Source organism: Sphingomonas sp. SORGH_AS_0789 (genome assembly GCF_031453055.1).
GTDB lineage: Bacteria > Pseudomonadota > Alphaproteobacteria > Sphingomonadales > Sphingomonadaceae > Sphingomonas.
The window spans coordinates 3,163,918-3,219,709 of sequence record NZ_JAVIYV010000001.1 but is presented as its reverse complement, the minus strand read 5'-3'; the positions used below and the strand labels follow the sequence as shown (position 1 = coordinate 3,219,709).

Genomic DNA, 55,792 nt, shown 5'->3' with positions numbered 1-55,792 from the left:
TCCAGCTATCATGCGGGTGACGATTTCGAACGGCTGCGGACCGCGCGCGAGGCGAAGCTGGCCAGCGCCCGGTAATGCCCAAGCATAGCGAAACACGGCATCTGCCCTATACGCCGGAGCAGATGTTCGACCTGGTCGCCGACGTCGCGCGCTATCCGGAATTCCTGCCCTGGGTTTCGGCGATGCGCGTGCGGTCGGACTCGGCCAGCGAGACGGTGGCGGACATGATCGTCGGCTTCAAGGGCCTGCGCGAGACCTTCACCAGCCGCGTCACCAAGGCGCGGCCGGAGGCGATCGATGTCGAGTATCTCGACGGGCCGCTCAAATATCTGCGCAACAACTGGCGCTTCCGGCCCGAGGAGCAGGGTTGCGCGGTCGACTTCACCGTCGACTTCGCCTTCAAGAACCGGGTGTTCGAGATGCTGGCGGGGCAGGTGTTCGGCACCGCGCTCCGCCGCATGATCGGCGCGTTCGAGGACCGCGCCGCCAGACTTTACGGCAACAGCAGCTCCAACGCCAACAGCGCCGCCTGAAGCCGGATCGCGCCGCGGCCGATTTCGCCGAATTCATGCCGCTCGGCCTTGATCTCTTCAGGGTCGCCATCGCGAAGCGCCTGGGCGAAGACGACCGTGCCAACCGGCTTCTTCGCCGTGCCGCCGCCGGGCCCTGCCACGCCGGTGATCGCAACGGCGATATCGGCCTCGCTCGCCGCCAGCGCACCCTGCGCCATCGCCCAGGCGGTGGCGGTCGACACCGCGCCGAACGTGTCGATCATGTCCGGGCTGACGTTCAGCAGCTTGATCTTGGCCTGGTTGGAATAGGTGACGAAACCCGCCTCGACCACGTCGGACGAGCCCGGAATTTCGGTCAGCGCGGCCGATACCAGGCCGCCAGTGCAGCTCTCGGCCAGCGCGACTCGGCGGCCGATCGCCCGGTTGGCGACGACGACACGCTCGGCCAGCGTGACCAGTTCGGGAGGAAGAAGCACGTCCATCAGCGGTTTCCGTTGGGGCAGAGGGGCAGGTCGGGCACGGCAACCTGCCGTCCGCGCGCCTTTTCGCTTTTGAGATATTGCAGCGCGGTGACGATCACCGCCGCCATGTTGCGCGGGGGCAGGGGAGCGAGCTGCGTCACCAGCCGGTCAATCGTCCCGCAATCCTCCAGCCCGATCCGCCCGACGATGAACGGGACGAGCAGGGAGGTCAGAAGCGGCCGGGCATAGTCGGACTGGAGCAGCGTATCCACGGTCGGATCGGACAGCTTGACGATCGCGGCGCGCGCGGTCGGCCATGCCTGATCGGCCGAGGCCTCGTATTTGGAGATGAGGGTGCCGTTGCCGCGGATCAGGCTGTTGGCGGGCAGTCGCGCGCCGCAGACCCGGCCGGTTTCGCGCAAAATATCCGGCATGGCGACCAGGGTCATCGCCTCGGCCTCGGGCGGTGTGATGCAGGCCCGCTGCTGCGCCATCGCCGCCTCCGGGGCGATAAGCGAGGCCAGCGCGGCGATCAGCGCCAGCCGCTTCACGCCGCCGCCCCGCCCGGCAGACGAACGGTCGCCACCGCCTGCGTCGCAATGCCTTCGCCACGTCCGGTAAAGCCCAGCCGCTCGGTGGTCGTGGCCTTCAGGCTGACCCGGTCTTGGTCGATACCGAGCAGTTCGGCGATCCGCGCGACCATTGCGGCGCGATGCGGCCCGATCTTGGGGGCTTCGCAGATGATCGTCAGGTCGACGAAATCGATCCGACCGCCCTTGTCGGCGATCAGCTTGGCGGCATGTTGCAGGAACTGCCCCGACTCGGCGCCCTTCCATTGCGGATCGCTGGGCGGGAAATGCGTGCCGATATCCCCGGCCGCGATCGTCCCGAACAACGCGTCGGTCAGCGCATGAAGCGCGACATCGGCGTCGCTATGTCCCGACAGGCCCTGATGGTGTGGGATCAACACCCCGCCCAGCCACAATTCCTCGCCGTCTTCCAGCCGGTGGACGTCATAGCCCATGGCCGTCCGGGTTTCCCAGGTCAGGCGCATGTCCGCGCCGGTCAGGTCGTCGGGATAGGTGATTTTCTCGAGCATGGCATCGCCCTGCACCAAAGCGACGCGTCCGCCAAGCCGTCGTACCATTTGCGCATCGTCGGTCGCCTCCGCATCGGCCGGCCAGGCGGCATGTGCGGCGACTACCGCCTGCAGGTGGAAGCCCTGCGGCGTCTGCACCCGAACGACGCCGTCACGCGGTACGATCTCCCCCAGCACCGCATCCCTGTCGCGCGCCAGCGTGTCCGCCACCGGCAGGACCGGCATCGCGCCATCGGCCGATGCCATGCCCGCCAGCACCCGGTCGATCACCCCGGCCGAGAGGTAGGGGCGGGCGGCGTCGTGGATCAGCACCTGCTCCACCCCCGCCAGCGCCAGGTGCCGCAAGCCCCGCGCCACCGATTCGCGCCGCGACGCACCGCCCGGCTCCACCCAGCCGCCCGGCAGGATGGCGCGGGCTTGGTCCAGCCGATCCTCCGCCACCACGGTCAGCACCATGTCGATGGCGGGATGCGCAAGAAAGGCGTCATGGCTCCAGCACAGCATCGGCCGCCCGCCGAGATCGCGGAACTGCTTCGGCACGCCGCCGCCCATCCGGCTGCCGCCACCCGCCGCGACGATCAGCGCGGCGATCTTTGCTTTCTGGCTCATGGCGACGTCGCCTAGCGGCTTTTGCATGCCCCCGCCAATCTTGCCTTCCTGACCATCTTGGGATAGGGCGTTGCTTATTTTTCAGGCAGTTTGATGCGTAACCTCGCCCCCATTCAGGTCGGTCCCGTCACGATCGACAGCCCCGTCGTCCTCGCCCCCATGACCGGCGTGACCGATATGCCGTTCCGCACGCTCGTCCGCCGCTACGGCTCGGGGCTGAACGTCACCGAGATGATCGCCAGCCAGGCCGCGATCCGGGAGACGCGTCAGTCGATCCAGAAGGCCGCCTGGCACCCCCTCGAAGAGCCGGTGTCGATGCAGCTGGTCGGCTGCACCCCGCTGGAGATGGGAGAGGCCGCCAAGCTCAATGCCGATCGCGGCGCGGCGATCATCGACATCAATATGGGCTGTCCGGTGCGCAAGGTCGTCAACGGCGATGCGGGCTCGGCGCTGATGCGCGACCTGAAGCTGGCCTCCGCGATCATCGAGGCGACGGTGAAGGCGGTCGACGTGCCCGTCACGCTGAAGATGCGGATGGGCTGGTGCCATGACAGCCTGAATGCGCCCGAACTCGCGCGTATCGCCGAGGATATCGGCGTGAAGATGATCACGGTCCATGGCCGCACCCGCAACCAGATGTACAAGGGCAGCGCCGACTGGGCGTTCATCCGCAACGTCAGGGACGCGGTCGACATCCCGGTGATCGCCAATGGCGACATCTGTTCGATCGACGATGCCGATGCGGCGCTGGACCAGTCGGGTGCGGACGGCATCATGATCGGGCGCGGTGCCTATGGCCGTCCCTGGCTGCTGGGCCAGGTGATGCACTGGTTCGCCACCGGCGAGCGTCGGGCCGATCCGCCGCTAGACGAGCAATATCGTGCGGTTACCGAACATTATGACGCGATGCTCGAGCATTATGGCACCGAGACAGGCGTCAACATGGCCCGCAAGCATATCGGCTGGTACACGCGCGGGCTGCATGGCTCGGCCGATTTCCGCAACAAGGTGAACCAGGAGGCGAGCGCCGACCGGGTCAAGGCGATGCTGTACGACTTCTACATGCCGCAGATCGAGCTTGCCGCCGCTGCCTGAGCCGACCCGCCATGGCCGACCGGGTTTCGCCGCACTGTTCGGGGCGCTGCCCGTGGCCGTGGTGGTGGTCGATCCCGACAATCGCATCGCCCATGCCAATGGCTTGGCCGAGCAGATGCTCAACCTGTCCGAACGGGTGATGGTCGGACAGCCGGTCGAGGCGATCCTGCCCCCGCCGGACGCGCCGCGCAGCCGCGATGGCCATGGCTTTGCCGTGTACGATACCGAGATCGCGATGCCGCGCGGCCCCAAGATCCGGGTCGATTTCGTCGAGGCGCAGATTCCCGACCATCCCGGCTGGCGCGCCATCACGCTGCACAGCGCCGGTCCTTCCCGACGGCTGGGCCATGCGTCGGAGCGCGGCGCGGGTGCGCGTGCGGCGGTCGGGGCGGCGGCGATGCTCGCGCACGAGATCAAGAACCCGCTGTCGGGGATACGCGGCGCCGCGCAGCTGCTGAACGGCGGGGAGTTGACCACCCTGATCACCACCGAGGTCGATCGCATCGCCGCGCTGATCGACCGGATGCAGGATTTCAGCGATACCCGGCCTTTGCCGCTGGTGCCGGAGAATATCTATCCGCTGCTCGCCCATGCACGCAGCGTCGCGCTGGCCGGGTTCGCCAGGGGCATCCAGATCGAGGAACGATTCGATCCCTCGCTACCCCCCGCCCGCATCAACCGAGACGCCCTTCTCCAGATCGTCATCAACCTGCTGAAGAACGCGCGGGAGGCCGTCCGCTCGGTGCGCAACCCGCGGATCATCCTGACCACCGCCTATCGACACGGCATGTCGGTCAGCATTGGCGAGGGGCAATCGCGCCTGCCGCTGCCGATCGAGATCTGCGTGATCGACAATGGTCCCGGTGCCCCGTCCGATATTGCCGACCATCTGTTCGACCCGTTCGTGTCGGGGCGTCGCGAGGGGCAGGGGCTGGGGCTGGCGCTGGTCGACAAGCTGGTCCGCGACATGAGCGGGATCGTCCAATATGCCAGAGAGGGTTCACCGGAAATGACCGTGCTGCGTCTGTTGCTGCCAAGGGCACGGGCATGAGCCATGTCCTGGTCGTCGATGACGACGCCGCGATCCGGACCGTCGTCGGCCAGGCGCTTCGCCGCGCCGGGCATGAAGTGACGGCGGTCGAGACGCTGGCCCGACTCGATCGCGTGCTGACCGGCGGTGCCCCCGACGTGCTGGTGACCGATGTGATCCTGCCCGATGGGGACGGGATCGATCATATCCGCAGCGTCGCGGCACGCTTTCCGGCCCTGCCGATCATCATCCTGTCCGCGCAGAACACCCTGACCACCGCCGTGCGCGCGGCCGAGGTCGGCGCCTATGAATATCTGCCCAAGCCCTTCGATCTCGATGCGCTGACCAATGCGGTGGCGGGCGCGCTGGCGCGCGGCGGCGTGCTGGTCGAGGACGGGCTGGGCGAGGACGACCGCGCGCTGCCGCTGATCGGGCGGTCGCAGGCGATGCAGAGCGTGTATCGGATCATCGCGCGGGTCGTCGCCACCGACCTCACCGTCCTGATCTCCGGCGAGTCGGGCACGGGCAAGGAGCTGGTCGCGCGCGCCATCCATGACCTCGGCCCGCGCCGCCAGGCCCCCTTCGTCGCGATCAACATGGCGGCGATCCCGCGCGAGCTGATCGAGGCGGAGCTGTTCGGCCATGAACGCGGTGCCTTTACCGGCGCGGCACAGCGCAATGCCGGTCGCTTCGAGCAGGCGGCGGGCGGCACGCTGTTCCTGGACGAGATCGGCGACATGCCGATGGAGGCGCAGACCCGGCTGCTCCGCGTGCTGCAATCGGGCGAGTTCACCACGGTCGGCGGTGCACGGACGATCCGCACCGATGTCCGGATCGTGGCCGCCACCAATCGCGATCTCAGCCAGCAGGTGACCTCGGGCCAGTTCCGCGAGGATCTGTTCTACCGGCTCAACGTCGTGCCGATCACCCTGCCGTCCCTGCGGGAGCGGCGACAGGATATTCCCTTGCTCGCCCGGCATTTCCTGGAGAATGCGGCGGCTCAGGGGCTGCCCCGGCGCAAGGTCGATGCCCATGCCCTTGACGTGCTGGTCGCCCATGACTGGCCGGGCAATGTCCGCGAGCTGGAAAATCTGATGCGGCGGCTGGCCGTGCTGGCGCGCGACGAGGTCATCGATGCCGAGGCGGTGCGTGGAATGCTGGGCGAGGCGCCGCCGACCTTGGCCGCTGGCGGCGCGCCGTCGGACGGCGATCTGGCGGCGGCCGTCCGCACCTATCTGGCCCGGCTTGCTTCGGAACGCCCGGCGGCATTGGACGACGGCACGCTTTATGATCGCGTCATCAGCGAGGTCGAGCGCCCGCTGATCGAGGCGATGCTGGCGCGCCATGGCGGCAACCAGCTTCGCACCGCTCGGGCGATGGGGATCAATCGCAATACCTTGCGCAAGCGGCTCGACACCCTTCGAATTGCCGTGGGAAGCGAGGACGAGGGGCTCGACCCGGCCGCGTGATTTTTTGGAATTGTGGCTTGCAGGACACGCTCGACGTTGTACGATTGCAACGATGTTGGCGTTCCTGAAGCCTGCTGGTCCTGCCGAAACGCCGCGATCCCGCTTCGCGGTGACCCCGGCGGTCGAGCTTGCAGTGATCGTCGGCGCAGTTGCGATCGCGATCGGGACCTATTGGTTCATCGCCCGACAGCATGATGCGCAGGGACTGATCGCACCGCCGGTCATTGCGGGCCTGCTCGCGCTTAACCTGGTGCCGGGCATCCTGCTGCTGATGCTGCTCGGGCGACGCGTGGCGATGCGCCGGGCGGCGGAATCGGCCGTTGGCGGGGGCGGGCGGCTGCACGTCCGGCTGGTCGCGATCTTCTCGTTGACCGCCAGCGTTCCGATCCTGCTGACCGTCGTCACCGCGTCGATGATGTTCCAGTCTTCGGCCGAATTCTGGATTTCCGATCGCGCCCGGAAAGCGTTCGGCGACGCGATGGATATCGCGCGCCAGTCGCAGCAGCAGATCATCAACCGCTGGATCCTCGCCGGGCGCGCCATGTCGAAGGATCTGGGGCGCAACTTGCCCTTGCTTCGCGAAAATCCGCGCGATTTCCACAATTACATGGCGCAGCAGACGATCGTGCGCGACCTGGAGGAGGCGGTCCTATTCTCCTATGACCCCAAACAGGGGTTCAAATTCTACGATTTCTTCAACCAGCCCTCAGACGCCAGCTTCCGCAATCTGGTGACGCCCGACGTGATCGGGCAGGCGGGGCGTTCGGACCAGCCGGTCGGCGGTGCCAACGAACAGCGCGTCTGGGTCGTCACGCCCTTGCCCGACAGCGGCAACGTCATGCTCTATGTCGGCACCAGCGTGAACGCGGCCTTTCTCAGTCAGCAGCATTTCGCGGCCGAGGATGTGGTCGATGGCTATCGCGCGCTGCAAGGCCGGGCGCGGTCGTTGCAACTGAAGTTCAACCTGGCGCTGCTCGCCGTCGCATTGCTGATCGTGGGGATCGCGGTGTGGATCGCGCTGGCGGTGGCCGACCGGCTGGTCCGGCCGGTCGGCGAGCTGGTCGATGCCGCACGCCGGATCGCGGGCGGCGACCTGACCGCGCGCGTGCCCGATCCCCGGACCCGTGACGAGGTCGGTACGCTGGCCAATGCCTTCAACCAGATGACCGGCCAGCTCGAGCAGCAGAACACCGAACTGGTGACCGCCAATGCGCAGCTGCACAATCGCCGCGCGTTGATCGAGGCGGTGATGGCGGGCGTGTCGGCAGGCGTCGTCGCGGTCGGGCGCGATCGGCAGGTGCGGATCGCCAACAACTCCGCCGACCTGCTGCTGGGTGCGGACCAGGGCGGCCTGGTGGGGCGCAAGCTCGGCGATGTCGCGCCCGAACTGGACGAGCTGCTCGACCAGGGCCGGCGCGAGGCGACGGTACAGGTGGCCTTGCACGGCGACATGCGGACGCTGGCGGTGCGGATCGCGCAGACCGCGGACGGCCCCATCCTGACCTTCGACGACATCACCCAGCAGCTCCTCGACCAGCGCCGCGCCGCCTGGTCCGACGTCGCGCGCCGGATCGCGCACGAGATCAAGAACCCGCTGACCCCGATCCAGCTCGCCGCCGAGCGGCTCCAGCGCCGCTATGGCAAGGTGATCGATCCGGAGGACCAGACCTTCGGCCGCCTGACCGAGACGATCGTCCGCCAGGTCGGCGACCTGCGCCGCATGGTCGACGAATTCTCGTCCTTCGCGCGAATGCCCAAGCCGGTTTTCCGCGAAGAGGCCATTGCCGACATCTGCGCGCAGGCGATGTTCCTGCACGAAGTGGCGCATCCCGACGTGACGTTCGAGATCGTGCAGGACGATCCCGCCCCGACGCTCGTCTGCGATCGTCGCCAGATGAGTCAGGCGCTGACCAACATCGTCAAGAATGCGGTCGAAGCCATCGAGGGCAGGCCGGAAGGGGCCAAGGGCGGCAAGGTGGTGATGACCGTCGGCCAGCAGGCGAGCATGGTCACGATCACCGTCGCCGATAACGGCGTCGGCCTGCCGCCCGAGCGCGATCGCATCATCGAGCCCTATATGACGACCCGCGCGCGGGGCACCGGCCTCGGCCTGGCGATCGTCAACAAGATCATCGAGGAGCATGCCGGCACGATCGGCTTTTCCGACAATCCGACCGGCGGCACCATCGTTTCGATGATGTTCGACGCCGGAGCCCTCGCCGCACTGGATCAGGGGGGCGCCGAACCCGAACTGGCTGGGGAGGGCCAGCTCACCGCTTTGACTCGTACCCGGACGTAAAGACACCATGGCTTTGGACATTCTCGTCGTCGATGACGAACTTGATATCCGCGAACTGGTCGCGGGCGTGCTGGAGGACGAGGGCTATGACGCCCGCGTCGCCGCCGACAGCGATTCCGCGCTGGAGGCGATGGCGGTGCGGCGGCCTTCGCTGGTCCTGCTCGACGTGTGGCTCCAGGGATCGAAGCTCGACGGGCTGGAGTTGCTCGACGAGATCAAGCGGCGCGATCCGTCGATCCCGGTGCTCGTGATCTCCGGCCACGGCAATCTCGACACCGCCGTCGCCGCGATCCGCAAGGGGGCTGCGGACTTCATCGAAAAGCCGTTCGAGGCCGAACGCCTGCTGCTGATGGTCGGTCGCGCGACCGAGACCGAGCGGCTGCGGCGCGAGAACGCCTCGCTGCGCGCCAGTGTCGGGCGCGAGAACGACCTGACCGGATCGTCCAGCGCGATCAACGGCATCCGCGCCACCCTGAAGCGCGTCGCCGCGACCGGCAGCCGGGTGCTGATCATGGGCGCGGCGGGCGTCGGCAAGGAGGTCGCCGCGCGGCTCCTCCATGGCTGGAGCAACCGCGTCGACGCGCCCTTCGTCGTGGTCAGCGCCGCCCGGATGACGCCCGAGCGGGTCGAGGAGGAGCTGTTCGGGGTGGAGGAGGGGGGTGACCTCGTCCGCACTGGCCTTCTCGAACAGGCGCATGGCGGCACACTGTTTCTCGACGAGATCGCCGACATGCCGATCGCGACCCAGGCGCGCATCCTGCGTGTCCTGACCGATCAGAGCTTCACGCGCGTCGGCGGTACGCGCGTCGTCAAGGTCGATGTCCGCGTCGTATCCGCCACTGCGCGCGATCTGACCCAGGAAATCGCCGAGGGACGTTTTCGCGAAGACCTCTACTACCGTCTCAACGTGGTGCCGGTGACGATCCCCTCGCTGGCGGAGCGGCGTGAGGATATTCCTCCGCTGGTCGAGCATTTCATGGCGCATTACGCGTCCGAGAGGCGCGTACGCACGCCCGAGATCGCACCCGATGCAATGGTCGCCATGCAATCCTATGATTGGCCGGGCAATGTCCGCCAGCTGCGCAACGTCGTCGAACGCACCATCATCCTGGCACCGGGCGATCGGCTTGCTAGGATCGACCTCGACCTGCTGCCCGCCGAAGTGCTGGGCGAGGGGGGCGATATGGGGGGCGGGGGCGCCACCGCCATCATGGGGGCACCGCTCCGCGAGGCGAGGGAAAGCTTCGAGCGCGAATATCTGCGCGTCCAGATCCGGCGCTTCTCGGGCAATATATCGCGCACCGCCAGCTTCATCGGAATGGAGCGCTCGGCGCTTCATCGCAAGCTGAAGCTGCTCGGGATCAGCGAGACGCGCGAGGATTGATCGGTGCCGGGTGTCCGCCCCCTCTGGACGAATGCCCGGCGAGACCATAGATAATCGGGGCGTCCGGCGCACGGGCGCGGTTCCGACGCCGGGAAACGGCGCAATTCGCGGGCACGGACCCGCCAAGAACAAGGGCTTCCCCATGGCCGACAAAGCGGGTTCGCTTCAGGACCTCTTCCTTAATGCACTGCGCCGCTCCAAGGCGCCGGTCACCATGTTCCTCGTCAAGGGCGTCAAGCTGCAGGGCATTGTGACGTGGTTTGACAATTTCTCGGTGCTGCTGCGTCGCGATGGTCAGTCGCAGCTGATCTACAAGCATGCCATCTCCACCATCATGCCCTCGGGCCCGCTGGACGTGGCCGCCATCGTCGACGGCGTGACCGAACAGCAGCGTAAGAACCCGCTTTTGCAGGAGATTTTCCTGAACGCGGTGCGCAAGTCCGAAGACCCCGTCACCATGTTCCTGATCAACGGCGTGATGCTGCAGGGGCAGATCGCGGGCTTCGACCTGTTCTGCATGCTGCTCCAGCGTGAGGGCATGGCGCAGCTCGTCTACAAGCATGCGGTTTCCACCATTCAGCCCGCACGGCCGCTGAACCTGGCGGAAGAGCAGGCGGGATCGGCCGAGGATTGAGCACCGGTTTCGATCGCGATCGCGGCGAATTCGCGCGGGGTGCCCGGACCGTCATCGTCCTGCCCGACCAGGGCGATGCCGCCCGTGACGCCGATGCGCGCCTGGACGAAACCGCCGGGCTCGCCATGGCAATCGGCTTGGACGTGGTCGAACGGATCGCACTGCGCGTCCGGGCACCGAAACCCGCTACCCTGATCGGCAGTGGTCAGGTCGAGCAGGTCGCGCAGCAGGTCCGCATGGAGGACGCGCAGCTTGTCGTGTTCGACGGCGCCCTGACGCCCGTGCAGCAGCGCAACCTCGAAACCGCGCTGGCGGCGAAGGTCATCGACCGCACCGGCCTGATCCTCGAAATCTTCGGGGAACGGGCCGCGACCGCCGAAGGGCGGTTGCAGGTCGAGCTCGCCCATCTGGACTATCAGGCGGGGCGGCTAGTTCGCAGCTGGACCCATTTGGAGCGTCAGCGCGGCGGCTTCGGCTTTCTCGGTGGCCCCGGTGAGACGCAGATCGAAGCCGATCGGCGGATGATCCGTGATCGCATGGCCCGGTTGCGGCGCGAACTCGATCAGGTCAGCCGGACGCGCGGTCTCCACCGCGACCGACGCCAGCGCGCGCCCTGGCCGGTGATCGCGCTGGTCGGGTACACCAATGCCGGGAAATCAACGCTTTTCAATCGACTGACGGGCGCTCATGTCATGGCGAAGGATCTACTCTTCGCCACGCTGGATCCGACCTTGCGCCAGATCCAGCTGCCCGGCATCGACAAGGCGATCCTGTCCGACACGGTGGGTTTCGTGTCCGATCTGCCGACTCAGCTGGTGGCCGCATTCAAGGCGACGCTGGAGGAAGTGGTGTCGGCCGACCTGCTAATCCATGTCCGCGACATCGCGCATCCCGATACCGAAGCGCAGCGCGCCGATGTCGAGGCGGTGCTGACCGAGATCGGCGTCGATCCCGAAACGCCCCGGTTCGAGGCGTGGAACAAGGTCGATCTGGTCGAGGGTGATCTGTGCGAAGACCTGCTGACCGAGGCCGCGCGGCGGCCGAATATCGTCGCCTTGTCGGCGATGACGGGCGAGGGGGTCGATGACCTGATCGAGCAGGTCGCGGCGGCTCTGACCTCCGGCCACCGCCGCTACCGCGTCACGCTGGACGCGGGCGACGGGGCGGGGGCCGCCTGGCTGCACGCGCATGGCGAGGTGCTGGATCAGACGATCGAGGACGACGAAGCCGTGTACGACGTGCGGTTGTCAGAGGCGGATTACGACCGCTTTACCCGCCGCGTTCCTTGACGCTCTGCCACAGGGCTTCCTTGCCTTTGAGGTCGAGTGCAGCGAAATCATCGCCTGCCTCGGCCTCCATGGCACGGAAGCGGCGCTCGAACTTGCGGTTGCCGGCGCGAAGGGCGGCTTCGGGATCGACGCCATGGTGGCGCGCCCAGTTGACGACGGCGAACAACAGGTCGCCAAATTCCTCTTCCAGCGTGTCGGGCGTGGCTTCGGCAATTTCCTGAAGTTCTTCGTCGATCTTGGCGCGCGGACCCTCGGCATCGGGCCAGTCGAAGCCGACCCGCGCCGCACGATTCTGCAATTTCTCGGCGCGCATCAGGGCCGGAAGGCCTAGCGCCACGCCGTCCAGTGTTCCCTCGGCGGCCCTGGAGCGGCGTTCCTCCGCCTTGATCTGCTCCCACAGGTAATGGCCGCCCGAGGCCGCGTCGCCGAAGATATGGGGATGACGCCGCTCCATCTTGTCGCTGATCGCGGCCACGACATCGTCAAAGGTAAAATGCCCCTGATCCTGCGCAATCTGCGCATGAAACACGACTTGGAGCAGTAGGTCGCCCAGTTCGTCCTTGAGCTCGGCCATGTCGCCACGGGCGATCGCATCGGCGACTTCATGCGCTTCCTCGATCGTGTAGGGAGCAATGCTTTCAAAACTCTGCGCCACGTCCCATTCGCAACCGGACTGGGGATCACGCAGGCGTTTCATGATGGTCAGCAGCCGTTCGACAGCCATATATCCTCGCGTATGATAATATGTATTATGTAAAAATTGGTCAGTCTTGCGGGTTGAGTACCAAGGTCCCCCTGTCGACTTTCCACCCCTTCAAGCGCCGCAGGACGTTCATGCCGATCACGTCCTGATCGCCAAAGGCTGGCGAAACGACTGCACCGACATCGTCCAGCGCAATCGCCCCGATCTCCAGCTCCCGGATCGTCGCATGGTCAGCGGTGATCGTGCCATTGGCGGTATCGATCATGCGCGGAAACGGGCTTTCCGCCAGGTCGAGCCCCGCCGCCTTGGCGGTCGCGACCGATAGCGCCGTCGTCGTCGCGCCGCTGTCGACAAGCATGCGGCGCGGAACGCCGTTGATGCGCGCCATGACCCAGAAATGACCATCCTCGGCCACGGCAACATGCGCCGAGCCTTGTGGTGCCGCAGCGCCCGGCCAGAGGGCGGCCAAACGGTCGCGCTGCGCCAAGATCAGAAAGCCTATGCTGAAAATGGCGATCCAGGCCAGAGCCATTTGCAAGGTTCGGCGCAGCGGAATGCGCCGCGCGGCCAAGGCACTGAGCGCGAAAAGCAGGATCAGGCCAAAATAGACGAGGTCCGCGGCCCGATCGGCGGTCACGGGATCAGGTCCATGCCGTCATAGGCGGGCACCACCCCGTCGGGCAGTTCCCGGCGCAAGGTCGCATAGTCCATCGACTGATCCATATGGATCAGCACGCTCTGCCTCGGCCGCAGCATCGCGATCCAGTCCAGTACCGATGGCAGGTCGGCATGGGCGGGATGCGGATGGCGGCGCAGCGCATCGACGATCCAGATATCCAGATCGCGGTAAAGCGCGGCCATCTCCGGCGTCAGTTCATGGAAATCCGTGGCATAGCCGATGCTCTTGCCATCGCATTCGAACCGAAAACCCGCCGAACGGGTCCGCCCGTGCGGCTGATCCACGGTGCGGATATGAATGTCGCCGATCGTTAGGCTGTCGCCCAATTCGGTCATGGTCGCGGTCGGCGGATAGCCGGTCTTGCCGTGAAAGACATAGCCGAAACGGTTTTCGAGCGATGCGGCGGTAGCTGGCCGGGCATAGCCGCTCACCGGCTCGCCCAGGGCATGGAAGATTTGCCGCAGGTCATCGATACCGTGGCAATGATCGGCATGATCGTGGGTCCATAGGACTGCATCGACCGTGGCGACATGCGCGGCCAGCAACTGCTCGCGCATGTCGGGGCCGGTATCGATCAGGATACGGGTATCGCCATGCTCGACCAGCGCGGCCATACGCATCCGCCGGTTGCGCGGCTCGGTCGGATCGCATGCGCCCCAGTCGTTGCCGATCCGGGGCACGCCCGACGATGTACCGCACCCCAGGATGCGTAGCTTCATGCCCGCGTCTTCGAAAACAGACGATGAAAATTCTCGGCGGTGGCGCGGGTCAGATCCTCGAAGGACTCCCCGCGCAGATCGGCCAGGAATTGCGCGGTGTCGGCGACGAAGGACGGCTCCCCCGTCTTGCCCCGATGCGGCACCGGCGCCAGGAAGGGCGCGTCCGTCTCGATCAGCAGACGATCGAGCGGCAACCGCGCGGCTGTCTGTTGCAGATCCTTGGCATTCTTGAAAGTCACGATGCCCGAGATCGAGATATAAAAACCTAATGCCAATGCCTTGTCGGCAAAATCTCCACTCGCCGTGAAGCAGTGGATCACACCGGGATAGGCCCCCTTCCCCATCTCGTCGGCCAGGATTTCGGCGGTGTCGTTCTCCGCTTCGCGAGTATGGACGACGAGCGGCAGGCCGGTTTCGCGACAGGCCGTGATATGCGCGCGAAAGCTCGCCTGCTGCCGGGCGCGGTCGCTATGGTCGTAGAAATAGTCCAGCCCGCTTTCGCCGATGCCGACGACGCGCGGATGCGCCGCCCGCTCGATCAGCTTGGCGGTATCGATATGGGGGTGCGCATCGGCCTCGTGCGGATGGATGCCGACCGTCGCCCAGACGTCGGGCTCGCGCTCGGCAGTGGCGATGACGGCATCCCATTCATTCTCACGCGTGGAGATGTTGAGCATCGCGGTCACGCCGCGATCGCGTGCGCGCGCCAGCACCGCCTGATCCTCCGCCGGCCCCTTATAATTGAGGTGGCAATGGCTGTCGGCAAGCATCAGGCGTCCGCCTCGGCCGGGATTTCCAGTCGTGGAAAGGCCGGGGACGGCGGCGACAGCGGCACGCCATTGGCGGCACGGCGGGCATACCACCCGTCATCATCGATCGCGGCATGATCGCGCTCGTCCGCGCCCAGCGTATCGAGCACCAGCCCCGCCCCGCGCGGCGTGACGGGCAGGATGGCGATCGCCAGCATCCGGATCGCGCGGACCAGCGTGCCCAGCACGGCGTGCATCCGCTCCGGATCGGTCTTGCGCAACGACCAGGGCGCCTGCACGTCGATATACTGGTTGCAGGCATAGACGCCGCGCATCCACGCCTCAATCCCCTGGCTAAGCGCCAGATCATCGAACGCGGTCTTCAGCGCGGCGCAGGCGACGACCACCTCTTCGAGCAAGACGGCATCGGCCGGATCGCTCCGCCCCGCCTCGGGCAAGGCGCCGCCCAAATTCTTGGCGATGAACGACAGGGTGCGTTGCGCCAGATTGCCGAAGCTGTTGGCCAGTTCCGCGTTGACGCGGGTCACAATCGCCTCGGCCGAATAGGAACCGTCCTGCCCGAAGCTGACCTCGCGCAGGAAGAAATACCGCAGCGCGTCGACGCCGAAGGCATCGGCGAGGCCCATCGGATCGACCACATTGCCGACCGACTTCGACATCTTCTCGCCCCGGTGGAGCAGGAAACCATGGCCGAACACCGATTGCGGCAGCGGCAGGTCCGCCGACATCAGGAAGGCGGGCCAATAGACGGTGTGGAACCGCACGATGTCCTTGCCGATCAGGTGCAGATTGGCGGGCCAGAAACGCGCCAGCTCGCTGTCCTTGTCGGGATAGCCGGTGCCAGTCAGGTAATTAGTCAGCGCGTCGACCCAGACATACATGACGTGGCCGGGGCTGTCGGGCACCGGCACCCCCCAGTCGAAGCTGGTGCGCGAAACCGACAGGTCGGAAAGCCCGCCCTCGACGAAGCGCATCACCTCGTTCCGGCGGCTTTCGGGGCGGATGAAATCGGGATTGTCGCGATACAGGTCGAGCAGCGGCTGCTGATATTTGGACAGGCGGAAGAACCAGGTCTCCTCCGCCGTCCATTCGACCGGCGTGCCCTGGGGCGACAGCTTGATGCCGTCGTCGCCGACGGTCAGTTCGCTCTCGTCGTAAAAGGCCTCGTCGCGAACCGAATACCAGCCTTCGTAGCGATCGAGATACAGATCGCCCTTGTCCTGCATCGCCTTCCAGATCGCCTGGCTCGCGGCATAGTGATCGGCGTCGACGGTGCGGATGAACCGGTCATAGGAAATGTCAAGACGATCCGCCATGACATGGAAATGACTGGACATTTCATCGGCGAACTCTCGCGTTGAAATGCCGCGCGCACGCGCCGCCTGTGCCATTTTCAGGCCATGCTCGTCGGTGCCCGTCTGGAACAGCACGTCCCGCCCCGCCTGACGCTGAAAGCGGGCGATGACGTCGGCGGCGACCATCTCATAGGCATGGCCGATATGCGGACGGCCATTGGGATAGTGGATCGCGGTGGTGATATAGAATGGATCGGCCATGGCTGGTCCCTAGAACATCGCCTCGCGCAGGTGAAGCCGCCGCGTTCAGCCGCGCAGGGTCCAGGCGAACCAGAGCCATCCGACGATCAGGACCGTTCCCCCGATCGGCGTGATCGCCCCCAGCCAGCGCGGCGCGCCGAAGGCCATGGCATAAAGCGTACCGGCAAAGATCGCCGCCCCGATCATGAAAGCCCATGCCACCCCGCGCGCCTCGAAGCGCAAGGCGACCAGGGCGGCGACGGCATGGATCAGTTGATATTGGCCGCCGGTGCGCAGCCACTCGACGGCCGCGCCCTCGGCCCGGTGTGCGCCGAAGGCCCCCGCCGCAATCGCGATCGCGCCCGACAACGCCGCCAATATCGCCACCAATCCCATGGTCAGCCCTTCCGTTCGTCCTGCGTGATGATCCGGTCGTTCGCCGCGCGCAGATCGCCCGCCTCGGCCTGAGCGGCGAGCCGTTCCTTGTCGCGCGCGCGGTACATCGCTTCCACCCGTTCGATCTCCGCCTCGCCGACATCGAGACTGCCCAGCGCCAGCCGCGCCATCTTGACCGCCGACTCCAGCACCTCGCGGACCACATAGGCGGCCGGGCCGCCCTTCAGCCGCAGCACCGCCCGCCGATCATAGGCGCGCACGAACAGTGCCGCATTCGGGAAGGCGGCATGGACGCTTTCCAACAGATCGAGCGTGATCTGGTCGTCGTCGAGGCAGAACAGGATCAGTTCGGCCTCTGCCGCGCCCGCCTGGCGCAACAGGTCCAGCCGGGTGCCGTCGCCATAATAGACCTTGGCGCCGAACGAGGCGGCGATGTCGATCATCTCGATATCGCGGTCGATCAGCGTGACGGGAATGTCGCTGGCGATCAGCATCTGCGCGACCGTCTGGCCAAAGCGCCCATAACCGACGATCAGGGCGTTGGCACCGTCGGTCACCGGCCCCTGGCGCTCGCCGCCCCGGGTGATGACCGGTTCCTCGCGAATGCTGCGCGTCGCGCGCATCAGGAACGGCGTGGTCGCCATCGACAGGGTAATGATCGCGCCGAACAGGCTCGCCGCCTCGGGCGCGATCAGATAGCCCTGCTGGGCCTGGGCGAACAGCACGAAGCCGAACTCGCCGCCCTGGCTCATCAGCAGGCCCAGCGCGAGCGCGGAGCGCCAGTTCATCCGGAACGCCAGCCCGATCAGCGCGATGACCCCGGTCTTGGTCGCGATCAGCGCCAGCGCCATCACCGCGACGAACACGGGCCGCTGGGCGATGGCGGGCAGATCGAGCATCATGCCGACCGCCAGAAAGAACAGGCCGAGCAGGATCGAGCGGAAGGGCTCGACATCGGCCTCCAGTTCGTGCCGGTACGGGCTGTCGGCCAGCATCACGCCCGCGATAAAGGCGCCCAGCGCGGTCGACAGGCCCAGTAGTTCCATCACGGCCGCACTGGCGACGACGGTAAAGAGGCCCGCAAAGACGAACATCTCGCGCTCGCCCATATTGCCGATCAGGCGGAAGAGCGGGCGCAGCAGGAAGCGCCCCGCCACGATCAGCCCGATGATCGCGCCGACCGTTTCAAGCGCGAGGATCCAGCCCGGCGGCCCGGCATGATCCGCGGGATTGCGCGACATGGCCGCGACGATGGTGATCAGCGGGACGATCGACAGATCCTGGAACAACAGGATCGAGAAGGCCCGCTCGCCAAAGGGTGTCCGCAACCGCCCCGAGGACTGGAGCATCGGCAGCACCTGCGCGGTCGAGGACAAGGCGAGCGGCAGGCCCAGCGCCAGCGCCGCCTCCAGCGAGAAATGCGCGAGCAGGACGATACCGCTGATCGCCAGGCCGCAGGCGGCGACCTGGAGCAGCCCCAGTCCGAAAATCTCGTGCTTCATCCGCCACAACCGGGCGGGGTTGAGCTCCAGCCCGACGATGAACAGGAGAAGCGTGATGCCGATCTCGGCAATGCCCAGCTTCGACTCGGCGTCGCCGACCAGCCCCAGCACATGCGGTCCGACGACCGCGCCCGCGACCAGATAACCCAGCGTCGCGCCGAGCCCCAGTCGGCGGAAGATCAGAACGAAAGCGAGACCGAAGCCGAACAGGATCGCGCCGTCACGGATCAGCGAGACCTCGCCATGCATCAGCGCCGCGCTCCCGCTTCCTGCGCGGCCTCGGCGGCGGCCTCGAAGGCCAGCCGGATCGAGGGGTGGCGCGCGGTATAGGGCAAGGCCGGGGCAAAGACGTCGAGCCCCGGCCAGTCGGGCGCATCCCCCTGCCCGCTGGCCAGCCAGTCGGTCAGGCGATCGCGGGCGGCCGCCAGTTCGGACGGGGTGCGCCCCACGACATGGCCTGCCAGCAATGCCGAGGATGCCTGACCCAGCGCACAGGCACGGACCAGCATCCCCACCTCGCTCACCCGCCCGTCCTCGTCCAGATTGACGTCGACGGTCACCCGGCTGCCGCAAATGGGCGAGCGGCGCTCGACGCTGGCCATCGGGTCGGCCAGGCGGCGGTCATGCGGGATGGCGGTGGTCAGCCGCAGGATCTCGGCATTGTAGAGGGGGGCGGTCATGACGGCGTCTCGCTGTTTGAGGCGGCGGGCGGGGTGGGCGCGCCGAAGACGGGAAGCCCGCGACGGCGGCGATCGACGAAATCGGCGATCCCGGCGCTGGTGGCGTTGAGTAGCTTGTAGGTCCGGCTCTTGACCATCCAGTCGGGGCGCCGGGCGGGACCGCCGCTGACCGTATCGACCATCAGCGCGACGACCAGGAAGACGAGGCTGGCCAGGATCAGCCCCTTGAGCGCGCCGAAGCCGAAGCCCAGCGCCCGGTCGACCGGCCCCAGCACCGAGGTCCGCGTACGCTGTCCGATCGCCCGTGCGACCAGCCGCCCGCCAAGATAGGTGACGCCGACGATCAGGGCGAAGGCCAGCACGGCCGCGCCCGACACGGTGCCGACCACGCCGGTCAGGGTCTGGGCCAGCGGAATATGGAACAGCTTCAACGCGGCGACCATCGCGACCCAGGCGAACAGCGCCAGCACCTCGGTCACGAAGCCGCGCAGGAAACCCTGGATCGCCGCGCCGAACACCGCGATCAGGACAAGAATATCAAGGGCCGTCAACGCCTGGTGTCCAACTCTTCAACCCATCCGTCATGCGCCCGGCGGGAATGCCTTGTCCGCCCGGCTGGCGGGGACAGGCAGGGCGGCACCTCCCCTCGCTACCCCCGGCCCAGCATATGGTCAACGAACTCGGCCAAGGTTCGAAAGCCGGTCATCGCCAATCCGCCCTCGTCCCCGGCCATCGTACGTGGGAGCATGGCCTTTTCGAAGCCAAGCTTGCCCGCCTCCTTCAACCGCAGCGGGCCGTGCGCGACCGAACGGATTTCGCCCGACAGCGCGATTTCGCCGAACACGATCGCGGTCGAGGGCACCGGCCGTTCCGACAGCGCCGAAATGAGCGCGGCGGCGACCGCCAGGTCGGCGGCGGGGTCCTGCACGCGGTATCCCCCGGCGATGTTGAGATAGACCTCAGCCGAGGAAAAGCTCAGCCCGCACCGCGCCTCCAGCACCGCCAGGATCATCGCCAGCCGCCCGGAGTCCCATCCCACGACCGCCCGGCGCGGCGTCGCGCCCGAGGCCAGGCGGACTGTCAAGGCCTGGATCTCGACCAGCACGGGCCGCGTCCCTTCCAGGGCGGGGAAGACGGTCGCGCCGGTCATCCCCTCCTCGCGGTTGGTCAGGAACAGCGAGGACGGATTGCCGACCTCGGCCAGCCCCTCGGTCTGCATGGAAAAGACGCCGATCTCGTCGGTGCCGCCGAAGCGGTTCTTGATCGCGCGCAGGATGCGATATTGGTGGCTCCGCTCGCCCTCGAAGGCCAGCACGGTGTCGACCATATGTTCGAGCACGCGCGGACCCGCGATCGATCCGTCCTTGGTGACATGCCCGACAAGCACGACGGCGGTGCCGCGCTCCTTGGCGAAGCGGATCAGTTCCTGACCCGAGGCGCGGACCTGGCTGACCGTGCCCGGCGCGCCTTCGATCAGGTCGGAATGCATGGTCTGGATCGAGTCGATGATAAGGAGCGCGGGCGGCGTGCCGATCGACAGGGTGGTCAGGATGTCGCGTACCGAGGTCGCCGCCGCGAGCCGGACGGGCGCCTGCCCCAGCCCCAGCCGCCGCGCCCGCAGCCGGACCTGATCCGCCGCTTCCTCGCCCGAGACATAGGCGACCGGTCGCCCCGCCATCGCCAGCTTCGCCGCCGCCTGAAGCAGCAGCGTCGACTTGCCGATCCCCGGATCGCCGCCGATCAGCGTAGCCGACCCCTCGACGAAGCCGCCGCCGAGCGCCCGGTCGAGTTCGGCGATACCGGTCGCCATCCGGTCGGGCAGCGGAATATCGGCGTCCAGCCCGACGAGCTGGATCGCCCGTCCGCCGCCCTGCAAATTATGCTTGGCGGCAAAGGGGGTCATCTGAACCGGCGCTTCCTCCAGCATGGTGTTCCATTCGGAACAGTCGGGGCATTGCCCCTGCCAGCGGGAAGATACCGATCCGCAGGATTGGCAGACATAACGCTTCTGGATCTTGGCCATGACGCCCATGTAGCGTCGGCGGAACGTAAATGGAACAGAGCGCAGCATGTGCACGGGAGTGGTCATCCGGGCGTCACCCGGCTATGGGCAGGATTCCATGACCCCAGATCAGTTTCGTGTCGCCCTGTTCAGCGGCAACTATAATTACACGCGCGATGGCGCGAACCAGAGCCTGAACCTGCTCGTCGGCCATCTGCTCGCGCGCGGAGTCGCGGTGCGCGTCTATTCGCCGACCTCCTCGACCCCGGCCTTTCCGCCGGTGGGCGATCTGGTCGACGTGCCGTCGATCCCGATGCCGCTGCGTGCCGACTATAAGCTGGCGCGTGGCCTGCCCGCCAGCGTGCGCGCCGATCTGGAGGCGTTCGCGCCCAATATCGTCCATGTCTCCGCCCCCGAATTTCTGGGTCATGCGGCGGTGCGCTGGGCACGGGACAAGGGGGTCGCCTCGCTCGCATCGGTGCACACCCGGTTCGAGACCTATCCGGCCTATTACGGCCTCGGCTTTCTGGAACCGGCAATCATCCGGTTGCTCACCCGCTTCTACAACAAATTCGACCGCATCGTCGCCCCCAGCCCCAGCATGATTGCCCTGCTGCGCGGCTGGGGCGTGACGCCGCCGATGAGCATCTGGTCGCGCGGGATCGATCACGACCGTTTCCGCCCTTCGCGCCGCAGCCTGGAATGGCGGCGTTCGCTAGGTATAAGCGACGACGAGGTGGCGATCGGCTTCCTCGGTCGACTGGTCAAGGAAAAGGGCCTCGACGTCTTTGCCGAGGCGCTTGCCGCGTTGCGCCGCCGGGGCGTGCCGCACAAGGTGCTGGTCGTGGGCAAGGGCCCCGCGCAGGACTGGTTCGCCAAGGCGACGCCCGATGCGATCTTCGCAGGCTATCAGACCGGAGACGATCTGGGCCGGGCCGTCGCGTCGATGGACATCTTCTTCAACCCCAGCGTGACCGAGACCTTCGGCAACGTCACGACCGAGGCGATGGCGGCGGGCGTGCCCGTGGTGGCGGCCAATGCCACCGGGGCGATGGACCTGGTGGTCGAGGGCGAGACCGGCCATCTGGTCGGCGCGCGCGACATCACCGGCTATGCCGACGCGCTGGAGCGGATCGCCACCGATCCCGACCTGCGCCGCCGGTACAGCGAGGCGGGCCAGGCCCGCGTTGCCGATTACCGGTGGGACAAGGTGAACGAGGCGGTGATCGACGCCTATCGCCTGCTTTTCGCCGAGCGGGCCTGACGCTCAGCCGTCGCGCCAGTCGAAGGTCAGCGGCGCCTCGCGAAAGGCGAAACGATCGAGATGGCTCGACACCACCTCGCGCATCCGGGCCGTGTCGCCGTCTTCGGGCACGTGCAGCACGATGTCGAGCGTCTCGCTGGCCGCGCGCATCTCCAGCCGCGAGCCGTTGGGAAAGGTGATGGTGCCCTCTTCCGGGGTGAAGACCACTTCCATCTTGTGGCTCCAATGCTTGGCGAGCTGCTGGAGATAGCGGCTGGCCGACAGGGTCGGTACGCCGGTGACGGAGATGGTCATTTCAGTCGCTCCACTTTCTGGGCCAGTTCGTCGATCATGGCGGTCACTTGGTGCAGCATGTCCTGCGAAACGTCACCGCGCCCGAACCGCTCGCCCAACGCGACGCGCAGATTGCCCATCGCCCGCCGGATCGGTGCCGAATCGACCCGCTCGCGATGTTCGCCGAGCGCGCTCAGTCGGGCGATCAGCGCCTCGACCTGTTCGGCATGTTCGGCAAGATGCGCAAGCCCCGTATCGGTGGCGGCGAAGCGCTTCTTGGCACCCTGGGACTGTTGTTCCTCGATGAAGCCCATTTCGTCGAGCAGCGTGATCGTCGGATAGATGACGCCCGGACTGGGGGCATAGGCGCCGCCGGTCAGCGCCTCGATCGCGCGGATCAGATCATAGCCGTGGCGCGGTTCGTCGGCGATCAGTCGCAGGAGGACCAGGCGGAGTTCGCTGCCGTCAAACATGCGCGGACGACGCCCGCCGCCGGGACGCTCGCCCCCCATGAACCAGTCGCCGCCGCGCGGCCCCCGGAACATGCCTTCCCGATCGGGCGGCCCGAAATGCCATCGGCCGCGCGAGTGGCAATCGCCATGCTCGCCCCTGTGATGATGATGGTGTCGCATAAGTCTTCCTTGTTTCGATAGCATCAAGATATATCTTTCACGAACAGCGTCAAGATGCTCTTCGATATATCTTGGCGGAGAGGTGACGATCGCATTCCCATTTCCTACATGGAGGCATGGCCGATCTGTTCGCGGGCATGGACCCCGCCCCCTCTCCTGCTCCTCCCCCGACGAACGCGCCGCTCGCCGACCGTCTTCGCCCGGAGCGGTTGGAGGATGTCGTGGGGCAGGATCATCTGACCGGACCCGGCGGGGCGATCGGACGGATGGTCGCGGCGGGGCGGTTGTCCTCGATGATCCTCTGGGGACCGCCGGGCACGGGCAAGACGACGATCGCACGTCTGCTCGCCGCCGCGGTGAACCTGCGCTACGCCGCGATCTCGGCGGTGTTTTCCGGCGTGGCCGATCTCAAAAAGGTATTTGCCGAGGCGCGCGAGCATGCCCGGATGGGGCAGCGCACTTTGTTGTTCGTGGACGAGATCCACCGCTTCAACCGCGCGCAGCAGGACGGCTTCCTGCCCTTTGTCGAGGACGGCACGGTCACGCTGGTCGGCGCGACCACCGAGAACCCTTCCTTCGAACTCAACGCCGCGCTGCTCAGCCGGGCACAGGTGCTGATCCTCCACCGGCTGGGACAATCCGCGCTCGAACAATTGCTGGAGCGGGCCGAGGCGGTGATGGAGCGCCCCCTGCCCCTGCTGGACGGCGCGCGCGAGGCGCTGATCGCCAGTGCCGATGGCGATGGCCGCTTCCTGCTCAACCAGGCGGAGACGCTGTTCTCAGTCGACCTCCCCGAACCGCTCGACGCCGCCGGGCTGTCATCCTTTCTCCAGCGCCGCGTGGCCGTCTACGACAAGGATCGCGAGGGGCATTACAACCTGATCTCCGCGCTTCACAAATCGATCCGGGGATCGGACCCGCAGGCGGCGCTCTATTATCTCGCCCGTATGCTGACCGCCGGAGAGGAGCCGCTCTACGTGCTCCGTCGGCTGACCCGTGCCGCGATCGAGGATATCGGCCTGGCCGACCCGCAGGCGCTGACCCAGTGCCTGGCGGCCAAGGATGCCTATGAGTTTCTGGGCTCGCCGGAGGGCGAGCTGGCGATCGTCCAAGCCTGTCTCTATTGCGCGACCGCGCCCAAATCCAATGCGGCCTACAAGGCGCAGAAGCAGGCCTGGCGGACCGCGAAGGAAACGGGATCGCTGATGCCGCCCGCCAATATCCTGAACGCGCCCACCAAGCTGATGAAGCAAATCGGATATGGTGCGGGCTATCAATATGACCATGATGCCGATGGCGGCTTTTCGGGAGCGAATTACTGGCCCGACGAACTGCCGCCCCAGCCCTTCTACGAGCCCTCCGGCCGTGGCCTGGAGAAGCGGATTGCCGAACGCATGGCCTGGTGGGACGAGCGGCGGCGCGCGCTCCAGGGCGGCGGCGATGAAGGCTGATCGATTTGCGGAATTCGTCGCGATCGACTGGTCGGGCGCGCATGGCACGGCGCATCCCGGCATCCGGGTGGCCCGCTGTAGTCGTGGCGACACCACGCCCCGCATCGTCGCGCCGCCGGGAAGGGCCTGGTCGCGGGAGGGCATTGCGGCATGGCTGATCGCACGGCGGCATGAACCGCTGCTGGTCGGCTTCGACTTCAGCTTCTCCGCCCCCTTTGTCGAGCGTGGCGCGCATCTTCCCGGCGATCCCGCCACGCCCGACGCCCGCGCGCTCTGGGCCCATGTCGAGCGGAGCTGCGACGATCCCGATCTGGGCGCGCGCAGCTTTCTCGAGGCGCGGCGGGGGCGGCATTTCTATCTCGGTGCCGCCGATGGGCGAAAGGCGGATTTCCTCCACTGGCGCCGCTGCGAGGTCGCGGTCGACGGCACCCGCAAACCCTCGACCGTCTATGACGCGATCGGCGCGTCGCAGGTCGCCAAGGCCAGCTTTTCGGGCATGCGCCTGCTGCACCGACTGGACGGACGGGTCGCCATCTGGCCGTTCGATCCCGTGCCGCCCACCGGCATGACGGTGGTGGAGATCTATACCACGATCGCCGCGCGCGACGCCGGGCGGCCTCGTGGTCGCAGCAAGATGCGGAGCGCCGAGACATTGGATGCGGCACTCCTGCATCTCGGCAGCCGGGCCCATAGTCCCCTGGCCGTCTATGACGATCACAGCACCGACGCGATCCTGACCGCCGCATGGCTGCGCAAGGTCGCGGCGCGAGCCGACTTGTGGCACCCGGCGGGGCTTACCCCGCAGATCGCGCAAACGGAGGGCTGGACCTTTGGCGTCGCTTGACGCTAGGGGGATCGGCAACGCCGGATTAGCACAGCGGTAGTGCAGCGGTTTTGTAAACCGAAGGTCGGGGGTTCGATCCCCTCATCCGGCACCACATCCCAGACCATGGGTGGCACCAAACGCCCCGCGCGGCGTTTCAGTCGCGAAATGATCAAGGTCGCGAGCTACAATATCCGCAAGGGGATCGGCGCCGACCGCCGCCGCAATCCCGACCGTATCCTCGACGTGTTGCGCGAGGTCGATGCCGACATCATCGCGTTGCAGGAAGCCGATCGCCGCTTCGGCGAGCGCGAGGGCGTGATCCCGCTGCATCTGCTCGACGAGCATAGCGCGTGGAAGCCCATCGTCTATGGCATGAAGGCGCGCTCGCTCGGCTGGCACGGCAATACCATCCTGGTGCGCAAGTCGACCGAGATCCTGGATTTCGAGGCGATCCACCTCCCCTCGCTGGAGCCGCGCGGCGCCGTCATGGCCGATCTGCGCACGACGGCGGGGGTGTTGCGGGTGGTGGGGATGCATCTCGACCTGTCGGGGTTGTGGCGGCGGCGACAGGCGGCGGCCATCATCTCGCATCTGACGAGCTGCATCGATCGCCATCCCACGGTGATGATGGGCGACCTCAACGAGTGGACACGCGCCGCCGGTTGTCTGCGCGACTTCACGCGGGACTTCACCCTGGCCGAGACGGGGCCCAGCTTTCATGCCCGGCGGCCGATCGGGCGGCTGGACCGGATCATGGTATCGCCCGAATTGCGCATCGCCGATTGCGGCGTTCATGCCACGGCCACCTCGCGCAAGGCATCGGATCATCTGCCCATCTGGGCGATGATCGGACGGCATTGATGCGCGAGAAGGAGTTGCGGCTGGCGCTGGTCTGCTATGGCGGGATCAGCCTGGCCGTCTATATGCACGGTATCACCAAGGAAATCTGGCGGGTCGTGCGCGCCAGCCGCGCCTCGCACGAAGGCGACGAGCCCGCCTCGGCGGTCGATGCGGTCTATCACGATCTGCTGGACGAGATGGCGGCGCGCGGCGGCGTGCGGGTGCGTATCCTGGCCGACATCATCGCGGGGGCGAGCGCCGGAGGGATCAACGGCATCTTCCTGGGGCAGGCGCTTGCGACCGGCCAGTCGCTCGATCCGCTGACCGACCTCTGGCTGGAGGCGGCGGACATCGAATCGCTGATCGCGCCCGAGGCGGCGCCGACCTCGCGCTTTTCCAAGATGTGGGCGATGCCGATCGCATGGATGGCGGCGGGCCGCAGCGGCGAGAAGCTCGACCTGCTGGACGAGGAAACGCGCGAGGAGGTGCGACGCAAGGTCGGCCATCTCATCCGCTCGCGCTGGTTCGAGCCGCCCTTCGCCGCCGATGCCTTCACCGCCCGGCTGCTCGATGCGTTCGACCGGATGGCGGCGGCCCCGGCGGGCAAGCGCCTGCTTCCCCCCGGCCAGCCGCTTGACCTGTTCGTCACCGTCACCGATTTCACCGGCCAGCCCCAGCGGCTGCGGCTCCATTCGCCGGGCGAGGTGGTGGAGACTGAACATCGCATGGTGGTCGATTTCACCGACAGCGGCGGCGGCAGGCTGGCGGCCATTCCGGAACTGGTGTTCGCCGCGCGCGCGACGTCGAGCTTTCCCGGCGCATTCCCGCCCTTCACGGTCGGCGAGCTGGACCGGGTGCTGGAAAGCCGCGACCAGAGCTGGGACAGCCGCGACACCTTCCTGCGCCGCGTCCTGCCGCGCCATCATGCGGCGGGGGCGGCGGACAAGGCGGTACTGATCGACGGATCAGTGCTGGTCAACGCACCCTTCCGTCCCGCCATCGATGCGCTAGGTCGGCGACCGGCCCGGCGGCAGGTGGATCGCCGCTTCGTCTATATCGATCCCTTTCCGGGCATGCATTTCCGCCTGCCCGGCGGTGGCGGCCATCCCGGCTTCTTCCAGACGATCATCGGCGCGATCAGCGAACTTCCCCGACAACAGCCCATCCGCGACAATCTGGAGGCGATCGCCGCCCGCTCGGGGCGGATCGACCGGATGCAGGCGATCGTTGCCGCGATCCGTGAAGAGGTGGAGCTGGAGATCGAGCAGCTGTTCGGCGGCACCTTCTTCCTCGACCGCCCCACCGCCGCACGGCTGGCATCCTGGCGTGTCCGCGCCCAGGCGGCCGCCGCCGCAAAGGCCGGGTTCAGCTATGCCGCTTATGGGCATCTGAAGGTCGCCAATGTCATCGACGCGTTGACCACGCTGCTGTCCGACGCCATTGGCGACGAAGGGCCGCAACGGCGTATCCGACTGCGCGCGATGGTCGAACGGATGATCGCGGCACGCAGCGTCGAGGGTGACGCGATCTCCTTCACCGGCGGCCCGAGCAACGGCGCCAAGACCTTCCTGCGCGTCTTCGACCTGGGCTATCGCATCCGGCGACTGCGCCTGCTGGCGCGGCGGCTGACCGAGCTGGAGGCGGATCACAGCGAGGCCGAGCTCGCCCCGGTGCGCGACGCGATCTACGATTCGCTCGCCGACTATCTGGAACGCCAGCATGGCAGCGCGGATGCCATAGGGGCAGACGATCTTCGCAACATGCCCGACGATGGCGCGGCGCTGCTCGACCGGATCGCGGCGCGGTTCGACCTGATCCGGCTCGATGGCGAGGCCGATGCACGGCTGGCCGCGGCCTTTGCCGGTCTGCCCCGCGTCGCTCGACGGACGCTGCTGCTGACCTATCTGGGCTTTCCCTATTTCGACGTGGCGACCCTGCCGCTGCTCCAGGGCGAGGGGCTGGATGAGTTCGATCCGATCAAGGTCGATCGCATCGCCCCCGACGATGCCACCGCGATCCGCTCGGGCGGCGCGGAGGCGACGTTGAAGGGGATCCAGTTCCTGACCTTCGGCGCGTTCTTCAGCCGCAGCTACCGCGAGAACGATTATCTGTGGGGCCGTCTGCACGGGGCGGAGCGGATGATCGACATCGCCATCTCCACCCTGCCCCCCACCATCCGGCTGAAGCCGGGCCGCGTCGCCGCGTTCAAGCGCCGGGCCTTCCTGGCGATCCTGGACGAGGAGGAGGCGCGGCTGACCGCGATCACCCCGCTGATCGCCTCGCTTCGCCAGGAGATCGGCTGACAGGCTGGTCATGCCGGACCAACGCCGCTAGACCCGCCTCGCCAAGCGATGTCCGGTGCCTGTAGGGCGTTCGGACGAGAGAATGACGCGGAGAAGCGCATGCAGTTCCTGAAAATGCTGTTCTGGTGCCTGCTGGCCTTTCTGGCCGCGGCCTTCACGATCGGGAACTGGACGACCGTGCCGATCCGGCTGGTCGGCGGGCTGGTGGCGGACGTCAACCTACCGCTTCTCCTGTTCCTGACCTTCCTGATGGGGCTGGTCCCGACGCTGATCTGGCAGCATGCGGCACGCTGGCGTCTTCGCCAGCGGCTGAGCGCGGCCGAGCGTTCGCTGGCCGCCGTTTCGGCGGAGACCGACGCCTATGCCGCCACCGGCCCGGTCGCCGCCCAGCCCATCGCCACCCCCCAGCCCATGGTCTGATCCCTTTATGAGCAACCGCATCTTCGTCGCGATCGACACCCCCGACCTCGCCCGTGCCCAGGCGCTGGCGAACAAGGTTCGCCATCATGTCGGCGGGCTGAAGCTGGGGCTGGAATTCTTCTGCGCGCACGGCGCGGGGGGCGTGCGCGAGATGGCGCATATCGGGCTGCCCGTCTTTCTCGACCTGAAGCTGCACGACATTCCCAACACCGTCGCCAAGGCGGTCCAGTCGCTGGGGCCGCTCGCCCCGGCGATCCTGACCGTCCATGCCAGCGGCGGTCGCGCGATGCTGGAGGATGCCAAGGCCGCCGCGCCGACCGGTACCAAGGTGGTGGCGGTGACGATGCTGACCAGCCTCGATGCCAATGACCTGTCGGATACCGGCGTCACCGGCTCGCCTGCCGATCACGTCCGTCGCCTCGCCGATCTGGCCGCCGAGTCCGGGGTCGACGGCATCGTCTGTTCGGGGGCCGAGGTCGCGGCGGTGCGCAAGGCCTGGCCCAAGGGCTTCTTCGTGGTGCCGGGCGTCCGTCCGGCGGATGGTCCCGTCGGCGACCAGAAGCGCGTGGTGACCCCGCGCGCCGCGCTGGACGCCGGTGCCTCGATCCTGGTCATCGGCCGCCCGATCACCCAGGCCGATGATCCCGACGCCGCCGCGCGGGCGATCGCCGCGACGCTTTGACGATATTCGCGACAGTCCTCTCTTTTCGGAACTGGCCATGACGACCACTGCCAAGATCTGCGGACTGACGACCCCCGCCACGCTCGATGCCGCGCTGGGCGGCGGGGCGAGCCATGTCGGCTTCGTGTTCTTTCCCGCCTCTCCGCGCCACCTGACCTTCGACGTCGCGGCGGGACTGGCGGGGCGGGTCCCGGGCCATGTCCAGCGTGTCGGCGTCTTTGTCGATCCCGACGACCAGTTGCTGGAGGCCGCGGTGCGCGCCGGAATGCTCGACGCGATCCAGCTTCACCGCACCGCCCCCGCGCGGGTGGCGGCGATCCGGTCGAAATTCGACCGAGAGGTCTGGGCCGCCGTCGCCATCAAGGTGCGCGCCGATGTCGACAAGGTCCGCGACTATGCCGGAGCGGCCACGCGTATCCTGTACGATGCCAAGACGCCCGACGACGCATCGCTGCCGGGCGGCATGGGGTTGCGCTTCGACTGGAGCCTGCTCGACGGGGTGCGCCATCCGCTCCGCTGGGCACTGTCGGGCGGGCTGGACGCGGGCAATGTGGGCGAGGCGATCCGCCGGACCGGCGCGCCGCTGGTCGATATATCCTCCGGCGTCGAGAGCGCGCCCGGCGTCAAGGATATGGACAAGATCGCGACGTTCCTTAAAGCCGTTGCGACAAATCAGTGACAGGATCGTTTGCAGGGGTCGCCTTTGCAAACGCCCAAGGGAAACGAGATGAACGCCCCCAATTCCTTCCGTGCGCAGCCCGACGAGCGCGGCCATTTCGGTGATTTCGGCGGGCGCTATGTCGCCGAGACGCTGATGCCGCTGATCCTCGACCTGGAACGCGAATATCGCGCGGCGCAGGTCGACCCGGCCTTCAAGGCCGAGTTCGACGACCTGATGACCCATTATGTCGGTCGCCCCAGCCCGATGTACTATGCCGAGCGCATGACCGAGACGCTGCGCGCCAGCGCGCCCGAGGGCAAGGGGCCGAAGGTCTATTTCAAGCGCGAGGAGCTGAACCACACCGGCGCGCACAAGATCAACAACTGCATCGGCCAGATCCTGCTCGCCAAGCGCATGGGCAAGACGCGGATCATCGCCGAGACCGGCGCGGGGCAGCATGGCGTCGCGACCGCCACGGTGGCGGCGCGCTTCGGCCTGCCCTGCACGATCTTCATGGGCGCGCGCGACATCGAGCGACAGGCGCCCAACGTCTTCCGCATGAAGCTGCTCGGCGCTGAGGTCCGCCCGGTGACCTCGGGCGCGCAGACGCTGAAGGACGCGATGAACGAGGCGCTGCGCGACTGGGTCGCCAATGTCCACGACACCTTCTACATCATCGGCACGGCGGCGGGGCCGCATCCCTATCCGGAGATGGTGCGCGACTTCCAGGCGGTCATCGGCACCGAGTCGAAGGCGCAGATGCTCGAGGCCGAAGGACGGCTGCCCGACCTGCTGATCGCTGCGGTCGGCGGCGGATCGAATGCGATCGGCCTGTTCCACCCCTTCCTCGACGATCCCGAGGTCGCGATGCTGGGCATCGAAGCGGCCGGGCATGGCCTGAACACCACCCAGCATGCTGCCAGCCTGACCGGTGGCAAGCCGGGTATCCTGCACGGCAACAAGACCTATCTGCTGCAGGACGAGGACGGGCAGATCGCCGAGGCGCATTCGATCTCGGCGGGGCTCGACTATCCGGGCATCGGGCCCGAGCATAGTTGGCTTAACGACACCGGCCGCGTCGTCTATGAGGGCGTGACCGACACCGAGGCGCTCGACGCGTTCCAGCTGTGCTGCAAGGTCGAGGGGATCATCCCCGCGCTGGAATGCAGCCATGCGCTGGTCGGCCTGATCCGCCGCGCGCCGCTGATGAACCGCGACCAGATCGTGCTGGTCAATATCTCGGGCCGGGGGGACAAGGACATCTTCACCGTCGCCGAAGCGCTGGGAGCCAAGATGTGAGCCGGATCGCCGACACCTTCGCCCGCTGCGGGGCGGCAGGGCGCGCCGCACTCGTCTGTTTCGTGACCGCCGGGGATCCGACCCCCGCCGACACCGCCGCGATCCTAGACGCGCTGGTCGAGGGCGGCGCGGACCTGATCGAGCTGGGCATGCCCTTCACCGATCCGATGGCCGATGGCCCCGCGATCCAGAAGGCCAATATCCGCAGCCTGGGGGCAGGCACCCGCACTGCCGACGTGCTGGCGATCGCCAGCGCCTTTCGCGCGCGCCATGCCGAGGTGCCGCTGGTCCTGATGGGCTATGCCAATCCGATGACGGTGCGCGGCCCCGAATGGTTCGCGCAGGCCGCGGCTGGCGCAGGCGTGGACGGCGTGATCTGCGTCGATGTGCCCGCCGAGGAGGACGACGCGCTGGGCGTGGCCTTGCGGGACAAGGGCATCGCCTCGATTCGGCTGGCGACCCCGACCAGCGACGCCGTGCGGCTGCCGACGATTTTGACGGGTGCCGATGGCTTCCTCTATTATGTCTCCGTCGCGGGGATCACCGGCCAGCAGCAGGCGGCGCAATCCTCGATCGAGGATGCGGTCGCCCGGCTGAAGGCGGCGACGAACCTGCCGGTCGCGGTGGGTTTCGGCGTCCGTACCCCCGACCAGGCGGCGGCGATCGGCCGGGTCGCCGACGGTGTGGTCGTCGGCTCCGCCATCGTGGATCTGGTCGGCGAACATGGCGCGGCGGCGCCCGCCCCGGTCCGCGCCTATATTGAAACTCTGTCGTCGGCGATCGCCGACGCGCGCAAGGAACTCGCATGAGCTGGCTCAACAGCGTCCGCAACGTCATCCCCTTCGTCGTCAAGAAGGAAACGCCCGACAATCTCTGGCACAAATGCAAGGGATGCGGGCAGATGGTCTTCACCAAGGAGCTGGAAGACAATCTGAACGTCTGCCCGAAATGCGATCACCACGACCGCATCGGGCCGAAGTTGCGTTTCCGGCACCTGTTCGACGAGGGCAGCTCCGCCGAGCTGTCGCCGCCCAAGGTGCCCGAGGATCCGCTGAAGTTCCGCGACTCCAAGCGCTACACCGACCGCCTGAAGGTCGCGCGCGTCAATAACGGCGACGCCGACGCGCTGGTCAATGCGCGCGGCACGATCCTGGGCAACAAGGTCGTGGTCGGCGTGCAGGACTTCGCCTTCATGGGCGGCTCGATGGGCCTGGCCGTGGGCGAGGCGTTCGTGCGCGGGGTCGAGGCGGCGATCGCCGACAACTGCCCCTATGTGATCTTCACCGCCTCGGGCGGCGCGCGGATGCAGGAGGGTATCCTCAGCCTGATGCAGATGCCGCGCACCACGGTCGCCATCCAGATGCTGCACGATGCGGGCCTGCCCTATATCGTCGTGCTGACAGACCCGACCTCGGGTGGTGTGATGGCCGCCTATGCGATGCTGGGCGACGTCCAGATCGCCGAGCCCAAGGCGACCTTGGCATTCACCGGCCGCCGCGTGATCGAGAGCACGATCCGCGAAAAGCTGCCCGACGATTTCCAGACTTCGGAATATTATCTGGATCACGGCATGCTCGACATGGTCGTCCATCGCCACGATCTGCGTGAGCGGCTGGCGACGGTCATCGGCTATCTGACCGCCTCGCGTCAGGCCGCCTGACATCCCGATCGCGAAGCGTCGCCTTTTCGCCGCGACGCCATTAGAGGGGCGGGCCGAGAGGTCCGCCTCTTTTTCATTCCCTTCACGAGACCGGCCGATGCCCGATCATGCCCGATCCCAGAACCCCGCCGTGCAGGCGCAACTCGACCGGCTATGGTCGCTGTCGCCGGGGGCGGACATATTGGGGCTGGAACGGATCACGACGCTGCTCGCCCGGCTGGGGGATCCACAGCATCATCTGCCGCCGGTCTTCCATGTCGCCGGGACCAACGGCAAGGGATCGACCTGTGCCTTTCTGCGTGCCGCGATCGAGGCGTCGGGCCAGGCGGTGCATGTCTATTCGAGCCCGCATCTGGTTCGCTTCAACGAGCGCATCCGGCTGGCGGGGCGGCTGATCGACGACACCGCTCTGGCATCCGTGCTGGACGAGGTGCTCGACCATGCCGAGGGGATCGGCGCGAGCTTCTTCGAGGTGACGACCGCCGCCGCCTTTCTCTGCTTCGCGCGGACCCCGGCGGCGGCGACCATCGTCGAGGTGGGCCTGGGCGGGCGGCTCGACGCGACCAACATCCTGCCGCCCCCCGCCATATGCGGGATCGCGGCGCTGGGGATCGACCATGAGGCCTTTCTGGGCAGCAGCCTGACCGGCATCGCTCGCGAAAAGGCCGGGATCGCCAAGGCGGGCACCCCGCTGGTGACGATGGACTATGCCCGGCCGCTGCGACAGGCGATCGCGGAGGTCGCCGAGGCTGCGGGCGCACCGATGCTGGCGCGTGGGGAAGCCTGGTTCAGCCGATCCGATGGCAAGGCCATTCTCTACGAGGACCGGCAGGGCACGATCGCCCTTCCCCGCCCCGGCCTGTCGGGCCCGCACCAGTCGCGCAATCTGGCCTTGGCGGTGGCCATGGCGCGGCATCAGGTGGCGGTGACGATCCCCGATAGTGCGCTCCAGGCCGCAGCGACGCAGGCGCACTGGCCCGCGCGGATGCAGAGGCTGTCATCCGGCCCGCTGACGCAGGCGTTGCCCGAGGGAAGCGAATGCTGGCTGGACGGCGCGCACAATCCCTCCGCCGCGACGCCGGTGGCGCGAACGATGGCCGGGTGGAAGGCACAAGGGCCCTCCGCGCTGGTGCTGGGCATGCTCGCCAACAAGGATGCCGGGCCCGTCCTGCATAGGCTGGGCGCGATGGTGGACCTGGTCGTGACCGTGCCGGTGCCACATCATGCCTGCCATGCGCCCGAGGACCTGGCCGAGCAGGCGCGCCGCCAGGGTCTATCGGCCGAAGCAGCCACCGACCCGGCTGACGCCTTGGCCCGGATCGCCGGGCATTTCGACCGCCCCGCTAGGGTCCTGATCGCCGGATCGCTCTATCTGGCCGGGCAGGTGCTGGAAGCGAATGACGAGGTGCCGCAATGATGCGACGAACTGATAACGCACCACGCTTTATTTGCGATTGACTATCAATAGCGCCAGTTTAGCATGAGCGGGCAAATACGGAGTCCCGCCCGATGGCCGAAACCACCACGCTCGCCACTGCCCTGCCCCATATGCTCCCGGCCTGCCCCCATGCCCGGATCGCGTTGTTCGCGATCCGTCGGATGGGCGCGCATGGGCTGGCCGATGCCCGGGCCGCGCATACCCTGTTCACCGTCTTCGGGCAGGATTTTCGCCGCCCGCTTATCCTGATGCGGACGCTGATGGCCGATCTCGCGGCGCATGCCTCTGGCCAGATCGCGATCGCGCCCTGCTGCTGCGGGCGGATGACGGCGGCGGAGGCGGCCTTGCTTACCGTCCTGGCGCAGATGGAGGTGGCGCCGGAAAAGGCGCGCTTCCTGATGAGCGATCTGCTCGGCGCCCGGCGGATCGACGGGGTCCTCGCCAGCGCGGCGGCGGTCAGCGCCGCCTTCGCCGATGAGGGGCGGCCGATCAGCCTTTGACGGGCACGTCGGCGCGGGTGTCGCCTTCCCCCTCGACGCCCGCGCTGCCGATCGAGCGGTCGATCATCCCCGACCGCGCCATCCAGCCGAACAGCACGACGCCGGGCAAGGCGATGACAGTGGTCAGCAGGTAGAAATCCACATAGCCGAACCGCTCGACCAGCGCCCCCGCCGTCGTTCCGCTCAGGATACGCCCCAGCACGCTGGTCGCGGCCGAGATCAGGGCATATTGCGCGGCGGTGAAACGCAGATCGGTCAAGGCCGAGAAATAGGCGACCAGCGTGACGCCGCCGATCCCGCTCGCGAAATTCTCGAACCCGATCGCGCCCGCCATGCCCAGATTGCTATGCCCCGCCGCCGCAAGCCCGGCGAAGGACAGGTTGGACACCGCCATCAGCACCAGGCTGATCATCACCGACCGCTTCATGCCCAGCCGGGCATAGAGAATGCCGCCGACGAACACGCCGACCAGCAGCGCCCAGAACCCGACCCCGACGTCGTAAAAGGCGATCTCGTCCTTGGAAAAGCCCAGATCGTTGAACAGCAGGCGGAAGGTCAGATTGGCCAGCGTGTCCCCGATCTTGTGGACCAGGATGAAGGCCAGCACAAGAATTGCACCCTGCCGACGAAAGAATTCGGCAAAGGGGCCGACGACCGCGCGAACGATCCCCTCAGCCGGGCGGCGCGCGGTGATTTCGGCATGCCGCGCGGGCTCTCCCATGATCAGCGCGGTCAGCAGCGCGGGCAGCGCGAAGGCACAGCTGACGATATAGGCGATGCTCCACCCCGCCCGCGCCGCGATCACCAGCGACAGAGAGGCGACCAGCGCCGATCCGATCCGCCAGCCATATTGCCCCATGCCCGCGCCGACACCCAGTTGGCGCGGCTCCAGCAATTCGATGCGATAGGCGTCGATCACGATGTCGAAGGTCGCACCGGCAATGCCCAGCGCGATCGCGGCCATGGCGGTCTGCGCCAGCGAGACGCGGGGGTCCGAAAGCCCCAGCCCGACCGCCGCCGCACAGACGAGTGCGGCGACGACGAACAGCCAGGATACGCGTTGGCCCAGACGGTGCAGGACGGGGATCTTCACCCCCTCGACGATCCAGGCCCACAGCCATTTGAGATTATAGGCCAGGATGACGAGCGCGAAGGCGGTGACGCTCTTCTTCTCGATCCCTGCCTCCGCCAGACGGCTCGCCAGGGTCGCATTGATCATGGTCAGCGGAAAGGCGGAGGATATGCCGAGCGCCAGTGCGGCGAGCGGCGCCGGTTCGATATAGGGCCTTACCGCATCCACCCAACGCCCACTCGCCATACCCGATCCGTTTCGCCTCGACTGCAAAGCGCGGACCGTAGAGGGCTTGGCCGATGGGGGCAATGTCGCCGATCGCGGCGGTGTCAGGCACCCGCGAACAGGCGGAAGCCCGCAGGCAGACGGCTCGGCGGCTTGCCGGTCCGGCGCTCCTCGATGACCGTGATCGCACCCAGCAGCTCGCGCGGTCCATAGGGCTTCATGAGGATGCCCTCGGCCAGTCCGTCCGCCTCGTCGGGCGGCGTTCCGGTCAGGAAGAGCACGGGTATGCCTCGCGCCCGCGCCGCGCGCGCCACGTCGAGGCCGCTGCCGTCGGCCAGCCTGACATCCGCCAGAACGAGGTCAATAGGGGTGTCGCCCTCGATCAGCGTCACCGCCTTGCTGGCCCGGTCGACGGTCGCGACAACCTCGTAATCGGCGTCGGTCAGGACATGTTCGGTGTCGAACGCGACCAGCGGCTCGTCTTCGACCACCAACAGCTTGGTCAGCTGTCGCTTCTTTCGCCCGAAGAGTCTCATCCCGTATCGGCCCGTCTTTCTTGCCCGCTCTTGCGCCTAACGCATTGTCGGGGGAAACGACGCAAATATTTTCCTTTGCGCGACACCCTATGTATCAGCGTGGATCATGACACCAGAACAACGTATCGCCAAGCTGCTTGCCCGGGCCGGAGTCGCCTCGCGCCGGGAAGTCGAGCGGATGATCGCCGAGGGTCGGATCGCGCTGAACGGCACGACGATCGACACGCCTGCGACGCTGCTTTCCTCGCTCGACGGAGTGACGGTCGACGGTCAACCGGTCGCCGCGCCCGAACCCACGCGGCTGTTCCTCTACAACAAGCCCAACGGCCTGTTGGTGACCGAACGCGATCCCGCCGGGCGGCCGACCATCTATGACCGCCTGCCCGCCGGACTGCCGCGCCTCGTGCCGGTCGGGCGGCTCGACCTCAATACCGAGGGGCTGCTGCTGCTGACCACCGATGGCGGGTTCAAGCGCCAGCTGGAACTGCCCGCGACCGGGGTGGAGCGGACCTATCGCGCACGCGCCTATGGCGACATCACCCAGGCGCAGCTCGAGGATCTAATCCACGGGATCGAAATCGACGGCATCCGCTATGGCCAGATCGACGCCAATCTGGAGCGTCGCACGGGCGCCAATGTCTGGATCGAGATGACCTTGCGCGAGGGCAAGAATCGCGAGGTCCGGCGCGTCCTCGAACATCTGGGCCTTCAGGTCAGCCGCCTGATCCGCCTGCGCTATGGCCCCTTCGTCCTGGATGATCTGCCGGTCGGCGAGATCGGCGAGGTCAAGGGCGCGCAGATCGTCGAGTTCCGCAAGACCCTGCTGGGCGGCATCCCCGCCGATGCCGTCCGCCCGACGCCCCGCGCCGGTTTCCGCACGCCGCCCACGAATGCCAAGCCGGAACGCCCGGCCCGCCCCGAGGCGCGGCGCACGGCGGATCAGGATGCCACGCCCCGGCGCGACGCCAAGCCTCGCGCTTCGACACCGTTCGGCGAGCGCGCGCGTCCCGGTGCGCCACGCTCCGGCGACCGGCAAGAGCGTTCCTTCCGTCCGCGATCCGAAAACGCCCCGTCGGGGCGCGGTGGGCGTGACGAGCGTCCTGCCCGTGGCGAACGGCCGTCCGGGGGGGAGCGTCCCTTTCGCTCCCGGTCGGATGCCGGACCGAGCGGGCGCGCCGTTCGCGAGGATCGGCCCGCGCGGGGCACCGAACGTCCCTTCCGGTCGCGTCTGGATGCCGGACCCACGGGACGTGGCGCTCGGGACGAAAGACCCGCGCGTGGCGGCGACCGCCCCTCCGGGGGGGATCGTTCGTTCCAGGCGCGGTCCGACGCGGCGCCCTCGGCGCGGGGTGGTCGCAACGAGCGAACCCCACGCGACGAGCGTCCCTCGGGCGGTGATCGGCCGTCGCGGGGTCCGCGACCGCCCGCACCATCGGGCGGCGGACGCCCCTTTGGCAGTGGGCGTAACGGACGGCCCGGTCGGCCCGGAGGAAATCGCTGATGCGCGTCATTGCCGGAGAGTGGCGGGGTCGCACGCTGGTCGCGCCCAAGGGTGACGTCACGCGCCCAACCGCCGATCGCACGCGCGAGGCGCTTTTCTCGATGCTGGCGGCGCGGCTGGGCGATTTCGAGGGGCTGGCGGTCGGCGACTTCTTCGCGGGATCGGGCGCGCTGGGGATCGAGGCGCTGTCGCGCGGCGCGGCGTCCTGCCTGTTCGTCGAGCAGGATCGCGGGGCTCTGGACACGCTACGCGCCAATCTCGCCAAGCTCGGGGCGACGGGCGATGTCCGCGCGACCTCGGTGCTGGCGCTGGGCCCCGCGCGCCAGCCGCTCGACCTGATCCTGATGGACCCACCTTATGGCACCGGCGCGGGCGTCGTGGCGCTCGACAAGCTGACCCGGCTGGGTTGGGTGGCGGCGGGAACCTGGATCAGCATCGAGACGGCCAAGCAGGAAGAAATCGACCTGCCGGGCTTCGTCGTCGACGCCTCGCGCGTCCATGGCAAGGCGCGGTTGACCCTGTTGCGTCAGGGCTGAGCCAGGCTCCGCCCCCGCATCAACGCCAGCCCGGCGAGGCTGAGCAGGCCCGCGGCGACCAGATAGCCGCCGACCCAGTTCAGCCCGCCGCGCTCGGTCAGCGCCTGCGCCGCGATAGGCGCCAGCGCGCCGCCGATGATCCCGCCCAGATTGAAGGTCATCGAGACGCCGGTATAGCGCACCCCCGCCGGAAACAGCGCGGGCAGCCAGCCGCCCAGCGGGCCATAGGCGAACCCCATCACGAACAGCGCCGCCGCGAGCCACACGAAGACGATCGCCAGCGATCCCGATCCCAGCATCGGCCCCATCGCGACGCCGACCAGCGCACATCCGGCAAAGCCCAGCGCCAGCATCATGGGCGCGCCACGGCGATCGGCCATCACGCTCGACACCACGACGCCCAACGCCAGAAACAGGATCGCGACGAGCTGGACGCCCAGAAATGCCTCGCGCGGATAGCCAAGGGCGCTGGTGCCATAGCCCAGCGCGAAGGCGGTCGCGAGGTAGAAGATGGCGAAACAGGCGATCACCCCGCCCGTCCCCGCCAGCAGCGCACGGCCATGCCCCTGCAACAGCGTCGCGATCGGCACGCGCGGCAGGGCTTCGGTCCGCTTGGCCTCGGCGAAATCCGGTGTCTCGGTCAGCCGCAGGCGGACCCACAGGCCGAGCATCACCAGCACCGCACTGGCCAGGAACGGCAGTCGCCAGCCCCAGGCGCGGAATTGCGCATCGGTCAGGACGAGGCCGAGAAGCAGGAAAAAGCCGTTCGCCAGGATGAAGCCGACCGGCGCGCCGAGCGGGGGAAACATGCCCCAGGTGTTGCGCCGCCCGGGCGGCGCATTCTCCACCGCCAGCAGCGCCGCGCCACCCCATTCGCCCCCCAGCCCCAGTCCTTGCCCAAGTCGCGCGATGCACAACAGCAACGGGGCGATCCAGCCCGCCTGCGCATAGGTCGGCAGGAAGGCGATGGCGACGGTCGATCCGCCCATCAGCATCAGGCTGACCACCAGCGTCGACTTGCGCCCGACCCGGTCCCCGAAGTGACCAAAGGCGATCGCACCGACCGGCCGCGCGACAAAGGCGAGCCCGAAACTGGCATAGGACAACAGCAACTGCGCCGCCGCCGAGGAGGCCGGGAAGAAGAGCGGCCCGAACACCAGCGCCGCCGCCGTCGCATAGATATAGAAATCGTAGAACTCGACCGCCGTTCCGGTCAGGCTGGCCAGCAGGATATGGCGGTGCGAAGGTGTCGAGGCACGGGTCATCCGCCCGCTGTGGCAGAAGCCAAATGCCGCCGTAAAGACCTATCCGCCGCGACGCGGCGGGCCGGATCAGCTCGCCAGCACCTCGGCCAGCTTGAGCAGCAACCAATAGAGCGTACCCGACAGCAACATCGCGACCGGCAGGGTCATGATCCAGGCGAGCGCCATGTTGCGGATCGTCCGCGCCTGGAGCCCGGCGCCATTGGCGACCGAGGCGCCCGCGACGCCGGAGGACAGGATATGCGTGGTCGACACCGGCCGCCCCAGCTGGTCGGCGAGCAGGATCGTCGCCGCCGTCATCAGCTCAGCCGCCGCACCCATGCCATAGGTCAGATGCGTCTTGCCGATCCGCTCGCCGACCGTGACCACGATCCGCCGCCAGCCGACCATCGTCCCCAGGCCCAGCGCCAGGGCGACGGTGATCTTCACCCAGAGCGGGATATAGCGGGTGCCGCGCTCCAGCTGCTTGGCATAGCCGTTGAGCGACTCGATCTGACCGGCGGTGAAACGGCTCTTGGCACCTTCGTCCTTGGTCACCATCCGGGTGGTATCGAGAACGAGATACATATCGTTGCGCAGATTGGGAACGACCGCCGCCGGTACGCGGCTGAGCGTGCCGTAATCGGTGATCCGCTCGCCGATGTCGTGCGACAGGACCGACAGCCCTTCATAGACCTGCGGCGTATCGATCGCCTTGGCGCGCACGCCATCGACGACGGCGGCGCGGGCCTGGTCCAGCGGGACCGCGTGGCCGGTGCCGTGCGCGGCATAGGCGGCGGAGGCGATGTCGGCGCTGCGGACAAAGGCGGGCATCGCACTTTCCGGCAGCGTCCGGTTGAGCGCATAGGCGGTCGGCGCGCAGCCGATCAGGATCAGCATGATCAGGCCCATCCCCTTCTGCCCGTCATTGCCGCCATGTGCGAAGCTGACCGCCGTGCAGGTGAAGATCAGCAGCGCCCGGATGCCGCGCGGCGGGGGCGTATCGCCTTCGGGTTCGCGATACAGGCGGTCGTCGCGGAAAAAGCGCTTCATGACGAGGAGCAGCATCAGCGCACCGGCAAAGCCGATCAGCGGACTGAACAGCAGCGCGGAGAGGACCTTCCGCACCTGCTCCATGTCGACGCCCGATGTACCGGGGATGCTGGACAGAAGCTGGTTGGCGAGGCCGACGCCCAGGATCGACCCGATCAGCGCGTGGCTGGACGAATTGGGCAGCCCCACCGCCCAGGTCGCCAGATTCCAGATCACCGCCGCCAGCAGCAGCGCGAAGATCATCGCGAACCCGCCCGCCGATCCGACATGCAGCATCAGGTCGATCGGCAGCAGGGTGATGATCGAATAGGCGACCGCGCCGGTGGAGGTGACGACACCGAGGAAGTTGAAGAAACCCGACCATATGACGGCCACCGGCGCGGGGAGCGAATGGGTATAGATCACCGTCGCCACCGCATTGGCAGTATCGTGGAAGCCGTTGACGAACTCGAAGCCCAGCGCGATCAGCAGGGCCAGGCCCAGAAAGGTGAAGACACCGACCGCCATGGGCTCGCCAACCCGCGCCGTGTCGGTCACGATGCTGACCCCCGCATAGGCCAGGCCGCCGACGATCAGCGCGAGGAAAATCCACCGCCCCGACGGATGCAGCGACGCATCGAGCTTCGGTCCACGAATGCGAGATTCGGATTCCCCGCCGGCAAGCGCATAAGGTGTCATGATAAACGTCCGTTGCGCCACGGAGGTGACGTTTTTATGACGCCGGTCCCGTGAGCCGTGGCCAATGCCATGCCGGGATAGGGCGGGACGCCCTCGTGCGAGGTCCCGCCCTATCCCGGACAGGCCCTTATCGCGTGCTGGCCAGCATGACGGGGGCGGCGAGCAGCGCGGCGACCTTCACGGCGGCGTCGGCCTGCATCTCCGCGCGGCACTGGGCCACGCCCTCGTTCAGCGCCAGATCATTGGTCATGGGTCCGCATGCGATCGCCGCGGCGCGGCGAATGCGGGCGTCGAGCATCGCCCGGTGATCGGGTCGATGGAGATCGAGATCGGCGTGACGGACCTTGATGCTGACCGGTTCGCGCAGCTGCGCCTGGACGGAGGCGCCGGACAGGACAAACGAGGCCGCAAGGGCGACGGCAAAAATCTTGCTCATGGGAAGCTCCTGCATGGGGTCGTGCCCGTCACGGCGGCATGGGCGTTTCCACCCCGTCGCTCGTCGGCACGCACCGCCCCTAGGCCGCCCGCATGTCGGTTTCGGGTCGGGCGTGGGACGCCCGTGTGACATATCCCGCTATGACACAGCATCGCCATCGAACCGCCGAAGGTTGCCCCGGCGGCCAACGTTCCCTAACTGTTCGCGATGACCGTCGCTCCCTCCGCCGATCCCGCCCGGATTTCCACCGGACACCTGGCCGATTACCCCTATCTGCGCACGCTGAACTCGGCACAGCGTGAGGCGGTGCTGACCACCGATGGCCCGGTCCTGGTGCTGGCGGGCGCGGGCACGGGCAAGACGGCGGCGCTGACCGCGCGGCTGGCGCATCTGCTCTACACCCGCAAGGCCTGGCCTTCCGAAATCCTGTCCGTCACCTTCACCAACAAGGCTGCACGCGAGATGCGGGAACGCGTCGGGCGGCTGGTCGGCGATGCCGTGGAGGGGATGCCATGGCTGGGCACCTTCCATGCCATCGGTGCCAAGATGCTGCGCCGCCATGCCGAGCTGGTCGGGCTCCAGTCGAACTTCACCATCCTCGACACCGACGACCAGCTCCGCCTGCTCAAGCAATTGATCGTCGCGGCCGATATCGACGAGAAGCGCTTCCCGGCACGGGCGCTCGGCGGGCTGATCGACGAGTGGAAGAACAAGGGGCTGGTCCCCGGCGACATCGATGCGGGCGAGGCCGAACGCTATGCCAATGGCCGTGGGGCCGAGCTGTATCGCCAGTATCAGGACCGGCTGCGCAGCGTGAACGCTTGCGACTTCGGCGATCTGCTGCTCCACATGCTGACCATCCTGAAGACGCATCGCGATGTGCTGGAGCATTATCAGCAGCGTTTCCGCTATATCATGGTCGACGAGTATCAGGACACCAACAGCGTCCAGTATCTCTGGCTGCGGCTGCTGGCGCAGGCGCGCAAGAATATCGCGTGCGTCGGCGATGACGACCAGTCCATCTATTCCTGGCGCGGCGCGCAGGTGGAGAATATCCTGCGCTTCGAGCGCGACTTCCCCGGTGCCAAGGTCATCCGGCTGGAACAGAATTACCGTTCGACCCCGCATATCCTGGGGGCGGCGTCGGGCGTGATCGCCAATAATGGCGGACGGCTGGGCAAGACGCTGTGGACCGAACTCGACGTGGGCGAAAAGGTCCGGGTGCTGGGCGTATGGGACGGCCCCGAAGAGGCCCGGCGCGTCGGCGAGGAGATCGAGGCGGCGCGGCGCTCCGGCACCTCCTATGGCGATATCGCGATCCTGGTCCGCGCCTCGCACCAGACGCGCGAGTTCGAGGATCGCTTCATCGCGATCGGCCTGCCCTACCGGATCGTCGGGGGCTTCCGCTTCTATGAGCGTGCCGAAATCCGCGATGCGCTGGCCTATCTGCGGGTGGTCAACCAGCCATCGGACGATCTGGCGTTCGAGCGGATCGTCAACGTTCCCAAGCGCGGACTAGGCGACAAGGCGCTGGCCAAGATCCACCAGCTGGCGCGGGCCGAGGGCCTGCCGCTGACCCTGGCCTCGGCGCGTATCCTCGATACCGACGAACTGACCCCGCAGGCGCGGCGGAGCCTGGGCAATCTGATCGGCGACATCGCCCGGTGGCGCGACATGGCCCGCGACCTGCCGCATCCCGAACTCGCCCGACAGCTGCTGGACGAGAGCGGCTATACCGCCATGTACCAGAACGAGAAGTCGGCGGAGGCGGCCGGGCGGCTGGAGAACCTGTCCGAACTCGTCCGCGCGATGGAGGATTACGAGTCGCTCGGCGCGTTTCTGGAGCATGTGTCGCTGGTCATGGAGCGCGACGGCGACCAGCGCGAGCCCGAGGTGACGATCATGACGATCCACGCCGCCAAGGGGCTGGAGTTCGACACCGTCTTCCTCGCGGGCTGGGAGGAAGGGCTGTTCCCCTCGCAGCGCGCGATCGATGAAGGCGGCACGCGCAGCCTGGAGGAGGAACGGCGCCTCGCCTATGTCGCGATCACCCGGGCGCGGCGCAAGGCGGTGATCCTGCATGCGGCCAACCGCCGCATCTATGGCCAATGGACCTCCAGCCTGCCGAGCCGCTTCGTCGGCGAACTGCCGCCCGAGCATATCGACAGCGAGACGAGCATGACCGGCGGCGAAAGTCTGTGGCGCGCCAACTGGTCCGAACATGCCGACCCCTTCGCCAATGTGGCGCGGGGGACGGGGCGCGGGCCAGGCTGGCAGCGGGCGGCGACCAGCCAGAACGCGACGCCGACCCGCCCCGCACGGATCGTCGAGTCGCGCGCGCCCTCGGTCGGCTTGGGGCAAAAGGGGCGCGACGACCTGGGAGTGGGCGACCGGGTCTTCCACCAGAAATTCGGATATGGGGCGATCGCCGCGATCGAGGGCAACAAGCTGGAGATCGATTTCGAACAGGCGGGGCGCAAGCGGGTGATGGACAGCTTCGTCACCAAAAGCGTCGCTTGATCCGGGGGCGTCGTTCAGGAACCATATCGATTCGTAGCCGTATCGGTCGCATCGCCCGATTGTCCGGGCGTTGGAGGATAACCGATGGGCTTTCGCCGCTTGGCCACCGTCGCGATCACGACGGCCGTCACCCTGACCGCCATTCCCGCCACGGCACAGACCGCCGCCGACGATGCGCGCTTCCGCGCGGCGCAGGCGCGGTTCGACCGGGAATATCAGATCTACCGTCAGGAGGCTGAGCTGTACCTGTCCCGGCGCGACCGGGGCGGATATTACGATGGCGATTATCGCCCCGTCCCGCCGCCGCCGCCCGGCGGTCCCGGTGGCTATCGCGTCGCGCCGTCGATCCCGGCGGATGGCTATGCCAATGGCGAACCCTATTACGACCCGGTCGGCGATTATCGGGACGGCCCGCAATATCGCGAGCGTGTGCTGCAACCGCAGGACCGCGTCTATGCGGGCACCGACGGCCGCTATTATTGCCGTCGGTCGGACGGCACGACCGGCCTGATCATCGGCGGCGCGGCGGGCGGCATATTGGGCAATCTGGTCGGCGGGCGAAGCAGCACGATCGCGACGCTGCTGGGCGCGGCCGGTGGTGCGCTGGCCGGGCGGTCGATCGAGCAGAACCAGGTCCGCTGCCGCTGATCCGACATTTGGGGGCGGTCGGGGAACACCCGCCCGCCCCGGATTTCAGCGATGCGTGATCAGGCGGGATCGACCATCATCAGGGCGCAGTTCCTGTACTTCTCCGCATCCCGCTCGAACAGCGCGCTGGCGGGGAAGCGGCGCGGGGTCAGGCGCAGCGAGCCCAGGCCCGCCAGCTTGAACGTCCCCATCTTTTCCTCGCGCGGCGGCTTGCCGTCCCGCTCGACGGTCGTGGCATCGACGTACAGCTCGTCATGCCGCGTGTAGATCACATGGGGCGCCAACACCACTTCGCCGCGATTATACATGGCGGACACCGCCTGCATCTTCACAATGGCTTCGAAGATGATCGCAGGAGCGCCCGCCGCCGGCTCAGCCGGACGGCGCTCGGTCGTCGTCATATCGGTCATGCCCTGCATTTGCCCGTCCTGCCGCAACGCAGCAAGAGCAATTACGCCGCAATCGCCCATCGATAAAGGGCGCGAGCGAACGGCATGCGCTCGCGCCCCCTGGTTCACTTCGCCGGGCCCATCAGTTTCTGTGCGAAATAGACCATCTGCTGGGCATTCAGCCGGGCGCCCTGCGCGATGTCGGCGTCGCCCGAATGGCCACCCGCCATATCCTCGTAGAAGAGATAGGGGATGCCATATTCACCCAGCCGCGCCGCGAACTTGCGGGCATGTTGCGGCCCGACCCGATCGTCCTTCGTGGTCGTCCAGATATAGGGCTCGGGATAGGCGACGCCCTTGCGGATATTGGCATAGGGCGAGATCTTGCGCAGGAACGCGGCCTCTTCGGGCACGTCGATCGAGCCATATTCGTCCTTCCACGAATCGCCCGCCGCGATCTTCTGATAGCGGACCATGTCGAGCAGCGGCACCTGGATCGTCACCGCCTTCCACAGCTCGGGATGCTGGGTCAGTTCGACCCCCATCAGCAGGCCGCCGTTCGAGCCGCCATAGATGCCCAGCTTCTGCGGGCTGGTGATATGCCGCGCGAACAGGTCCTTGGCGACCGAGGCGAAGTCGTCATAGATGATCTGCCGCTTGGTCTTGCGGCCCGCGTCATGCCATTTCGGCCCGAACTCGCCGCCGCCCCGGATATTGGCGAGCACGAACGCCCCGCCACGCTCGGTCCAGATCTTGCCGGTCGACCCCAGATAATAGGGCAGCCGCGCAATCTCGAACCCGCCATAGGCGGTCATCAGCGTCGGCGTGGTGCCGTCCAGCTTCGCGCCCTTGGGCAGGACGACGAAATAGGGGATTTTGGTGCCGTCGGTCGACACCGCCTCATGTTGATGGACCGTCGCGCCGGTCGCGTCGAACCGGGCGGGCAGCGTCTTGAGCACCTGCGGCGCGGACGGTTTCGCCGCATCGAAGCGCGACAGGACGGTCGGGGTCGTGAAGCCCGAGGTCGACAGATAGACGATGTCCGACCGGTCGCTGGTGCTGGCCACGTCGACGGTCATATTGTCGGGCACCTGCACCGCCGAGGACGCCCAGCCGGTGGCGGTGGGGGCAAAGACGCTCGCCCGGCCCCGGACATTATCGATATAGGTGATGACCACGCGGTCCTTCGTGGTCGACACGCCCTCCACCGCCTGACGGTCGGTCGGGGTGAACAGCGCGCGCGGCTTGATCTTGCCCGCCTCCAGCTCGGACAGCGGCGCCCAGACGACCGAACCCGCCGGGAACGAGCCCCATGCGTCGCTGGTCTGGAAGATCACGCGGCCATCGACCATTCCGGCGGGGAAGGCGCGCGCGGGCATGGCGATCGGCTTGGCCCCGCCCTGCGGCGTCCAGAACAGCTTGTCGCCGCCGAAAAAGGTTCGCCGCCGCTCGATCACGACCGCGCGATGGCCCTGGGCATCGGTCAGCACACCCGCATAGGTGCCCAGCTCGTCCGACGGCTCGCCCCGGAAGATCTCGGTCGCCTGCGACAGCGGCTGTCCGCGCCGGACCATCTTCACGACGAAGGGATAGCTCGACTTGGTCAGGGTCCCCTGCCCCCAGTCTCGGCTGACCAGCAACGTGTCCTTGTCCAGCCATGCCGCGCCCTGCTTCGAGGTCGACAGGCGGAAACCATCGGGTACGAAGCCGCCGGTCGCCATGTCGAACTCGCGATATTCGATCGCATCCTCGCCGCCCTCCGACAGCGCGACCAGGCAGAGTCTTTCCTCGGGGCTGAGGCAGGTGACGCCCTTCCACACCCATTTCTTGCCCTCGGCCTTGCTCAGCGCATCCAGGTCGAGCAGCGTCGTCCAGCGGGGATTGGCGGTGGCGTAGTCGGCCTCGGTCGTCCAGCGCCACAGCCCCTGGGGGTGATCGGTGTCACGCCAGAAATTGACGATGCGGCCATACATCTGGCCCGGCATCGGAATGCGATCCTTCGCCGAGGCGATGGCCAGCGCTTCCTGGTAGAAGGTCTGATAGCGCGGATCATTCTGCAACCGGGGCAGTGTCTTGGCATTTTCGGCCTCGACCCAGGACAGCGCCTTGGCGCCGTCCTTGTCCTCCAGCCAGATATAGGGGTCATTCTCCGTCATCGTGCTCATCTGGGCCATCGCCGGGGCCCCCGCAACCTGTGTCGCCAGCATCGATCCGGCCAGCATCCACCGCCATCCCCGCATTCGTCATGCTCCATATCCTGAATGGGGGCGAATGTGACTTCATCACCCGCCGCTGGCAATGCGTTACGTCCCGAAAAATCGCATGCGGCCCGCATCGCACTGATGGCGGCATGGCGACGGAACGGTGGCTCGGGCGGCCCGTTCCCCCTTTCGCTTACCGCAAGAACGTCAAGGAGTTGGCGATGCCTTATGTGAAGACGCGTGACGGGACCGACATCTATGTCAAGGACTGGGGCGAAGGCCGTCCGGTCGTCCTCATCCATGGCTGGCCGCTGTCAGCCGACATGTGGGACACGCAGATGATGGGGCTGGCCGAAGCCGGTTTCCGCGCCATCGCCTATGATCGGCGCGGCTTCGGCCGTTCGGGCCAGCCCTGGTCGGGTTATGACTATGACACGCTGTCGGACGATCTGGCCGATGTGCTGGAGGAGACGGGCGCGCAGGATGCCGCGCTGATCGGCTTTTCGATGGGTGGCGGCGAGGTGGCCCGCTATATGAGCCGCCACGACGGCAAGGGCGTGATCGCCGCCGGGCTGATCGCTTCGGTCGTCCCCTATATGCCCAAGACCGACGACAATCCCCAGGGCACCGACCAGTCGGTGTTTGACCAGATCGCCCAGGGCCTGCGCGACGACCGCGCGCATTTCCTGCGCCATACCTTCTTCAAGCAGTTCTTCGGCGTGGGCTATATCTCCAGCCCGGTCAGCGACGAGGTGCTCGACTGGGCGACCGGCGTTGCAATGCAGGCGGGGCTGAAGCCGACGCTGGCCTGTGCCGAGGCCTTCAGCCAGACCGATTTCCGGCCCGACCTGCCCGCCTTCCGCGTGCCGACATTGGTCGTCCATGGCACCGGCGACCAGACCGTGCCGATCGATCCGGCAGGCCGCGCGGCGGCGGCGGGTATCTCCGGATCGCAACTGGTCGAATATGACGGCGCGCCGCACGGGCTCAACGTCACCCATGCCGATCGCCTGACCGGCGACCTGCTGACCTTCCTGGGTCGATAATAGAAAAGGGCGGCCCCCGGCGGGGTCGCCCTTATTTCAACGGAACGATCACCTCGTCCGGATGTGCGACGTTCAGTTCCTTGCGCACCATCTCATCGACCATGTCCGGATTGGCATGGTCGGGATCGAGCAGCGCGACACGGTTCTTCAGGATGGTCCGCCGCTTGTCGAGCGCGGCGTAATCCTGTTCGCGCTTCACCAATTGCCGCTGATACTCGCCATAAGCGAGCAGACCGTTGCGCCCCAGCACCGCATAGGCACCGAAGAACGCAACGATCGTCAACCCGAGCGCGGGCAAGGCAGCCCGCCGCATGGTCCGCATGAAAGGCGTCGACTTGGTCACAGCGGCCATAATTGTATCGACGCCCTTCGATTTCAAGCGCGGATCAGAATATCGCGACCGGCATAGCGCGCCGAGTCGCCCAGCTCTTCCTCGATGCGGATCAGCTGGTTGTACTTGGCGAGCCGGTCCGAACGCGCGAGGCTGCCCGTCTTGATCTGGCCGCAGTTGGTCGCGACCGCCAGGTCGGCGATGGTCGCGTCCTCGGTCTCGCCCGAACGGTGCGACATGACGGCGGTGTAGCGCGAACGCTGCGCCAGCGACACGGCCTCCAGCGTTTCGGTCAGCGTGCCGATCTGGTTGACCTTCACCAGCAGCGAGTTGGCATAGCCGCCCTCGATGCCCTTCTTCAGACGCTTCGGGTTGGTGACGAACAGATCGTCGCCGACCAGCTGGACCTTGTCGCCGATCAGGTCGGTCAGCGCCTTCCAGCCTTCCCAATCGTCCTCGGCCATGCCGTCCTCGATCGACAGGATCGGGTATTGGCGGGTCAGGTTGGCCAGATATTCGGCCATCTCATGGCTCGACAGGATCTTGCCCTCGCCCGAGATATTGTACTTGCCGTCCTTGAAGAACTCGGTCGCGGCGCAGTCGAGCGCGATCATCACGTCGTCGCCCGGCTTGTACCCGGCCTTCTCGACCGAGGCCATGATGAAGTCGAGCGCTTCGGTGGTCGAGGCGATGTTGGGGGCAAAACCGCCCTCGTCGCCCACGCCGGTCGCCAAGCCCTTTTCGTGCAGCGCCTTCTTCAGCGTGTGGAAGATCTCCGAGCCACAGCGGACCGCCTCCACGATGTTCGCCGCGCCGACGGGCATGATCATGAATTCCTGGAAGTCGATCGGATTGTCCGCATGCTCGCCGCCATTGATGATGTTCATCATCGGCACCGGCAGCAAGTGCGCCGAAACGCCACCGACATATTTGTAGAGCGGCAGGCCCCGCGCCTCGGCCGCCGCCTTGGCCACCGCCAGGCTGACGCCCAGGATCGCGTTGGCGCCCAGACGGCCCTTGTTCTCGGTGCCGTCCAGCTCAATCATGGCACGGTCCAGATCGGCCTGGTCCTCGGCGTCCATGCCCAGGATCGCGTCGGTGATCTCGTCATTGACCGCCTCGACCGCCGCCTCGACGCCCTTGCCCATCCAGCGGCTCTTGTCGCCGTCGCGGCGTTCGACCGCCTCATGCGCGCCGGTCGACGCGCCCGAGGGTACGGCGGCGCGGCCGAAGCTGCCGTCTTCGAGCAGAACGTCCACCTCGACCGTGGGATTGCCGCGGCTGTCCAGGATCTGGCGCCCGTGGATGTCGATGATTGCGGTCACGTAACGATGCTCCTACATCAGCCTTGAAGGTCTCGGCGGCGCTCTATCGCGTGACACGACGAAGGGCAATTGCGGGAAAAGCATGGAACCGTGCTTCCGTCACCGGGGTTAGAACGCAAATCGCCCGGTGATCCGGGCCTTGGAGAAAGGATTTTCCTATGGTCGACACCGACGGCACATTGCCGACGACGCAGAGCACCACTCCCAATTTTGCGGGCAATGCGGGCCTGGCGCCCGAAGTGGCTCCATTCGCCAGCGAGGCGGACGCGCATGACAAGCCCAAGGCGGGACTGGCGGATGCCAAGCAGTCGGTCAAGGAAGGCGCTACCAAGGTCCAGCAGCAGGCGGTGGACAAGGTCTACGCGCTGGCAGGCGACGGCAAGGCCAAGGCGGGATCGGCACTCGATCAGGTCGCGCAGCTGCTCAACGATGCGGCCGGTCAGGTCGATGAGAAGCTGGGCAGCCAATATGGGCAATATGCTCGTTCGGCGGCCGACAGCGTGACCTCGCTGTCCGGCGCGATCAAGGACAAGGACGTCGAGGAACTGCTCGATGACGCCCGCGCCTTCGTCGCGAAGAGCCCGGCGGTGGCGATCGGCGTTGCGGCGGCATTGGGCTTCGTGCTGGCGCGCGTGGTACAGTCGGGTATCGAAACCCGCGAGCCGGGTGACGCCACGGCGTGACCCGGGCGGCTGCTCCCCTATCGGCGCGGGTGCCCGAGCCCGAGACGCTGACCTCGCTGGTGTCGCAGCTGGTCGATGACGGTCGCTCGTTCATCGCGGCGGAGATCGACTTGGCCAAGGCGAAAGCCAGCGACAAGGTCGGCCGTTATCGCAGCGCGGCGATCTTCTTCGGTGCGGCGGCGGTCCTCGGGCTTGCGGCGCTGGTCGCGCTGCTCGTCGGGCTGATCCTGTCGCTGACGCCGTTGGTCGGCCCCTTTGGCGCGACGCTGATCGTCGTCGGCCTGGTCATCGTCATTGCCGGCGTGTTGGCGATGATCGGCAAGGGCCGCTTGGCGGGAGGTGCGGCATGACCGTCGCCGAAGCCGAATTGCGGGCTGCCGAAGCGCGCGAGCGGCTGAACAAGACCGCCTCGCGCATCCAGGCGCGGCTGGAGCCTCAGGCCCTGGCCGCGCAGGCGCGGGATGCGGGCCGGACCGCCGCGAAATGCGGCCTGGAAGGCGCGAAGAACAATCCCGGCGCGGTGGCGGGCGGCGTCGCCGTCATCGGGCTGCTGCTCAACCGTCGGCGGATCGCACGCCTGTTCAAGCGCAAGCGCTGATTTGGTTTTCCGGCGGATGGGCCCGTCGGCACCGTAGTTCAGAAGGATGATCGCAATGACCACCGAAATCCCTACCGATCAGCAAAATAGCCGGCTTCGCGAAACGCTGGACCATGGTCGTGAGACCGCGTCGCATGCCTATCACGATGCCAAGGATAAGGCCGGCGAGATCGCGCAGAAGACCGCGCGCACCATCGAGGGCAATCCGCTGGGCATCCTGGTCGGCGGCCTTGCGGTCGGTGCGCTCGCCGGGGCACTGATCCCGCGTTCGCCGCGTGAAAAGCAGCTGCTGGCGCCGGTCGGCAAGAAGCTGGGCGAAACCATTCGCCAGGCCACCCAGGCGGCGCGCGAGACCGGCCTTCGCGAGCTGGAGGAAGCCGGGCTGACGAAGGACGCGGCGAAGGACCGCGCCAAGTCGCTGTTCGACGATGTCGTAAAGGCCGCCAGCAATGCCGGATCGGCGGCGGCCAAGGCGGCGGCGAACAAGTCGGCCTGACCCCGCCACAGCCCTTAACCGAATGATGGCGCGCCGGACCCATAACATGGGTTACGGCGCGCTTTTCATGGGGAAGCGAAGCGGACGACCGCGCCACCTTGTCGCCGGGGATTGCGGTTTATAGGGATGGGATCTCCTCGATCAGAACGGGATTTCCGCTTGCGCCTTCTGCCCCTTGCCGCCTTGCTCGCTGCCGCCACCCTGCCTGTTCCCTTCGCCATCGCTGCCGCCCAGGCCCTGCCCCCGACGCCCGCCCAGCCCGGCGAGGGCAAGGAGGATGCCCGGCTCAAGCAGCTTTTCCATGACAGCGACGAAGCCAGCCTGGCGCGCAATCCGATCAGCGGTCTTTTCCGGGGCGACATGCGCCGCGCCGACCGGATCGGCGACTTTTATTCGGACGCCTATATCCAGGCCGAACGGCAGGCGGCGGAAAGCGACCTGAAGCGGCTCGGCCAGATCGACCGTGCCCGGCTGACCGCGACCAACCAGATCGCCTATGACGTCTTTCGGCAGCAGACCGAAACCACGCTCAAGGGCTATGACCCCGCCATCGTCGCGATGACCATCGTGCGACCGATGGACCATTTCTACGGCATCCAGACCTTCTATCCCGAATTCGCCTCGGGCCAGGGCGCGGCGCCGTTCAATACGGTGGCGGATTATGAGAACAACCTGAAGCGCAACGTCGAATATGCGCGGCTGCTCGACGAAGCCATCGGCCGCTTCCGGCAGGGCATGGCGAGCGGCGTGGTTCAGCCCAAGCTCGTCGTGCGCAACATGATCGCGCAGTTCGACAATCTTCTCGCCGGCCCGGTCGAGCAATCGACCTTCTACGGTCCGGTCCGTCAGTTTCCCGCAAGCGTCCCGGCGGCGGATCAGGCGCGGCTCAAGGCGGCCTATGCTGCGCAGATCCGCGATGTCATCCTCCCCGCCGAGCGGCGGATGCGGGCCTTTCTCGCCGATACCTATCTGCCCGCCGCGCGCGACAGTATCGGCCTGTCGGGAATGCCAGGCGGCGACCGGCTCTATGCCTATCTGATCGAGCAGAACACCACCCTGCCGCTCAAGGCCGAGGATGTGCACCAGCTCGGCCTGTCCGAGGTCGCGCGCATCCTGAAGGCGATGGAGGTGCAGAAGCAGGCGGTCGGCTTCAAGGGCAGCCTGGCCGATTTCTTTACCTTCCTGCGCACCGACACGCGGTTCCAGCCCCAATCGGCGGCACAGCTGCGCGAAGGCTATGAGGCGATCGGCCGCCGTATCGACGCCCGCGTCCGCGGGCAATTCTCGCTGATCCCCAAGACGCCGCTCGAAATCCGCCCCGTGCCCGCCTTCAAGGAAAAGACCGATGCTGGCGGCTCCTATCAGGGCGGCACGCCGGACGGGACGCGGCCGGGTGTCTTCTATTACAACACCTATGACCTGCCCTCGCGCTATATGTGGGAGATGGAGACGCTCTATCTCCATGAAGCGGTGCCGGGGCATCACTTCCAGATCAGCCTGGCACAGGAGAATGCGGCCCTGCCCGCCTTCATGCGCTTCGGCGGCAACACCGCCTATGCCGAAGGCTGGGCGCTCTATGCCGAAACGCTGTGGCCCGAACTGGGGATGGAAACCGATCCCTATCAGCGCATGGGCGGCCTGAGCGACGAGATGCTGCGCGCGATGCGGCTGGTGGTCGATACCGGCATCCATGCCAAGGGGTGGAGCCGCGATCAGGCGATCGCCTATATGCTGGCCAATTCGCCGATGGCGCGGACCGATGCCACCGCCGAGGTCGAACGCTATATCGCCATTCCGGGCCAGGCGCTCGCCTACAAGATCGGACAGATCACGATCAGCCGCGCCAAGGCCAAGGCGAAGGCCGAACTCGGCGCGAAGTTCGATCCGCGGCGCTTCCATGCGGTGGTGCTGGACACCGGCGCTCTGCCGATGCCGGTGCTGGAAAAGAAGATCGACGACTGGATCGCGGCGGAAAAGCGCCGGGCGTGATCGACCGGGGGAGCGGCACGCGGTCGCTCCCCCGGCACCGCGTCAGGGAACGTGACGCTTTTCGAGTTTGCGCGCGAGCGTCCGGCGGTGCATCCCCAGCCGCCGCGCGGTTTCCGAGATGTTGAAGTTGGTATCGGCCAGCGTCTCGTTGATCCGTTCCCATTCCAGCGTCTTGATCGAGCTGGGCCGATCGGTGATCGCGGTCGTCGCATCGCCGCTCGCCTTGTGGAAGGCTGCCTCGATATCGTCGGTGTTGGACGGCTTGGCGAGATAGTGGCACGCCCCCAGCTTGATCGCCTCGACCGCCGTGGCGATGCTGGCAAAGCCGGTCAGCACGACGATCAGCATTTCGGGATCATGCGCATGGAGGGTCTGCACGCATGCCAGACCCGAAGCCTGCCCCAGCTTGAGGTCGACCACGGCATAGCGCGGCGTCATCTCCGCCAGCGTCGCGACGAGCATGTCGGGCGTTCCGGCCACCCGCACCTGATAGCCGCGCCGCTCGAACGAACGTTGCAGCGTGCGCGCGAAAGTCTCGTCATCCTCGACGATTATCAGCGATCGTTCGCCGTCCATCACATGTCCCGATCCGAAAAGCCTATCATGCTGAGAGGTAGGGTCAGCGTCACCGTCGCGCCACCCTCGACGCGGTTGATCGCCTCGACCCGGCCGCCCAGCTTGCGAACCACGCTGGAGGCGAGGAACAGACCCACGCCATGCCCCTCGCCCTTGGTCGACTGCTGCGGTCGTCCGAACTGCGCCAGCGTGGCGGCGGTGAAGCCGGGGCCACGATCCGAGACACGCACCGCCACCACCTCGCCCTCGCGCACGACGCTCAACGCTACCCAATGCGGCGAGGCTTCTGCGGCATTGTCCAGCACGTTCCACACCGCCTGCTTGATCGCCGGGTCGGACACGATCGGCGCATCGTCGTCGATCGAGCGATAGTCGAGCGGGATCTGGCCATGACTGCGCCGCCATTCGCCGACGATCGCGTCGATGAAGCTGCCCACCTCGGACAGCTCCGCGGCCTCGCCGCGCGGTTCGCCTGCCGATTGCAGGATGCTGGTGACGATCGCCTTGCACCGCTGCACCTCGGCCTGCATCTCGGCGATCTCGCCCATCAGCTCGGCGTCGTCGCGCAGCTTGGGGACGCGGCGCCAGTCGCTCAG

General features: G+C 67.1%; 58 protein-coding genes and 1 tRNA gene (2 of these 59 running past the window's edge). 33 read left to right on the top strand and 26 right to left on the bottom strand.

Annotated elements, in window-relative coordinates; all coding sequences use genetic code 11:
• Together lipA and QE360_RS14765 are read left to right on the top strand one after the other, a co-directional pair.
• A protein-coding gene (gene lipA / locus QE360_RS14770; protein ID WP_307104519.1) for a lipoyl synthase crosses the window boundary here: on the top strand, window positions 1–75 show its 3' end. Its footprint begins 849 nt before the window's first position; the window shows 75 of its 924 coding nt (coding positions 850–924); the start codon falls outside the window, past its left edge; it ends in the stop codon at window positions 73–75.
• Entirely contained in the window at window positions 75–533 is a 459-nt protein-coding gene (locus QE360_RS14765; RefSeq protein WP_309702678.1) for a type II toxin-antitoxin system RatA family toxin, read from the top strand. Before lipA ends, QE360_RS14765 begins: the two co-directional genes overlap by 1 nt.
• Here QE360_RS14765 and QE360_RS14760 read toward each other — a convergent pair.
• Genes QE360_RS14760 through QE360_RS14750 form a run of 3 tightly spaced genes read right to left on the bottom strand, consistent with a single transcriptional unit; the run spans window position 494 to window position 2,681 of the window.
• Window positions 494–994, bottom strand: coding sequence for a CinA family protein (locus QE360_RS14760; RefSeq protein WP_309702676.1), 501 nt, complete (start codon window positions 992–994; stop codon window positions 494–496). The two genes, QE360_RS14765 and QE360_RS14760, sit on opposite strands and share 40 nt — an antisense overlap.
• Window positions 994–1,524: a hypothetical protein gene (locus QE360_RS14755; protein WP_309702674.1), complete on the bottom strand. Its 531-nt coding sequence runs from the start codon at window positions 1,522–1,524 to the stop codon at window positions 994–996. Before QE360_RS14755 ends, QE360_RS14760 begins: the two co-directional genes overlap by 1 nt.
• Window positions 1,521–2,681, bottom strand: coding sequence for a bifunctional 2-C-methyl-D-erythritol 4-phosphate cytidylyltransferase/2-C-methyl-D-erythritol 2,4-cyclodiphosphate synthase (locus QE360_RS14750; RefSeq protein ID WP_309702673.1), 1,161 nt, complete (start codon window positions 2,679–2,681; stop codon window positions 1,521–1,523). The genes QE360_RS14755 and QE360_RS14750 overlap by 4 nt, the downstream gene beginning before the upstream one ends.
• Before the next feature lie 93 nt (window positions 2,682–2,774).
• Between QE360_RS14750 and dusB the strand changes: the two genes are divergently transcribed.
• Genes dusB through hflX form a run of 7 tightly spaced genes read left to right on the top strand, consistent with a single transcriptional unit; the run spans window position 2,775 to window position 11,881 of the window.
• Window positions 2,775–3,776: a tRNA dihydrouridine synthase DusB gene (dusB, locus tag QE360_RS14745; protein ID WP_309702670.1), complete on the top strand. Its 1,002-nt coding sequence runs from the start codon at window positions 2,775–2,777 to the stop codon at window positions 3,774–3,776.
• Window positions 3,760–4,827, top strand: a complete 1,068-nt coding sequence (locus QE360_RS14740) for an ATP-binding protein (protein ID WP_309702668.1) — start codon at window positions 3,760–3,762, stop codon at window positions 4,825–4,827. The genes dusB and QE360_RS14740 overlap by 17 nt, the downstream gene beginning before the upstream one ends.
• A complete protein-coding gene (ntrC, locus tag QE360_RS14735) occupies window positions 4,824–6,275 on the top strand; it encodes a nitrogen regulation protein NR(I) (RefSeq protein ID WP_309695455.1) in 1,452 nt (483 codons plus the stop codon). Before QE360_RS14740 ends, ntrC begins: the two co-directional genes overlap by 4 nt.
• Before the next feature lie 52 nt (window positions 6,276–6,327).
• Window positions 6,328–8,574, top strand: a complete 2,247-nt coding sequence (locus QE360_RS14730; RefSeq protein ID WP_309695456.1) for an ATP-binding protein — start codon at window positions 6,328–6,330, stop codon at window positions 8,572–8,574.
• A gap of 7 nt (window positions 8,575–8,581) precedes the next feature.
• Window positions 8,582–9,958, top strand: a complete 1,377-nt coding sequence (locus QE360_RS14725; protein WP_309702667.1) for a sigma-54 dependent transcriptional regulator — start codon at window positions 8,582–8,584, stop codon at window positions 9,956–9,958.
• Window positions 9,959–9,989: 31 nt separating this feature from the next.
• Entirely contained in the window at window positions 9,990–10,592 is a 603-nt protein-coding gene (hfq, locus tag QE360_RS14720; protein ID WP_309702665.1) for an RNA chaperone Hfq, read from the top strand.
• On the top strand, window positions 10,589–11,881 hold the full coding sequence (gene hflX, locus QE360_RS14715) for a GTPase HflX (RefSeq protein WP_309702663.1): 1,293 nt from the start codon (window positions 10,589–10,591) through the stop codon (window positions 11,879–11,881). Before hfq ends, hflX begins: the two co-directional genes overlap by 4 nt.
• Here hflX and mazG read toward each other — a convergent pair.
• The 10 genes from mazG to radA all read right to left on the bottom strand — a co-directional run bounded on the left by mazG (window position 11,862) and on the right by radA (window position 20,888).
• Window positions 11,862–12,605: a nucleoside triphosphate pyrophosphohydrolase gene (gene mazG / locus QE360_RS14710; protein WP_309702661.1), complete on the bottom strand. Its 744-nt coding sequence runs from the start codon at window positions 12,603–12,605 to the stop codon at window positions 11,862–11,864. The genes hflX and mazG overlap by 20 nt on opposite strands.
• 40 nt (window positions 12,606–12,645) lie before the next feature.
• Entirely contained in the window at window positions 12,646–13,221 is a 576-nt protein-coding gene (locus tag QE360_RS14705) for a TIGR02281 family clan AA aspartic protease (RefSeq protein WP_309702659.1), read from the bottom strand.
• The gene (locus QE360_RS14700) at window positions 13,218–13,982 is read right to left on the bottom strand and encodes an MBL fold metallo-hydrolase (protein ID WP_309702657.1); all 765 of its coding nucleotides are present in this window, start codon (window positions 13,980–13,982) and stop codon (window positions 13,218–13,220) included. The genes QE360_RS14705 and QE360_RS14700 overlap by 4 nt, the downstream gene beginning before the upstream one ends.
• Window positions 13,979–14,752 carry a TatD family hydrolase gene (locus tag QE360_RS14695; protein ID WP_309702654.1) on the bottom strand — a complete coding sequence of 258 codons (774 nt, stop codon included), beginning with the start codon at window positions 14,750–14,752 and terminating at the stop codon, window positions 13,979–13,981. Before QE360_RS14695 ends, QE360_RS14700 begins: the two co-directional genes overlap by 4 nt.
• Window positions 14,752–16,308 (bottom strand): methionine--tRNA ligase, encoded by a 1,557-nt coding sequence (gene metG, locus QE360_RS14690; protein WP_309702651.1) that lies wholly within the window; start codon window positions 16,306–16,308, stop codon window positions 14,752–14,754. The genes QE360_RS14695 and metG overlap by 1 nt, the downstream gene beginning before the upstream one ends.
• A 45-nt stretch (window positions 16,309–16,353) precedes the next feature.
• A complete protein-coding gene (locus QE360_RS14685; protein ID WP_309702649.1) occupies window positions 16,354–16,683 on the bottom strand; it encodes a DUF423 domain-containing protein in 330 nt (109 codons plus the stop codon).
• A gap of 2 nt (window positions 16,684–16,685) precedes the next feature.
• Window positions 16,686–18,434 carry a cation:proton antiporter gene (locus tag QE360_RS14680; RefSeq protein ID WP_309702647.1) on the bottom strand — a complete coding sequence of 583 codons (1,749 nt, stop codon included), beginning with the start codon at window positions 18,432–18,434 and terminating at the stop codon, window positions 16,686–16,688.
• Window positions 18,434–18,865: an iron-sulfur cluster assembly scaffold protein gene (locus QE360_RS14675; protein WP_307098807.1), complete on the bottom strand. Its 432-nt coding sequence runs from the start codon at window positions 18,863–18,865 to the stop codon at window positions 18,434–18,436. Before QE360_RS14675 ends, QE360_RS14680 begins: the two co-directional genes overlap by 1 nt.
• Window positions 18,862–19,416, bottom strand: a complete 555-nt coding sequence (locus tag QE360_RS14670; protein ID WP_307098809.1) for a CvpA family protein — start codon at window positions 19,414–19,416, stop codon at window positions 18,862–18,864. The genes QE360_RS14675 and QE360_RS14670 overlap by 4 nt, the downstream gene beginning before the upstream one ends.
• A 98-nt stretch (window positions 19,417–19,514) precedes the next feature.
• A complete protein-coding gene (gene radA / locus QE360_RS14665) occupies window positions 19,515–20,888 on the bottom strand; it encodes a DNA repair protein RadA (protein ID WP_307104521.1) in 1,374 nt (457 codons plus the stop codon).
• 97 nt (window positions 20,889–20,985) lie between these two features.
• On the opposite strand from radA, the gene QE360_RS14660 reads away from it, so the two are divergent.
• Window positions 20,986–22,131, top strand: a complete 1,146-nt coding sequence (locus tag QE360_RS14660; RefSeq protein ID WP_309702644.1) for a glycosyltransferase family 1 protein — start codon at window positions 20,986–20,988, stop codon at window positions 22,129–22,131.
• Window positions 22,132–22,134: 3 nt separating this feature from the next.
• On the opposite strand, the gene QE360_RS14655 is transcribed toward QE360_RS14660, so the two are convergent.
• Together QE360_RS14655 and QE360_RS14650 are read right to left on the bottom strand one after the other, a co-directional pair.
• Window positions 22,135–22,425 (bottom strand): DUF2218 domain-containing protein, encoded by a 291-nt coding sequence (locus QE360_RS14655; protein ID WP_309702642.1) that lies wholly within the window; start codon window positions 22,423–22,425, stop codon window positions 22,135–22,137.
• Window positions 22,422–23,036, bottom strand: coding sequence for a PadR family transcriptional regulator (locus tag QE360_RS14650; RefSeq protein ID WP_309702640.1), 615 nt, complete (start codon window positions 23,034–23,036; stop codon window positions 22,422–22,424). Before QE360_RS14650 ends, QE360_RS14655 begins: the two co-directional genes overlap by 4 nt.
• Window positions 23,037–23,152: 116 nt before the next feature.
• Here QE360_RS14650 and QE360_RS14645 point away from each other — a divergent pair, with 116 nt between their 5' ends.
• The 13 genes from QE360_RS14645 to QE360_RS14585 all read left to right on the top strand — a co-directional run bounded on the left by QE360_RS14645 (window position 23,153) and on the right by QE360_RS14585 (window position 35,116).
• The gene (locus QE360_RS14645) at window positions 23,153–24,487 is read left to right on the top strand and encodes a replication-associated recombination protein A (RefSeq protein ID WP_309702638.1); all 1,335 of its coding nucleotides are present in this window, start codon (window positions 23,153–23,155) and stop codon (window positions 24,485–24,487) included.
• A complete protein-coding gene (locus QE360_RS14640; RefSeq protein ID WP_309702636.1) occupies window positions 24,477–25,331 on the top strand; it encodes a hypothetical protein in 855 nt (284 codons plus the stop codon). The genes QE360_RS14645 and QE360_RS14640 overlap by 11 nt, the downstream gene beginning before the upstream one ends.
• Window positions 25,332–25,350: 19 nt before the next feature.
• Window positions 25,351–25,425, top strand: a tRNA-Thr gene (locus QE360_RS14635).
• A 53-nt stretch (window positions 25,426–25,478) separates the two neighbouring features.
• Entirely contained in the window at window positions 25,479–26,174 is a 696-nt protein-coding gene (locus QE360_RS14630; RefSeq protein ID WP_307098819.1) for an endonuclease/exonuclease/phosphatase family protein, read from the top strand.
• The gene (locus QE360_RS14625; protein ID WP_309702633.1) at window positions 26,174–28,456 is read left to right on the top strand and encodes a patatin-like protein; all 2,283 of its coding nucleotides are present in this window, start codon (window positions 26,174–26,176) and stop codon (window positions 28,454–28,456) included. Before QE360_RS14630 ends, QE360_RS14625 begins: the two co-directional genes overlap by 1 nt.
• Window positions 28,457–28,555: 99 nt before the next feature.
• Window positions 28,556–28,876, top strand: coding sequence for a hypothetical protein (locus QE360_RS14620; protein ID WP_307098822.1), 321 nt, complete (start codon window positions 28,556–28,558; stop codon window positions 28,874–28,876).
• A gap of 7 nt (window positions 28,877–28,883) precedes the next feature.
• Complete coding sequence (gene pyrF, locus QE360_RS14615) at window positions 28,884–29,558, top strand: orotidine-5'-phosphate decarboxylase (RefSeq protein WP_309702631.1); 675 nt, start codon at window positions 28,884–28,886, stop codon at window positions 29,556–29,558.
• A 37-nt stretch (window positions 29,559–29,595) separates the two neighbouring features.
• The gene (locus tag QE360_RS14610) at window positions 29,596–30,237 is read left to right on the top strand and encodes a phosphoribosylanthranilate isomerase (protein ID WP_309702629.1); all 642 of its coding nucleotides are present in this window, start codon (window positions 29,596–29,598) and stop codon (window positions 30,235–30,237) included.
• 48 nt (window positions 30,238–30,285) lie between these two features.
• Complete coding sequence (gene trpB, locus QE360_RS14605) at window positions 30,286–31,518, top strand: tryptophan synthase subunit beta (protein WP_309702627.1); 1,233 nt, start codon at window positions 30,286–30,288, stop codon at window positions 31,516–31,518.
• Window positions 31,515–32,327, top strand: coding sequence for a tryptophan synthase subunit alpha (gene trpA, locus QE360_RS14600; protein ID WP_309702625.1), 813 nt, complete (start codon window positions 31,515–31,517; stop codon window positions 32,325–32,327). The genes trpB and trpA overlap by 4 nt, the downstream gene beginning before the upstream one ends.
• Window positions 32,324–33,178 (top strand): acetyl-CoA carboxylase, carboxyltransferase subunit beta, encoded by an 855-nt coding sequence (gene accD / locus QE360_RS14595; RefSeq protein WP_309702622.1) that lies wholly within the window; start codon window positions 32,324–32,326, stop codon window positions 33,176–33,178. Before trpA ends, accD begins: the two co-directional genes overlap by 4 nt.
• A 97-nt stretch (window positions 33,179–33,275) precedes the next feature.
• On the top strand, window positions 33,276–34,595 hold the full coding sequence (locus QE360_RS14590) for a folylpolyglutamate synthase/dihydrofolate synthase family protein (protein ID WP_309702621.1): 1,320 nt from the start codon (window positions 33,276–33,278) through the stop codon (window positions 34,593–34,595).
• A 92-nt stretch (window positions 34,596–34,687) separates the two neighbouring features.
• Window positions 34,688–35,116: a DUF6628 family protein gene (locus QE360_RS14585; RefSeq protein WP_307098835.1), complete on the top strand. Its 429-nt coding sequence runs from the start codon at window positions 34,688–34,690 to the stop codon at window positions 35,114–35,116.
• Here QE360_RS14585 and QE360_RS14580 read toward each other — a convergent pair.
• Entirely contained in the window at window positions 35,106–36,434 is a 1,329-nt protein-coding gene (locus QE360_RS14580; protein ID WP_309702619.1) for an AmpG family muropeptide MFS transporter, read from the bottom strand. The genes QE360_RS14585 and QE360_RS14580 overlap by 11 nt on opposite strands.
• Before the next feature lie 83 nt (window positions 36,435–36,517).
• On the bottom strand, window positions 36,518–36,949 hold the full coding sequence (locus QE360_RS14575) for a response regulator (RefSeq protein ID WP_309695513.1): 432 nt from the start codon (window positions 36,947–36,949) through the stop codon (window positions 36,518–36,520).
• Between the two features lie 106 nt (window positions 36,950–37,055).
• Between QE360_RS14575 and QE360_RS14570 the strand changes: the two genes are divergently transcribed.
• Both QE360_RS14570 and rsmD read left to right on the top strand, forming a co-directional pair.
• A complete protein-coding gene (locus QE360_RS14570; protein WP_309702617.1) occupies window positions 37,056–38,450 on the top strand; it encodes a pseudouridine synthase in 1,395 nt (464 codons plus the stop codon).
• Window positions 38,450–38,986, top strand: a complete 537-nt coding sequence (gene rsmD / locus QE360_RS14565) for a 16S rRNA (guanine(966)-N(2))-methyltransferase RsmD (protein ID WP_309702615.1) — start codon at window positions 38,450–38,452, stop codon at window positions 38,984–38,986. Before QE360_RS14570 ends, rsmD begins: the two co-directional genes overlap by 1 nt.
• On the opposite strand, the gene QE360_RS14560 is transcribed toward rsmD, so the two are convergent.
• The 3 genes from QE360_RS14560 to QE360_RS14550 form a co-directional block, all read right to left on the bottom strand.
• The gene (locus tag QE360_RS14560; RefSeq protein WP_309702611.1) at window positions 38,977–40,251 is read right to left on the bottom strand and encodes an MFS transporter; all 1,275 of its coding nucleotides are present in this window, start codon (window positions 40,249–40,251) and stop codon (window positions 38,977–38,979) included. The genes rsmD and QE360_RS14560 overlap by 10 nt on opposite strands.
• 66 nt (window positions 40,252–40,317) lie before the next feature.
• Window positions 40,318–41,958, bottom strand: a complete 1,641-nt coding sequence (locus tag QE360_RS14555) for an anion permease (protein WP_309702609.1) — start codon at window positions 41,956–41,958, stop codon at window positions 40,318–40,320.
• A 127-nt stretch (window positions 41,959–42,085) separates the two neighbouring features.
• Complete coding sequence (locus QE360_RS14550; RefSeq protein ID WP_309702608.1) at window positions 42,086–42,394, bottom strand: UrcA family protein; 309 nt, start codon at window positions 42,392–42,394, stop codon at window positions 42,086–42,088.
• 207 nt (window positions 42,395–42,601) lie between these two features.
• Here QE360_RS14550 and QE360_RS14545 point away from each other — a divergent pair, with 207 nt between their 5' ends.
• On the top strand, window positions 42,602–44,914 hold the full coding sequence (locus QE360_RS14545; RefSeq protein WP_309702605.1) for a UvrD-helicase domain-containing protein: 2,313 nt from the start codon (window positions 42,602–42,604) through the stop codon (window positions 44,912–44,914).
• Window positions 44,915–44,998: 84 nt separating this feature from the next.
• A complete protein-coding gene (locus QE360_RS14540; protein WP_309702602.1) occupies window positions 44,999–45,562 on the top strand; it encodes a glycine zipper 2TM domain-containing protein in 564 nt (187 codons plus the stop codon).
• Window positions 45,563–45,621: 59 nt separating this feature from the next.
• Here QE360_RS14540 and QE360_RS14535 read toward each other — a convergent pair whose 3' ends face one another.
• Together QE360_RS14535 and QE360_RS14530 are read right to left on the bottom strand one after the other, a co-directional pair.
• The gene (locus tag QE360_RS14535; RefSeq protein WP_307098855.1) at window positions 45,622–45,981 is read right to left on the bottom strand and encodes a hypothetical protein; all 360 of its coding nucleotides are present in this window, start codon (window positions 45,979–45,981) and stop codon (window positions 45,622–45,624) included.
• A 95-nt stretch (window positions 45,982–46,076) separates the two neighbouring features.
• Entirely contained in the window at window positions 46,077–48,191 is a 2,115-nt protein-coding gene (locus tag QE360_RS14530) for a prolyl oligopeptidase family serine peptidase (protein WP_309702599.1), read from the bottom strand.
• Window positions 48,192–48,373: 182 nt separating this feature from the next.
• Between QE360_RS14530 and QE360_RS14525 the strand changes: the two genes are divergently transcribed.
• Window positions 48,374–49,198: an alpha/beta hydrolase gene (locus QE360_RS14525; protein ID WP_309702596.1), complete on the top strand. Its 825-nt coding sequence runs from the start codon at window positions 48,374–48,376 to the stop codon at window positions 49,196–49,198.
• 31 nt (window positions 49,199–49,229) lie between these two features.
• On the opposite strand, the gene QE360_RS14520 is transcribed toward QE360_RS14525, so the two are convergent.
• Together QE360_RS14520 and eno are read right to left on the bottom strand one after the other, a co-directional pair.
• Window positions 49,230–49,550, bottom strand: a complete 321-nt coding sequence (locus tag QE360_RS14520; protein ID WP_307098861.1) for a septum formation initiator family protein — start codon at window positions 49,548–49,550, stop codon at window positions 49,230–49,232.
• 23 nt (window positions 49,551–49,573) lie between these two features.
• On the bottom strand, window positions 49,574–50,854 hold the full coding sequence (gene eno, locus QE360_RS14515) for a phosphopyruvate hydratase (protein ID WP_309695534.1): 1,281 nt from the start codon (window positions 50,852–50,854) through the stop codon (window positions 49,574–49,576).
• A 158-nt stretch (window positions 50,855–51,012) separates the two neighbouring features.
• Here eno and QE360_RS14510 point away from each other — a divergent pair, with 158 nt between their 5' ends.
• From QE360_RS14510 to QE360_RS14490, 5 genes are all read left to right on the top strand, one after another.
• Window positions 51,013–51,537, top strand: coding sequence for a hypothetical protein (locus QE360_RS14510; protein WP_309702593.1), 525 nt, complete (start codon window positions 51,013–51,015; stop codon window positions 51,535–51,537).
• Entirely contained in the window at window positions 51,534–51,887 is a 354-nt protein-coding gene (locus tag QE360_RS14505; RefSeq protein ID WP_309702592.1) for a phage holin family protein, read from the top strand. The genes QE360_RS14510 and QE360_RS14505 overlap by 4 nt, the downstream gene beginning before the upstream one ends.
• Entirely contained in the window at window positions 51,884–52,135 is a 252-nt protein-coding gene (locus QE360_RS14500) for a phosphatase (protein WP_307098869.1), read from the top strand. Before QE360_RS14505 ends, QE360_RS14500 begins: the two co-directional genes overlap by 4 nt.
• A 55-nt stretch (window positions 52,136–52,190) precedes the next feature.
• Window positions 52,191–52,631 (top strand): hypothetical protein, encoded by a 441-nt coding sequence (locus tag QE360_RS14495; RefSeq protein ID WP_309695540.1) that lies wholly within the window; start codon window positions 52,191–52,193, stop codon window positions 52,629–52,631.
• A 159-nt stretch (window positions 52,632–52,790) separates the two neighbouring features.
• Complete coding sequence (locus QE360_RS14490; RefSeq protein WP_309702590.1) at window positions 52,791–54,620, top strand: DUF885 domain-containing protein; 1,830 nt, start codon at window positions 52,791–52,793, stop codon at window positions 54,618–54,620.
• 42 nt (window positions 54,621–54,662) lie between these two features.
• Here the strand turns inward: QE360_RS14490 and QE360_RS14485 are convergent, their stop codons facing one another.
• Both QE360_RS14485 and QE360_RS14480 read right to left on the bottom strand, forming a co-directional pair.
• Window positions 54,663–55,196 (bottom strand): response regulator transcription factor, encoded by a 534-nt coding sequence (locus QE360_RS14485; protein ID WP_307098875.1) that lies wholly within the window; start codon window positions 55,194–55,196, stop codon window positions 54,663–54,665.
• Window positions 55,196–55,792, bottom strand: the 3' portion of a protein-coding gene (locus QE360_RS14480; protein ID WP_373424620.1) for an ATP-binding protein. It continues 717 nt past the right edge of the window; only the last 597 of its 1,314 coding nucleotides appear in the window; its start codon lies off the right edge, out of view; it ends in the stop codon at window positions 55,196–55,198. Before QE360_RS14480 ends, QE360_RS14485 begins: the two co-directional genes overlap by 1 nt.

Bases quoted from the DNA above. Each gene is read 5' to 3' on its own strand.
- QE360_RS14765 (WP_309702678.1), top strand. From the start codon at position 75: ATGCCCAAGCATAGCGAAACACGGCATCTGCCCTATACGCCGGAGCAG.
- QE360_RS14760 (WP_309702676.1), bottom strand. From the start codon at position 994: ATGGACGTGCTTCTTCCTCCCGAACTGGTCACGCTGGCCGAGCGTGTC.
- QE360_RS14750 (WP_309702673.1), bottom strand. From the start codon at position 2,681: ATGAGCCAGAAAGCAAAGATCGCCGCGCTGATCGTCGCGGCGGGTGGC.
- dusB (WP_309702670.1), top strand. From the start codon at position 2,775: ATGCGTAACCTCGCCCCCATTCAGGTCGGTCCCGTCACGATCGACAGC.
- ntrC (WP_309695455.1), top strand. From the start codon at position 4,824: ATGAGCCATGTCCTGGTCGTCGATGACGACGCCGCGATCCGGACCGTC.
- QE360_RS14730 (WP_309695456.1), top strand. From the start codon at position 6,328: ATGTTGGCGTTCCTGAAGCCTGCTGGTCCTGCCGAAACGCCGCGATCC.
- QE360_RS14725 (WP_309702667.1), top strand. From the start codon at position 8,582: ATGGCTTTGGACATTCTCGTCGTCGATGACGAACTTGATATCCGCGAA.
- hfq (WP_309702665.1), top strand. From the start codon at position 9,990: ATGCCCGGCGAGACCATAGATAATCGGGGCGTCCGGCGCACGGGCGCG.
- mazG (WP_309702661.1), bottom strand. From the start codon at position 12,605: ATGGCTGTCGAACGGCTGCTGACCATCATGAAACGCCTGCGTGATCCC.
- QE360_RS14700 (WP_309702657.1), bottom strand. From the start codon at position 13,982: ATGAAGCTACGCATCCTGGGGTGCGGTACATCGTCGGGCGTGCCCCGG.
- QE360_RS14695 (WP_309702654.1), bottom strand. From the start codon at position 14,752: ATGCTTGCCGACAGCCATTGCCACCTCAATTATAAGGGGCCGGCGGAG.
- metG (WP_309702651.1), bottom strand. From the start codon at position 16,308: ATGGCCGATCCATTCTATATCACCACCGCGATCCACTATCCCAATGGC.
- QE360_RS14685 (WP_309702649.1), bottom strand. From the start codon at position 16,683: ATGGGATTGGTGGCGATATTGGCGGCGTTGTCGGGCGCGATCGCGATT.
- QE360_RS14680 (WP_309702647.1), bottom strand. From the start codon at position 18,434: ATGCATGGCGAGGTCTCGCTGATCCGTGACGGCGCGATCCTGTTCGGC.
- QE360_RS14675 (WP_307098807.1), bottom strand. From the start codon at position 18,865: ATGACCGCCCCCCTCTACAATGCCGAGATCCTGCGGCTGACCACCGCC.
- radA (WP_307104521.1), bottom strand. From the start codon at position 20,888: ATGGCCAAGATCCAGAAGCGTTATGTCTGCCAATCCTGCGGATCGGTA.
- QE360_RS14660 (WP_309702644.1), top strand. From the start codon at position 20,986: ATGACCCCAGATCAGTTTCGTGTCGCCCTGTTCAGCGGCAACTATAAT.
- QE360_RS14655 (WP_309702642.1), bottom strand. From the start codon at position 22,425: ATGACCATCTCCGTCACCGGCGTACCGACCCTGTCGGCCAGCCGCTAT.
- QE360_RS14650 (WP_309702640.1), bottom strand. From the start codon at position 23,036: ATGCGACACCATCATCATCACAGGGGCGAGCATGGCGATTGCCACTCG.
- QE360_RS14645 (WP_309702638.1), top strand. From the start codon at position 23,153: ATGGCCGATCTGTTCGCGGGCATGGACCCCGCCCCCTCTCCTGCTCCT.
- QE360_RS14640 (WP_309702636.1), top strand. From the start codon at position 24,477: ATGAAGGCTGATCGATTTGCGGAATTCGTCGCGATCGACTGGTCGGGC.
- QE360_RS14630 (WP_307098819.1), top strand. From the start codon at position 25,479: ATGATCAAGGTCGCGAGCTACAATATCCGCAAGGGGATCGGCGCCGAC.
- QE360_RS14625 (WP_309702633.1), top strand. From the start codon at position 26,174: ATGCGCGAGAAGGAGTTGCGGCTGGCGCTGGTCTGCTATGGCGGGATC.
- QE360_RS14620 (WP_307098822.1), top strand. From the start codon at position 28,556: ATGCAGTTCCTGAAAATGCTGTTCTGGTGCCTGCTGGCCTTTCTGGCC.
- pyrF (WP_309702631.1), top strand. From the start codon at position 28,884: ATGAGCAACCGCATCTTCGTCGCGATCGACACCCCCGACCTCGCCCGT.
- QE360_RS14610 (WP_309702629.1), top strand. From the start codon at position 29,596: ATGACGACCACTGCCAAGATCTGCGGACTGACGACCCCCGCCACGCTC.
- trpB (WP_309702627.1), top strand. From the start codon at position 30,286: ATGAACGCCCCCAATTCCTTCCGTGCGCAGCCCGACGAGCGCGGCCAT.
- accD (WP_309702622.1), top strand. From the start codon at position 32,324: ATGAGCTGGCTCAACAGCGTCCGCAACGTCATCCCCTTCGTCGTCAAG.
- QE360_RS14590 (WP_309702621.1), top strand. From the start codon at position 33,276: ATGCCCGATCATGCCCGATCCCAGAACCCCGCCGTGCAGGCGCAACTC.
- QE360_RS14585 (WP_307098835.1), top strand. From the start codon at position 34,688: ATGGCCGAAACCACCACGCTCGCCACTGCCCTGCCCCATATGCTCCCG.
- QE360_RS14580 (WP_309702619.1), bottom strand. From the start codon at position 36,434: ATGGCGAGTGGGCGTTGGGTGGATGCGGTAAGGCCCTATATCGAACCG.
- QE360_RS14575 (WP_309695513.1), bottom strand. From the start codon at position 36,949: ATGAGACTCTTCGGGCGAAAGAAGCGACAGCTGACCAAGCTGTTGGTG.
- QE360_RS14570 (WP_309702617.1), top strand. From the start codon at position 37,056: ATGACACCAGAACAACGTATCGCCAAGCTGCTTGCCCGGGCCGGAGTC.
- rsmD (WP_309702615.1), top strand. From the start codon at position 38,450: ATGCGCGTCATTGCCGGAGAGTGGCGGGGTCGCACGCTGGTCGCGCCC.
- QE360_RS14560 (WP_309702611.1), bottom strand. From the start codon at position 40,251: ATGACCCGTGCCTCGACACCTTCGCACCGCCATATCCTGCTGGCCAGC.
- QE360_RS14555 (WP_309702609.1), bottom strand. From the start codon at position 41,958: ATGACACCTTATGCGCTTGCCGGCGGGGAATCCGAATCTCGCATTCGT.
- QE360_RS14550 (WP_309702608.1), bottom strand. From the start codon at position 42,394: ATGAGCAAGATTTTTGCCGTCGCCCTTGCGGCCTCGTTTGTCCTGTCC.
- QE360_RS14545 (WP_309702605.1), top strand. From the start codon at position 42,602: ATGACCGTCGCTCCCTCCGCCGATCCCGCCCGGATTTCCACCGGACAC.
- QE360_RS14540 (WP_309702602.1), top strand. From the start codon at position 44,999: ATGGGCTTTCGCCGCTTGGCCACCGTCGCGATCACGACGGCCGTCACC.
- QE360_RS14535 (WP_307098855.1), bottom strand. From the start codon at position 45,981: ATGCAGGGCATGACCGATATGACGACGACCGAGCGCCGTCCGGCTGAG.
- QE360_RS14530 (WP_309702599.1), bottom strand. From the start codon at position 48,191: ATGCGGGGATGGCGGTGGATGCTGGCCGGATCGATGCTGGCGACACAG.
- QE360_RS14525 (WP_309702596.1), top strand. From the start codon at position 48,374: ATGCCTTATGTGAAGACGCGTGACGGGACCGACATCTATGTCAAGGAC.
- QE360_RS14520 (WP_307098861.1), bottom strand. From the start codon at position 49,550: ATGGCCGCTGTGACCAAGTCGACGCCTTTCATGCGGACCATGCGGCGG.
- QE360_RS14510 (WP_309702593.1), top strand. From the start codon at position 51,013: ATGGTCGACACCGACGGCACATTGCCGACGACGCAGAGCACCACTCCC.
- QE360_RS14500 (WP_307098869.1), top strand. From the start codon at position 51,884: ATGACCGTCGCCGAAGCCGAATTGCGGGCTGCCGAAGCGCGCGAGCGG.
- QE360_RS14495 (WP_309695540.1), top strand. From the start codon at position 52,191: ATGACCACCGAAATCCCTACCGATCAGCAAAATAGCCGGCTTCGCGAA.
- QE360_RS14485 (WP_307098875.1), bottom strand. From the start codon at position 55,196: ATGGACGGCGAACGATCGCTGATAATCGTCGAGGATGACGAGACTTTC.